Origin of the sequence: Paenibacillus sp. PastM-3 (assembly GCF_029893965.1) — a bacterium.
Classification (GTDB): Bacteria; Bacillota; Bacilli; order Paenibacillales; family Paenibacillaceae; genus Paenibacillus_AQ.
Genome location: NZ_JARXXP010000002.1, coordinates 346,028 through 403,698, shown reverse-complemented (window position 1 = coordinate 403,698; position 57,671 = coordinate 346,028). Strand labels below are relative to the sequence as shown.

47 protein-coding genes and 1 riboswitch (2 of these 48 running past the window's edge) are annotated in these 57,671 nt (G+C 53.6%); of the genes, 37 read left to right on the top strand and 10 right to left on the bottom strand.

Features of this window, described 5'->3' with window-relative positions:
* Positions 1-761: the 5' portion of an ATP-binding protein gene (locus tag M2108_RS05540; RefSeq protein WP_277468006.1), read on the bottom strand. It extends 415 nt beyond the left edge of the window; only the first 761 of its 1,176 coding nucleotides appear in the window; it begins with the start codon at positions 759-761; the stop codon falls past the left edge of the window.
* 52 nt (positions 762-813) lie between these two features.
* Positions 814-4,797, bottom strand: a complete 3,984-nt coding sequence (locus M2108_RS05535) for a response regulator (RefSeq protein ID WP_277468007.1) — start codon at positions 4,795-4,797, stop codon at positions 814-816.
* A gap of 71 nt (positions 4,798-4,868) precedes the next feature.
* Between M2108_RS05535 and M2108_RS05530 the strand changes: the two genes are divergently transcribed.
* The 19 genes from M2108_RS05530 (at position 4,869) to M2108_RS05440 (ending at position 27,766) form a co-directional block, all read left to right on the top strand.
* Positions 4,869-5,102 (top strand): hypothetical protein, encoded by a 234-nt coding sequence (locus M2108_RS05530; protein WP_277468008.1) that lies wholly within the window; start codon positions 4,869-4,871, stop codon positions 5,100-5,102.
* A gap of 19 nt (positions 5,103-5,121) precedes the next feature.
* Positions 5,122-5,225: riboswitch (purine riboswitch) on the top strand.
* 200 nt (positions 5,226-5,425) lie between these two features.
* Positions 5,426-6,031 carry a xanthine phosphoribosyltransferase gene (locus tag M2108_RS05525; RefSeq protein WP_277468009.1) on the top strand — a complete coding sequence of 202 codons (606 nt, stop codon included), beginning with the start codon at positions 5,426-5,428 and terminating at the stop codon, positions 6,029-6,031.
* The gene (locus tag M2108_RS05520) at positions 6,025-7,329 is read left to right on the top strand and encodes a nucleobase:cation symporter-2 family protein (protein ID WP_277468010.1); all 1,305 of its coding nucleotides are present in this window, start codon (positions 6,025-6,027) and stop codon (positions 7,327-7,329) included. Before M2108_RS05525 ends, M2108_RS05520 begins: the two co-directional genes overlap by 7 nt.
* Positions 7,330-7,481: 152 nt before the next feature.
* Entirely contained in the window at positions 7,482-10,571 is a 3,090-nt protein-coding gene (locus M2108_RS05515; RefSeq protein ID WP_277468011.1) for an ATP-binding protein, read from the top strand.
* A 24-nt stretch (positions 10,572-10,595) separates the two neighbouring features.
* Positions 10,596-11,720: a response regulator gene (locus M2108_RS05510; protein ID WP_277468012.1), complete on the top strand. Its 1,125-nt coding sequence runs from the start codon at positions 10,596-10,598 to the stop codon at positions 11,718-11,720.
* 174 nt (positions 11,721-11,894) lie between these two features.
* Complete coding sequence (locus M2108_RS05505; RefSeq protein ID WP_167360698.1) at positions 11,895-12,113, top strand: hypothetical protein; 219 nt, start codon at positions 11,895-11,897, stop codon at positions 12,111-12,113.
* Positions 12,114-12,134: 21 nt separating this feature from the next.
* The gene (locus M2108_RS05500) at positions 12,135-12,869 is read left to right on the top strand and encodes a hypothetical protein (protein WP_481856851.1); all 735 of its coding nucleotides are present in this window, start codon (positions 12,135-12,137) and stop codon (positions 12,867-12,869) included.
* Positions 12,866-14,077 carry a glutathionylspermidine synthase family protein gene (locus M2108_RS05495; protein WP_277468013.1) on the top strand — a complete coding sequence of 404 codons (1,212 nt, stop codon included), beginning with the start codon at positions 12,866-12,868 and terminating at the stop codon, positions 14,075-14,077. The genes M2108_RS05500 and M2108_RS05495 overlap by 4 nt, the downstream gene beginning before the upstream one ends.
* A gap of 31 nt (positions 14,078-14,108) precedes the next feature.
* The gene (locus M2108_RS05490) at positions 14,109-14,738 is read left to right on the top strand and encodes a hypothetical protein (RefSeq protein WP_277468314.1); all 630 of its coding nucleotides are present in this window, start codon (positions 14,109-14,111) and stop codon (positions 14,736-14,738) included.
* Positions 14,735-15,127, top strand: coding sequence for a DUF350 domain-containing protein (locus tag M2108_RS05485; RefSeq protein ID WP_090715615.1), 393 nt, complete (start codon positions 14,735-14,737; stop codon positions 15,125-15,127). Before M2108_RS05490 ends, M2108_RS05485 begins: the two co-directional genes overlap by 4 nt.
* A 79-nt stretch (positions 15,128-15,206) precedes the next feature.
* Positions 15,207-16,220, top strand: a complete 1,014-nt coding sequence (locus M2108_RS05480; protein ID WP_277468014.1) for a potassium channel family protein — start codon at positions 15,207-15,209, stop codon at positions 16,218-16,220.
* 211 nt (positions 16,221-16,431) lie between these two features.
* Positions 16,432-17,583 (top strand): glycosyl hydrolase family 8, encoded by a 1,152-nt coding sequence (locus M2108_RS05475; RefSeq protein ID WP_277468015.1) that lies wholly within the window; start codon positions 16,432-16,434, stop codon positions 17,581-17,583.
* Positions 17,584-17,601: 18 nt separating this feature from the next.
* Positions 17,602-19,137, top strand: coding sequence for a glycan biosynthesis hexose transferase WsfD (gene wsfD / locus M2108_RS05470; RefSeq protein WP_277468016.1), 1,536 nt, complete (start codon positions 17,602-17,604; stop codon positions 19,135-19,137).
* Positions 19,134-20,693, top strand: a complete 1,560-nt coding sequence (locus M2108_RS05465; protein ID WP_277468017.1) for a hypothetical protein — start codon at positions 19,134-19,136, stop codon at positions 20,691-20,693. Before wsfD ends, M2108_RS05465 begins: the two co-directional genes overlap by 4 nt.
* A 20-nt stretch (positions 20,694-20,713) precedes the next feature.
* A complete protein-coding gene (locus M2108_RS05460) occupies positions 20,714-21,964 on the top strand; it encodes a glycosyltransferase family 2 protein (RefSeq protein WP_277468018.1) in 1,251 nt (416 codons plus the stop codon).
* A 39-nt stretch (positions 21,965-22,003) separates the two neighbouring features.
* Positions 22,004-24,103 carry a cellulose biosynthesis cyclic di-GMP-binding regulatory protein BcsB gene (locus tag M2108_RS05455; protein ID WP_280776911.1) on the top strand — a complete coding sequence of 700 codons (2,100 nt, stop codon included), beginning with the start codon at positions 22,004-22,006 and terminating at the stop codon, positions 24,101-24,103.
* The gene (locus tag M2108_RS05450; RefSeq protein WP_277547154.1) at positions 24,093-24,947 is read left to right on the top strand and encodes a diguanylate cyclase domain-containing protein; all 855 of its coding nucleotides are present in this window, start codon (positions 24,093-24,095) and stop codon (positions 24,945-24,947) included. The genes M2108_RS05455 and M2108_RS05450 overlap by 11 nt, the downstream gene beginning before the upstream one ends.
* A 98-nt stretch (positions 24,948-25,045) precedes the next feature.
* Positions 25,046-25,834 (top strand): SDR family oxidoreductase, encoded by a 789-nt coding sequence (locus M2108_RS05445; protein WP_277468021.1) that lies wholly within the window; start codon positions 25,046-25,048, stop codon positions 25,832-25,834.
* A 357-nt stretch (positions 25,835-26,191) separates the two neighbouring features.
* Positions 26,192-27,766 (top strand): histidine kinase N-terminal 7TM domain-containing diguanylate cyclase, encoded by a 1,575-nt coding sequence (locus M2108_RS05440; protein WP_277468022.1) that lies wholly within the window; start codon positions 26,192-26,194, stop codon positions 27,764-27,766.
* A 95-nt stretch (positions 27,767-27,861) separates the two neighbouring features.
* Here the strand turns inward: M2108_RS05440 and M2108_RS05435 are convergent, their stop codons facing one another.
* Positions 27,862-28,911: a copper amine oxidase N-terminal domain-containing protein gene (locus tag M2108_RS05435; protein ID WP_277468023.1), complete on the bottom strand. Its 1,050-nt coding sequence runs from the start codon at positions 28,909-28,911 to the stop codon at positions 27,862-27,864.
* A gap of 185 nt (positions 28,912-29,096) precedes the next feature.
* On the opposite strand from M2108_RS05435, the gene M2108_RS05430 reads away from it, so the two are divergent.
* The 6 genes from M2108_RS05430 (at position 29,097) to M2108_RS05405 (ending at position 32,677) form a co-directional block, all read left to right on the top strand.
* Positions 29,097-29,810 carry an HAD family hydrolase gene (locus M2108_RS05430; protein ID WP_277468024.1) on the top strand — a complete coding sequence of 238 codons (714 nt, stop codon included), beginning with the start codon at positions 29,097-29,099 and terminating at the stop codon, positions 29,808-29,810.
* Positions 29,811-29,900: 90 nt separating this feature from the next.
* The gene (locus tag M2108_RS05425; protein ID WP_277468025.1) at positions 29,901-31,007 is read left to right on the top strand and encodes an MBL fold metallo-hydrolase; all 1,107 of its coding nucleotides are present in this window, start codon (positions 29,901-29,903) and stop codon (positions 31,005-31,007) included.
* A 99-nt stretch (positions 31,008-31,106) separates the two neighbouring features.
* Positions 31,107-31,385, top strand: coding sequence for a hypothetical protein (locus M2108_RS05420; RefSeq protein ID WP_068721445.1), 279 nt, complete (start codon positions 31,107-31,109; stop codon positions 31,383-31,385).
* A gap of 304 nt (positions 31,386-31,689) precedes the next feature.
* Positions 31,690-31,890, top strand: a complete 201-nt coding sequence (locus M2108_RS05415; RefSeq protein WP_019914790.1) for a cold-shock protein — start codon at positions 31,690-31,692, stop codon at positions 31,888-31,890.
* A gap of 126 nt (positions 31,891-32,016) precedes the next feature.
* The gene (locus tag M2108_RS05410) at positions 32,017-32,247 is read left to right on the top strand and encodes a cold-shock protein (protein ID WP_090715594.1); all 231 of its coding nucleotides are present in this window, start codon (positions 32,017-32,019) and stop codon (positions 32,245-32,247) included.
* A gap of 181 nt (positions 32,248-32,428) precedes the next feature.
* Positions 32,429-32,677, top strand: coding sequence for a hypothetical protein (locus M2108_RS05405; RefSeq protein ID WP_277468026.1), 249 nt, complete (start codon positions 32,429-32,431; stop codon positions 32,675-32,677).
* A gap of 73 nt (positions 32,678-32,750) precedes the next feature.
* Here the strand turns inward: M2108_RS05405 and M2108_RS05400 are convergent, their stop codons facing one another.
* The gene (locus tag M2108_RS05400; RefSeq protein ID WP_277468027.1) at positions 32,751-34,136 is read right to left on the bottom strand and encodes an MATE family efflux transporter; all 1,386 of its coding nucleotides are present in this window, start codon (positions 34,134-34,136) and stop codon (positions 32,751-32,753) included.
* Between the two features lie 275 nt (positions 34,137-34,411).
* Here M2108_RS05400 and hxlA point away from each other — a divergent pair, with 275 nt between their 5' ends.
* Together hxlA and hxlB are read left to right on the top strand one after the other, a co-directional pair.
* Positions 34,412-35,044 (top strand): 3-hexulose-6-phosphate synthase, encoded by a 633-nt coding sequence (hxlA, locus tag M2108_RS05395; protein WP_277468029.1) that lies wholly within the window; start codon positions 34,412-34,414, stop codon positions 35,042-35,044.
* Positions 35,045-35,050: 6 nt separating this feature from the next.
* Positions 35,051-35,605, top strand: coding sequence for a 6-phospho-3-hexuloisomerase (gene hxlB / locus M2108_RS05390; RefSeq protein WP_277468031.1), 555 nt, complete (start codon positions 35,051-35,053; stop codon positions 35,603-35,605).
* A 355-nt stretch (positions 35,606-35,960) separates the two neighbouring features.
* Here hxlB and M2108_RS05385 read toward each other — a convergent pair whose 3' ends face one another.
* Both M2108_RS05385 and M2108_RS05380 read right to left on the bottom strand, forming a co-directional pair.
* A complete protein-coding gene (locus M2108_RS05385) occupies positions 35,961-36,281 on the bottom strand; it encodes a cupin domain-containing protein (protein WP_277468032.1) in 321 nt (106 codons plus the stop codon).
* Positions 36,282-36,353: 72 nt separating this feature from the next.
* Positions 36,354-38,933 carry a heparinase II/III domain-containing protein gene (locus M2108_RS05380; protein WP_277468034.1) on the bottom strand — a complete coding sequence of 860 codons (2,580 nt, stop codon included), beginning with the start codon at positions 38,931-38,933 and terminating at the stop codon, positions 36,354-36,356.
* A 282-nt stretch (positions 38,934-39,215) separates the two neighbouring features.
* On the opposite strand from M2108_RS05380, the gene M2108_RS05375 reads away from it, so the two are divergent.
* The 7 genes from M2108_RS05375 to M2108_RS05345 all read left to right on the top strand — a co-directional run bounded on the left by M2108_RS05375 (position 39,216) and on the right by M2108_RS05345 (position 47,712).
* Entirely contained in the window at positions 39,216-40,112 is an 897-nt protein-coding gene (locus M2108_RS05375) for a carbohydrate ABC transporter permease (protein ID WP_277468036.1), read from the top strand.
* Between the two features lie 84 nt (positions 40,113-40,196).
* Positions 40,197-41,018: a carbohydrate ABC transporter permease gene (locus M2108_RS05370; protein ID WP_277468315.1), complete on the top strand. Its 822-nt coding sequence runs from the start codon at positions 40,197-40,199 to the stop codon at positions 41,016-41,018.
* Positions 41,019-41,065: 47 nt separating this feature from the next.
* Positions 41,066-42,829, top strand: coding sequence for a sensor histidine kinase (locus M2108_RS05365; RefSeq protein WP_277468037.1), 1,764 nt, complete (start codon positions 41,066-41,068; stop codon positions 42,827-42,829).
* Positions 42,804-44,465, top strand: coding sequence for a response regulator (locus tag M2108_RS05360; protein ID WP_277468038.1), 1,662 nt, complete (start codon positions 42,804-42,806; stop codon positions 44,463-44,465). The genes M2108_RS05365 and M2108_RS05360 overlap by 26 nt, the downstream gene beginning before the upstream one ends.
* Positions 44,466-44,557: 92 nt before the next feature.
* Positions 44,558-45,949 carry an ABC transporter substrate-binding protein gene (locus tag M2108_RS05355; protein ID WP_277468040.1) on the top strand — a complete coding sequence of 464 codons (1,392 nt, stop codon included), beginning with the start codon at positions 44,558-44,560 and terminating at the stop codon, positions 45,947-45,949.
* A 174-nt stretch (positions 45,950-46,123) separates the two neighbouring features.
* A complete protein-coding gene (locus M2108_RS05350; protein WP_042200203.1) occupies positions 46,124-46,498 on the top strand; it encodes a winged helix-turn-helix transcriptional regulator in 375 nt (124 codons plus the stop codon).
* A gap of 74 nt (positions 46,499-46,572) precedes the next feature.
* Complete coding sequence (locus M2108_RS05345; protein WP_277468042.1) at positions 46,573-47,712, top strand: NADH-dependent flavin oxidoreductase; 1,140 nt, start codon at positions 46,573-46,575, stop codon at positions 47,710-47,712.
* An 885-nt stretch (positions 47,713-48,597) separates the two neighbouring features.
* On the opposite strand, the gene pepT is transcribed toward M2108_RS05345, so the two are convergent.
* The 4 genes from pepT to M2108_RS05325 form a co-directional block, all read right to left on the bottom strand.
* On the bottom strand, positions 48,598-49,830 hold the full coding sequence (gene pepT, locus M2108_RS05340) for a peptidase T (RefSeq protein ID WP_277468044.1): 1,233 nt from the start codon (positions 49,828-49,830) through the stop codon (positions 48,598-48,600).
* Positions 49,831-50,055: 225 nt separating this feature from the next.
* A complete protein-coding gene (locus M2108_RS05335) occupies positions 50,056-50,700 on the bottom strand; it encodes a sortase (RefSeq protein ID WP_277468046.1) in 645 nt (214 codons plus the stop codon).
* A gap of 20 nt (positions 50,701-50,720) precedes the next feature.
* Positions 50,721-51,761, bottom strand: a complete 1,041-nt coding sequence (locus tag M2108_RS05330) for a hypothetical protein (protein ID WP_277468047.1) — start codon at positions 51,759-51,761, stop codon at positions 50,721-50,723.
* 470 nt (positions 51,762-52,231) lie between these two features.
* Positions 52,232-53,281 carry an LLM class flavin-dependent oxidoreductase gene (locus M2108_RS05325; RefSeq protein WP_277468049.1) on the bottom strand — a complete coding sequence of 350 codons (1,050 nt, stop codon included), beginning with the start codon at positions 53,279-53,281 and terminating at the stop codon, positions 52,232-52,234.
* A gap of 271 nt (positions 53,282-53,552) precedes the next feature.
* Here M2108_RS05325 and M2108_RS05320 point away from each other — a divergent pair, with 271 nt between their 5' ends.
* The 3 genes from M2108_RS05320 to M2108_RS05310 all read left to right on the top strand — a co-directional run.
* Positions 53,553-54,557: a LacI family DNA-binding transcriptional regulator gene (locus tag M2108_RS05320; protein WP_277468050.1), complete on the top strand. Its 1,005-nt coding sequence runs from the start codon at positions 53,553-53,555 to the stop codon at positions 54,555-54,557.
* Between the two features lie 489 nt (positions 54,558-55,046).
* Entirely contained in the window at positions 55,047-56,471 is a 1,425-nt protein-coding gene (locus M2108_RS05315; protein WP_277468051.1) for an ABC transporter substrate-binding protein, read from the top strand.
* A 208-nt stretch (positions 56,472-56,679) separates the two neighbouring features.
* Positions 56,680-57,671 carry the 5' portion of a carbohydrate ABC transporter permease gene (locus M2108_RS05310; RefSeq protein ID WP_277468052.1) on the top strand. Its footprint extends 124 nt past the window's final position, so 992 of the gene's 1,116 nt are visible here — the first part of the coding sequence; its start codon is at positions 56,680-56,682; its stop codon lies beyond the right edge, outside the window.

The window sequence follows — 57,671 nt, the reverse complement described above, 5'->3', positions numbered from 1 at the left end:
CTGCGTTCCATCGCCAGCGCCCTGAACAGGTCAAGTGTTTCCTTGAGGCAGGAATGGAGGTTGAACAGCTCGTAGTCCAGCTCCATTTTGCCGGATTCAATTTTGGTGAAGTCCAGGATATGGTTGAATACCGACAGCAGGGCATGACCGCTGGTATGGATAATATCGGCCATCTCCAGATCATCTGCTGACAGATCCGAGGTCCGCAGGACATCAGACATGGCGATGATCCCGTTGAGCGGGGTTCTAATCTCATGGCTCATCATGGCGAGAAAGCCGCTTTTGATCCGCAGTGCCACCTCGGCCGTATCCTTCAGCTCAGTGAGTACGAGATTGGCCGACTCCAGCTCCTGCGTTTTGAGCTGCAGCTCCTTGCGGGTCTGGTACATGCGGACGAAGCCGTCAATCTTGCTCTTCAGCACCAGCGGATGGAACGGCTTGGTCAGGAAATCTATAGCTCCGGCCGTGTAGGCCATCATATAATTCTCCAGCTCCGAGGTGAGCGAGGTCAGAAAGATGATCGGAATATCTTTTGATTTTTTGCGCATCTTGATCCGTTTGGCTGTCTCAAAACCGTTCATATCGGGCATCAGGACATCCATAATGATCAGGGCAAATTCCTGCTCCAGCAGGTGCTTCAAGGCATCCATCCCCGAGGTGGCATGTACGAGCCGGTACGGTTTATCCGCAAGCAGGGCTTGAACAGAGAGAAACTCGTCGGGACGATCATCTACAATCAAAATATTAACAGGATAATCCATAGTTCCTCCCAAGACAAGTTAGAATGACAATGACAGATAGTGATAGTTAGAGCTATTGGATTAACCATACCTTTAATACAGTAACCAACTGGGTAGTGTTGATTGGCTTGGAGATATAATCCGAGGCTCCAGCCTGCAGACATTTGGTCCGGTCCTCCTCCAGCGCACGGGCGGTCAGGGCAATGATAACGATATGATCATAAGCCGGGTTCTCGCGGATCCGCTTCATCGTCTCATAACCATCCATTTCCGGCATCATAATGTCCATGAACACAAGCTGGGTCTCCGGATGCTGCTCCAGATGCGCGAGCGCCTCCAGGCCGTTCTGGGCAAAGCTTATCTCCATATTATAACCCTCAAGCACACTTGATAACGCAAAAATATTACGCATGTCATCGTCGACCAGCAGAATCTGCTTGCCGGCAAAGGCAGCTTCCGGATTATGCAGCTTCTCGATCAGCTGCTGCTTGTCCGGCGGCAGGTCGGCATGTCTGCGGTGCAGGTACAATGCCGTTTCATCATACAGCCGTTCCATTGAGCGCACATTCTTGATTACGATGCTCTCGGCATAATGCTTCAGGCGCTGCTCATCTGTTTTGCTGAGATCCTTGCCTGTATAGATGATAACAGGCAGTGTCTGCAGCTTGCGGTTGGTCTTGATCTGCTCCATCAGATCGAAGCCGCTGATATCCGAAAGTCCAAGATCGAGCACCATGCAGTCAAAATGATGGCTGCTCAGCTGCTCGAGCGCTTCGCGGCCGGTGCCGACCGCGACCACCCTGACGTCCGGATGGGCAATGAATTCCACCAGACTGCTGCGCAGCACCTGGTTGTCCTCCACGATTAGAAGGCTCTTGACCGGACGGCGGATATAAGTCTCTATCTGAAGGAAAGCTGTCTCCAGCTCTGTCTGGTCACTCGGCTTCTTCCAGAAGGAAAGAGCACCCATCGCCAGACTCTGCTGGTTCTCTTCTGCAGTGGAGATAACATGAACCGGAATATGGCGCAGCTCCGGACGGCTCTTCAGCCGGCTGATAATGGCCCAGCCGTCGAGTACCGGCAGATGCAGGTCGAGCAGGATAGCATCCGGCTTGTAGGCATGGGCGAGGGCAAGGCCCTGGTCGCCCTGGAAAGCCACAATCGCCTTGAAGCCTCTGCTCCGCGCCAGATCAAGCAGGATCGAGGCGAACTCCGCATCCTCCTCAATGATCAGGAGCAGGGTATCACCGCTTTCGAGATTATTCCGGTCATCATCCATCTCCGCATACTGAAGAAGCTTCGGATTGGAAATCGAAATGTCCGGAACAAAGGATTCACGGAAAGAAGGATGCTCTTTAGCAGCAGGAGCCGAATCCGGCTCATACACCTGGCTGGCTGCTGCAGCAAAGGTGGAAGCAGCCTGGGACAGGGCAAGCTCATCAGGCAGCTCGGCAGGCAGAATCAGCGAGAAGGTGCTTCCCTTGTCTTCGACGGAATCGACTTCGATTCTTCCGCCCAGCAGGCCGGCCAGCTCGCGGCAGATGGTCAGGCCGAGGCCGGTACCGCCGTATTTGCGGCTGGTGGTTCCGTCCGCCTGCTGGAAGGCCTCAAAGATACTCTCCAGCTTGGAGGCGGGAATGCCAATGCCGGTATCGCTGACAGCGAAGACAATCTCGCTGCCGCTTGTCCGGATGGACAGCGAGACGGAGCCATGCTCCGGTGTAAATTTAAGGGCATTGGAAAGCAGGTTGTTCAGTATCTGCTGCAGCCTGTGTCCGTCGGTCAGCAGATGCTCAGGCAGCCTGCTGTCACAATGCACGTCAAAGCGCAACTGCTTGGCCTTCGCCTGCTGGTCAAACCGGCGGTACAAATGGCTGCTGATATCCTGCAGCGGCACAGGCTCCAGCACAGGCGTCATTTTACCGACTTCAAGCTTGGCCAGGTCAAGAATTTCATCGATCAGCTGCAGCAGATCTTTACCTGCAGAGAAGATGGTGTGCACATATTCCAGCTGCTTGACATCCAGATTGCCCTCTTTGTTCTCGGCCAGAATCTGGGACAGAATCAGCAGGCTGTTCAGTGGCGTACGCAGCTCATGGGATACATTGGCCAGGAATTCCGACTTGTACTGGGCAGCCATGAAGATTTCTTCCGCCTGCACCTTGATTTCTTCCTTCTGCTGCTCTGTCAGCTCCATCTGCTGCAGCAGGCTGCTGTTGGAGACAGCGAGCTCTTCGGTCTGGACCTGCAGCTCCTCTGTCTGCGCTTCGAGCTCCTGAGCCTGTGCCTGGAGCTGCTCCTTCTGATCCTGCAGCTCTCTGGTCTGTGCAAGAAGCTCATCGGCCTGCTCCTGAATCTCTTCCTTCTGCCGTGCGGTGATTTCCATCTGCCCGCGCAGCTCGGCAGCCTGTCCTTCAATTTCAAGCTTTTGCCGGGCTGTGAGCTCCATCTGCTCGCGGAGGTCTTCCGTCTGGGCCAGCAGTTCCTCCGTCTGCGCTTCGAGCTCCTGAGCCTGAGCCTGGAGCTGCTCCTTCTGATCCTGCAGATCTCTGGTCTGCGCAAACAGTTCATCGGCCTGGTTCTGGATTTCTTCCTTCTGCTTAGCAGTAAGCCTTATCTGATCCTGCAGATTACTGTTCGAGGTAGCCAGCTCCTCCGTCTGCGCAAGGAGCTCATCGGCCTGCTCCTGAATTTCTTCCTTCTGCCGTGCGGTGATTTCCATCTGCTCACGCAGCTCGGCCGCCTGGGCTTCGATTTCCGACTTCTGCCGTTCGGTCAGCTCCATCTGGTGCTGCAGATTCTGATTGAAGGTATGCAATTCATCGGTCTGGGCCAGGAGCTCCTGTGCCTGCGCCTGAAGCTGCTCCTTCTGGTCCTGCAGTTCCTCGGTCTGGGCGAGGAGCTCATCGGCCTGAGCCTGGATTTCCTCTTTCTGCTGTGCGGTAAGCTTCATCTGATCCTGCAGGCTGCTGTTGGAGGCAGCCAGTTCCTCGGTTTGGGCCAGCAGCTCGTCCGCCTGGTCCTGAATCTCCTCTTTCTGGCGTGCCGTCAGCTCCATCTGGTGCTGCAGATTCTGATTGGAGGTATGCAATTCCTCGGTCTGGGCCATTAATTCCTCCGTCTGTGCCTCCAGCTCCTGGGTCTGTGCCAGGAGTTCTTCCGTCTGGGCTTCCAGCTCTTCTTTTTGCAGCTGGGTGTGGTTAAGCAGCTCCTCAATCTGCGCAACATCAGCCAGGGTATTAATCAGTACCCCCATGTTCTGGCCGGTCCGCTCGATCAACTGCCGCTCCCTGTCGCCGAGGTCCTTCAGGGTGGCCAGTTCAACTACAGCGACAACGTCATTCTCATAAAGAACCGGAAGCACAATCAGTGTCGACGGGGCGGCTTCCCCCAGTCCGGAGTGCACTCTTACGTAATGCTCCGGCAGATCGTTCAGGATAATCATCTGTTTGTCAACCGCGCATTGGCCTACCAGCCCGCTGCCGAGCGCGAACGGTTCACGGCTCACAGAGGCCTCGTCAAAAGCATAGCCGGCCGTGAACTGCAGCCGGTTGTGCTGGAGCATGTACATGGCGCCATAGCTCCCGCCGACAGCTGTGGCCAGCCGAGAGATGAAGATGCGCGCTGCAGTCTGCAGATGGACGGAGCCTTGAAGGCGCAGTGCCATCTCCGAGACCTCTGTGTTGATCCAGGCCTGATCCTCGGCCTTCAGGCGCAGAATGCGCTCCTCGGCAGTCTTGTGATGGAGGTCAACACCCAGGCGGTAAAAGGACTGGGCCAGCTGCCCGAATTCATCACTGCGGGTAGTCATTCCCGAGGCATCGAGTGTGCCGCCGGCAATATCTTCGGATATCGTCCTGATCTGTTCAATGCCCTGCGTTACATTACGGTGAATCTGTGTCATGAAGTAGGCACAGAGCAGAACACCTGCCACACCTGCCCCCAAGGCCAGATATAGAGGTGCTCCTTCAAGATAGATCATTGCTATAGTGATCATACTGCTGAGCAGCAGTATAGAAGTAACAGTTGCTAACCAAATCCGTTGTTGTATTTTCATGCTCGCCCGCCTTTATCTAGCTAGTTTTATTAATTATACTTTTAATAGAGATGGGATGATAGAGGAAACGCATGAAAACGCCAGTTAAACCAAAAATTAGCCTGATTATCTGGCGTTTTTATGACAACTGCTTTTTTACCCTTTATTTGAAAGATGTCCACAATCCCGTCTTTCTGTTTAGCCATCTGCATCGTTCCTTCCCGTCAACAGGGTGGATGAAAATGGATGAATTACATGAAAAACTGTCAAAAATAAAGACTGATTCTCAAAAATGGGGGCTTGTAAGGATCGTACAGAGCGTGTAAGATATACGAAGGTTTAACTACGAATATTCATATAACAACTCATATAATCTTGGGAATATGGCCCATAAGTTTCTACCGGATAACCACTGCAAACATCCGACTATGAGTGAAATAGCGCATCTAGGGTTCCGCTTCTGTCCGCCGTACGGCTGACAGAAGGCTGGTCCAAGCGATGCGGACACTGCTGATGTGTTACACCGCTTAGGGACAAAAACCCAGAAGGACAGATTCACTTGAGAGAAACGCTCAAGTGAATCTGTCCTTTTTTTTGTTTCCGCCGTCCACTCAGCTGCCACAACTATTGAAGGAGAGAAGCTGCCGTTATGAAAGTGTTGGAGGAACGCATTAGAGAAGAGGGCCTGATTCTCTCGGATACCGTGCTGAAGGTGGACTCGTTTCTGAATCATCAGGTGGATACGGCGCTTGCCCTGCAGATCGGCCAGGAGTTCAGGGAAGTGTTCGGTGATCTGCCGGTTACCAAAATATTGACGGTTGAAGCCAGCGGTATACAGTTCGCAATGGCTGCAGGGATTGCATACAAGGTCCCCTTTATTTATGCCAAGAAAAAGAAGGCCGTAACCTTGTCCGAAAGTGTCTATTCGGCCCCGGTGCATTCCTTCACCCGCCAGGAGGACTACAGGATCAGCATCTCACAGAAATATCTGGGACCTGAAGACAGGGTGCTGATTATCGATGATTTCCTTGCCACAGGCGCAGCGCTGGTGGGGCTGGCAGATATTGTGGAGCAATCCGGCGCGCAGCTGCTGGGTGTCGGCTGCGTGATCGAAAAGAGCTTTCAGGAAGGGCGGAGCCTGCTGGAGAAGAGGGGCATTGCAGTGCATGCGCTGGCAAGAATCTCGTCCATGGCTCCGGGAGAAGTTCATTTTATTGCAAATGAAGAGATGATCAAGGAGAGTGCAGGATGTTAAGCAAGCAAAAGATTTTTGCTCTGGGGCTGCAGCATGTGCTGGCCATGTACGCCGGAGCTGTTATTGTACCGTTGGTCGTTGGAGGCGCTCTTAATTTAAGCGCAGAGCAGATGGCCTACCTGATCGCGGCTGATCTGTTTACCTGCGGACTGGCCACACTGCTTCAGGTAATGGGCAGCAAGTATTTCGGCAGCGGGCTGCCGGTCGTGCTGGGCTGTACCTTTACTGCCGTCAGCCCGATTATTGCCATTGCTTCAGGCTCAAATCTCGCGACCGCCTATGGCGCAATCATTATATCCGGCCTGTTCGTTGTACTGGCGGCCCCTATCTATGGCAGACTGCTGAAATTCTTTCCTACAGTCGTTACCGGATCTGTTGTGACCATCATCGGACTCTCGCTTATTCCTGTTGCGATGAACAATGTAGCCGGCGGACAGGGCAGCCCTGACTTCGGACAGCCGCGCAATCTGCTGCTGGCTTTGATTACACTGCTGGTTATCCTTGCCGTGAACCGTCTGGCAACCGGCTTCCTGCGTTCTGTTTCCGTACTGGTGGGGCTCGTCATCGGAACAGCCATCGGTTATTTTATGGGGATCGTTGATTTTTCTTCTGTCGGCACTGCATCTTATGTAAGTATTGCCCAGCCTTTCTACTTCGGCTGGCCGCAGTTCAGCGTAACGGCAATCTTCACGATGATTATCGTCAATATTGTATCCATGGTTGAATCAACAGGTGTATATTTTGCAGTCGGTAAGGCTACTGACCAGAAAGTAGAAGACCGGCAGATTGTAAACGGCCTGCGCTCGGAAGGGCTTGCCATCATGCTGGGCGGACTTTTCAACGCATTCCCTTATACGGCATTTTCACAGAATGTCGGATTGCTGTCTCTGACCCGTGTCAAGACGCGTAATGTCATTTTCGCAGCGGGCGGTATTATGGTCGTGCTGGGTCTTCTTCCCAAGCTGGCTGCGCTGACAACCGTTGTGCCTAATGCCGTTCTGGGCGGTGCAATGATCGTCATGTTCGGCTCCGTTGCCGCTTCAGGCATGTCGATTCTGTCCGAGGTGGATCTGCGCAAGGACGGGAATCTGCTGATTGCCGCCTGCAGTATTGCCGTCGGCCTCGGCTCGGCTGTCCTGCCTTCCATGTTTGACCAGCTTCCGGAGTTTGCCAGAATGCTCCTGCAGAACGGGATCGTCTCCGGTTCCCTGACAGCGATTGTCCTGAATATTTTCCTCTCCAGATCACAGGATCACGCCGGCGCGGCTGCACCTGCTGCAGCGCCCGAATTGAAATAAAAGTTACCAGTTTTGAAGTATAACAAGATTAGCCGCCGATTCCGAAATATAAGGGATCGGTTTTTTTCTTTTTAATAACAGGATTCCAATGTATAATTTTTTGGAAAATATTAAATTTTTATAAGCTTGAATTTTAGGAGGGAGCCCTGAGTATGAGGAAGTACTGGCTGAGCGTGCTGGCCAGCCTGCTGCTGGTCAGCATAGTGCCGCTGTTCTCCATCCTTCAGAATTTAACGGGTTCTCAGGAGCTGCCTGTGTCGAGGCAGGGCGTAATCGATCTGCGGGACTGGGATTTCCGGCAGGACGGGTTGCTGAAGCTGAACGGGGAGTGGGAGTTTTACCGCGGCAGGCTGCTTACGCCGGACGATTTCCAGCCTGCCCTTACAGGGAGGTCTGCTCCGGAAGTATCCGCGATGATCAATGTGCCGGAGAAATGGAACGACTACCTGGCAGATGACGGTACCAGCCAGGCCAAGGGCTATGCCACATACCGCCTGCAGGCCATGATTCCTGACGGCAAGTCAGTCGTATACGGCTTGCGTTCGCTTAATATCCGGATGGCCAGCAAGATCTTCCTGAATGGCCAGGAGATTGGAAGCAGCGGCCTGCCGGCACCCTCCCCTTCCGAGAGCAAGGCCAATAATATTCCCTATATGGGATTTGCGGCTGTAGACGGCAGCAGGCTGGAGATTATTGTACAGGTGGCGAACTATAACTATTCTTCCGGCGGCATCATCCAGCCGATTATGATCGGTGATCAGGTATCGATCCTGAAGCACCGGGAGTTCGCCTTGTTTGTCGACGGGGCAACCATATTCGGATTTTTTGCCCTGGCCCTGTTTCTGCTGATGTTCTCCAAGGTAAAGGCCAGCCGGGGGATTACCCTGTACCTGGGCCTGTTCAGCGTCGCTGCCCTGGTGTATATTCTGACGCACGGTGAAAAGCTCATTGCCGCCGTACTTCCCGGACTGTCTTATGAAATTGTACTGAAGCTCCAGCTGGCATCCTCCACACTGGTTTATTATTACCTGCTCCGCTACGTGGCTAATTCAATCAATTATCCGATGCCTCAGGCAGTTATGAGGGCATCAAGGGCAATTACGGCAGTGCTGCTGCTGATTGCCGTGTTCGTTCCGGCGCAGTATTTCAGTTATCTGGAAGGGCTGCTGCTAACCTGGGGCGTTGTTGCCATAAGCTTTGTGCTTTACTCTATGATTGCGGGTACACTGCAGAACCGCAAAAACAGGTTTATGATGATGGTCAGCATAGAGAGTCTTAGCGTAGTTATCATCGTTTATCTGGTCAGCTTCAGCAGCATGCCTTTTCATTATTATGTGCTGTCCTATGAAATTATCCTGTTCGGCTTCTTTCAGGCTATTCTGATGACCCGCCAATACGCTGCTTCTTTCCTTGAAGTGGAACAGCTGTCCCGCAGGCTGCAGACACTGGACGGGCTGAAGGATGATTTCATGGCTGATACCTCCCGCGAGCTGCGAAATCCCCTGCAGGGGATCGTCAATATTGCCCAGACGATGGCAGAGGGGGCAACAGGCACATTGACCGCCCAGCAGACCGGGCAGCTGTCGATGATTGTATCAGCCGGGAAAAGGCTGTCCGCTTTGATCAATGATATGTCTGATTTTGCCAAGCTAAATCACGGGGATCTGTTTCTGCAGCGGCAGGCGGTTGACCTGCGCAGTGTCGCATCCTCTGTAATGGAGGTCACCCGTCATGTCACTGGCAATCCCAAGCTTAGCTTCCGCCTGGAGCTGCCGGAGTCGCTGCCGCTGCTTGAGACGGATGAGCAGCGGCTGGCGCAGATCCTGTTCAATTTGCTGGCAAATGCTGTGAATTATACCCAGCATGGTGTGATTACTGTATCCGCTGAGGTTAAAAAGAAATATGTGGTTATTCAGGTGGCTGATAACGGATCGGGACTGCCGCCGGAGCGGCTGCGGACGATCTTTGATGCCTATGATCCGCAAGGGGCCTCAGCCCAGAAGCTGTACCGTGAAAACGGGCTGGGCCTCAGCATTACCCAAAAGCTCGTAGAGCTTAACGGCGGGACGATTGAAGGAGAGTCTACCCTTGGCCAAGGGACTGTATTCCGCTTTACCCTGCCGGTGATGGAGGAGCGGGCAGTGCTTCTCAATGACGATTATCTGGAGGTTACCGGCTGGGAAACCGCCGCATCCTCCGAGCTGAAGGCGGATGAACCGGCGCTGCTGCAGGACGCGGAATGCTGCACAATCCTGGTTGTTGATAATGATCCGGTTAACCTCCAGGTGCTCTCCAATGCCCTGCAGCTGGAGGGTCATCTGGTTATTACGGCAGTCAGCGGTCCGGAAGCGCTGCTGATGATGCAGGAGCAGCCGGATATCGACCTTGTTATTATGGACTGGGCGATACCGGAAATGCCGGGGCTGGTTCTGTGCCAGGCCATCCGGGAGCGGTTCATCCTGTCCGAGCTGCCGATTCTTGTTCTGGCTGCGGGAACCCGTGCGGAGGATATTCAGGCTATCTTTGAAGCGGGTGCTAACGACTACCTGATCAAGCCGGTGGAGCTGAGGGAATTCCGGGCCCGGGTGCAGACGCTGCTCGATATGCGCAAGCTGATCCGCAAGTCCGTGGAGACGGAAATCGCTTTTCTGCAGGCGCAGATCAAGCCGCATTTTTTGTATAACGCGCTAAACGCCATTATCTCCGTATGCCCTGATGATCCGGACAAAGCCACGGATCTGCTGCTGGATCTCAGCATGTACCTGCGCAGCAGCTTTGATTTTCAGAACCGCGGGCAGACTGTGCCGATTGAAAAAGAGCTTGAGCTGGTCCGCTCCTATCTGGCCTTGGAGAAGGCGAGATTCGATGACAGGCTGAATATCGAATTTGATCTTCCGGACCCGATCCGGGAACTGGTTCCTCCGCTGAGCATTCAGCCGATTGTGGAGAATGCCGTGAACCATGGGCTGATGAAGAAGGAAGCCGGCGGGACCGTCACGCTGTCGATCCGTCTGCTGCCGCGCCAGCTGGTGGTAGCCGTAACGGATAACGGTATCGGCATGTCCCAGGAGCGGATCGGCGAGGTTCTGTCTGAAGAACGCACTGAAGGCGGAATCGGCCTGAGAAATATCCAACGGCGGCTGCTCAAGATTTATGGTACCGGACTGATAATAGAAAGCGAGCCTGGCGCCGGAACCCGGATTTCCTATGCTATTCCGCGGACCGGTCCGGTGCTCGAATGACCTGACAAGAGGTGAACCTGGTTTATGAGGGCAATATTAATAGATGACGAAAAACCCGCGCTGCAGCATCTTGAACGGCTCCTTGCGAAAGACGGACGGCTGCAGGTTGCCGGCAAATATACCTCGGCAAGGCTGGGGCTGCAGCATCTGGAGCAGGAGAAAGCCGATATCATCTTCCTGGATATCGGAATGCCGGAAATGAACGGCCTGGAGGCGGCCGAGCATATTATGAAGGTGGACCGCAATATCCGGATTGTTTATATCACGGCATACAGTGACTACGCGATTGATGCCTTTGAGCTGAATGCGGCGGATTATCTGCTGAAGCCGGTCACGGCACAGCGGCTGAACAAAACGCTGGAGCGGCTGGTCAGCCGTGAGGAGCAGGCCGCTCCGCAGCCGGCCGCCGCGGAACAGGCCGATAACCCCTGGATTCTCTGCTTCAAGCGGCTGGAATTCATGGACAGGAACGAAGCCGGCAGAAAAACGCTTTGGCGGACCAGCAAAGCGCAGGAGGTGCTGGCGCTGATGCTGCACTACCGCGGGCAATGGGTGCTGAAGGACATGATTGTGGATCTCGTCTGGCCGGATTTCAAGCCGGAAAAGGCGGTGACCAATCTGCACACAACGGTGTACCACATCCGCAAGCTGCTTAAGACGTGGGGGATGGAGGTCACGGTGGAATTTTCACAGGAACGCTACCGTCTCGTTACCGGAAATGCTCCGCTCGACGTGGAGCGGTTCGTACAGGGCTGGCAGGGCGGTGCCGTGAAGGACGAGCAGGACTGGGAGCGCCGGGAGGCTGTACTGGCATTATACCGCGGGGATTATCTGGGCGAGCATCACTACAACTGGGCAGAGGCAAAGCGCAAGGAGCTGCAGGCCAATTTTATACAGATGTCGCTGCGGTCGGCGGAATATGAGCTGGATACGGATCGTCCGCGGCAGGCGCTTGCCCGGTTGTCCGCACTGCAGGAGGTAGACCCCTATTCGGAGGATATCTGCCGTCTGGCTTTGCGGAGTTATGCCGCACTGGGCGATTTTCCCGGATTCCGGAGTCATTATGACCATTATAAAATGCTGCTGCAGAATGATCTGGGCATCGGTCCGGGCAGTATAATGGACAGCTGGGTTCAGAATGCCTTTTAGCAAAATTACATGATCTGGAGCTTTATGTAGCTGAGTTGCCCGCATTCCATATGCGCTGCTATTCGGCTATTTTTCTTCCACCGGAGCTGCGCGCAGGTGCTTTGGAAGATGAAACGAAAAGAGGATATTTGCGTATCAGAAGCGTAATAGTTAACAGGAAGGAAGTGTCATTTAGTGGATAATGGAATGAGTGTCATTTTGTTTGAAAAGCTGCCCGAAGGTGACCTGCGCGTCATTGAGGAGCGGGTATGGAGCATGAACATGATTACCGCTCTGGAGCATGTCAATTACCTTGTCGTCGGCAGCAAGGAATACGAAACTGTGGAAGGAAGACTGAATGTGGATCAAGGGAAGCTGGAGCTTCTGCTGGTTCCGATGCGCACCGAGGGTTAAGAGCGCTGGAGAAAGGAGGAAATGATTGTGGAAAATGATGAGAAAAGGGCAAAGGAGCCTGCCCGGGACAGCGGCGGGCCCCGATTGCTGAACGCGGAAGGCAAGCCGCTGCGTGTTCTGTCTACCTCTCTGGGCATCGCCCTGCTGGCGAATGCGATGTTCGTTCCCGGGGGCGTTCACGCCACCGGCGGGGGCACAGGCAGCGAGCCGCAGCTGGTATCGTGGTCGACTGAAGAGGTCAAGGCCTATTTTGACGCAAATGTCGACTGGAATATTCCTTATCCGGAGGAGAATACCGAGGAGACCGTGCAGGAGGGAACCGGCGTTGTTTCTTCCGGCGGAACGACGGTGATCAACAATTACGGGGGATACAGTAACGGCTTCGGCTGGGATGACCTGCTGCTGTACCATATGCTGTTTAACAGCGGATCCAACTACTCCTCCAGAGGCTGGTATAATGACCGGCCCACTTATTACGGAGGCACCCGGACCACCTATAAGCCGCCGACGTATAACAGCGGAAGCTTTCAGAACAAACAGGTCACCGGGTCAGTCGTTAAACCGAAGACATCTACATCCTCGACCGGCTCGATCACCCGCAGAGGCTCCTCCTCGGCCGGCGGCGTGGGCGGCAAATCAAGCGGACTGGGCTCCTCGTCAGGCTCAAGCAGCAAGTCTAGCTCATCGGTCAAATCCGGGTCCTCGAAGAGCTCATCCTCCAAAAGCTCAGGCCGAAGCAGCGGATTCGGCGGATGAGTCCGGAGAACAGCGTTTTTCAGCTGCTGGACCAGTCGGGCCTGGAGCGTGCGCCGCGGGTAGAACGGCTGCGTGAGCTGGGATTCACGTGGGCAGATCTTGAGGAAGAGGAATACTGGCTTGACGCCATTGCTGTCATGTCCGCAGAGACTTACAGGGATTTGGCCGATGCCTCGGAGAAGCTGTGGGGAATTCTCGATAAGGCGGTGCGCTACGTCCACCGCAGACAGGATTTATATGAGCTGCTCGGCATTCCGCCGGTACTGTGGCAGATGCTGGATGATACACCGCTGCCCGAACCGGGACTGATCAGCCGGTATGCCCGGTTTGATTTTGCCGTAGCGGATGACGGGACCATCAAGCTGCTGGAGCTGAACGCGGACACGCCGACAGGATATGTGGAAGCGTCCATCGCAACGCCGTGGATCTGTGAACAGGCCGGAATCGGAAGTCCGAACGGGGAAATGAAAGAACTGCTGGCTGCGGCCTGGGGCCATGAGCGTCCGGACACCGCTGCCTGTGTTGCTTACGGCACCCACCAGGAGGATTCAGGGACCATTGAGGCGCTTGTACGCCATAGCGGCCTGGATATAAAGTGTGTGGACTGCCTCGAGCTGTGGATTGATAACGGCAACGTGTATGACGGGCAGAACCGGCGTATTGAGCGGATGTTTGCCTTGTATCCCAAGGAATGGATGGCAGTAGATGAAGGCGGCGATGCGCTGGCCTACGCCGTTGAGACAGGGCGGCTGCAGCTGTTCAACGGACCGCATAGCATCCTGCTGCAATCCAAGGGCCTGGTTGCCGCCGTATGGGGCATGTATGAGCTGGGGCTGCTGTATACGGAGGAGGAGAGGCAGGTAATCTCCCGCTATGTTCTGCCGACGTACAACAAGCCGGTATTCTCAGGAAACTTCGTGTCCAAATCGGTATTTGGCCGCGAGGGCGGATCTGTACGCCTGTTCAATGACAGCGGCCAGCTGGAGCTTGCGGACGAGGAGGGCTTTGACAGCAGTGTCTTATTTCCGACCGTATATCAGAAAAGGGCAGAGCTTGCCCGGATCCATACTTCCGAGGGTGAGCTTCACCTGCTGACCGGCATGTTCGTAATTAACGGGAAGCCCTGCGGGCTGCTCGGGCGGGCTGGCGGACCGATTACAGGCAATGCCAGTCATTTTATTGCGTTAGGAGTGAGTGAGCTTGAATAGGAATAGAGGGAACATGGGGCGGACTGCAGGAATGGCAAAAGCCCGGCTGGCAGCGATGCTTGGCATGCTGATGATTGCCGTGCTGCTGCTCGGCGCCTGCTCCAGCAATGAAGACAGTGTATTTCACACCGGAACTTCAGCGGAGACCACGGACAGTGTGTCGCGAGTGCCCTGGGATTACCGGGTGGTAGAGAGCACGGTGGGCGATCTGATCGGCAGTGACATGACCGTTTTGCCGGATAATGAGCTGCTGCCCAACGACGGGAACTATGCTACGGGCGACAAGATCTGGACACTGCAGTTCATGGATGCCGAGATGACGACCACTGCCGACCAAAAGAATGAGGTCCGGCTGTCTGAATGGATGACGCTTAAATCGTATCCTGACCAGAAGACCGCTACAGAGGATCTGAAGAACCTGAAGGTATCGATTACAACCGATGTTGACCTTGTCGGGGTATACAAAACGAAATACCAGGAGAAGACAAGAAACTTTGCGGTGCTCGAACTGCCTTCCGGCAACCGGATCAAGCAGCCGATAGATGACGAGCGCTACAAGGCACTGGAAAAGGCCAAGACAGCTTCAGTGGTGCTGGAGGAAGTGCATGATTTTGCCGATTATGATTCGGCTTATGCGAAATTTCGGGGGTGGGCGAATTGACGATAGTAATTAATCTGGTAGTCAGTGTGTTAACGATTATTCTGCTGCAGGTGCTTGGCATGGTCGTCTTTACGCTGATGACGCCATTCAAGGACATGGAGGAAATCAAGAAAGGCAATGTCGCAGTAGCACTGGCGCTCGGCGGCAAATTCCTGGCTACAGCGATCATTCTTGGTGTAGCGGCATATACAAATACGTCGATCTGGCATATGATGCTGTGGTTCGCTGTAGGGTATGTCTGCCTGATTGCGGCGTACTGGATCTTTGAGCTGTTCACTCCGGGCTTCAGGATATCGGAACAGCTGCAGAAGGGGAACACGGCTGTGGGAACCATGCTCTGTCTGGTATTTATCGGAACGTCCTTTGCGGTAAGCAGCCTGATTATCTGACAGCTTGGCATTTATCTGCGGCTGTCCGCCGTCTATAAACCGGCGGCGGCCACATTAACTAGGGAAGAGGGGCGGGCAGGTGCATTTTCTCCTCAAATTATCCGGCAAGCTGATTGCATTGAATCAAAAGACCATTGCTGCCATGATCCTGTGCTTTGTTGTGCTAAGCGCCACGATTGCCTATGCACTGGAGCCTGACACCTTTAACAGCTGGTTTAATGCGTTCTACTGGGTCATGACGACAATGTCCACTGTAGGCTATGGTGATTATTTTGCCGCTACGCCTTCAGGCAAGGTATTTACGATATTTCTGTACATCTTCGGCATCGGCCTTCTAAGTCTGGTGATCGGTAAGGTTGTCGAGGCAATGGGAGAGATACAGAGAAGGAGAGGGGCTGGAACCTTGAGCTTTCACGGGACAGATCATGTGGTGCTGATTAACTGGAGCCGGAAAACACAGGCAGCCGTGGATGAAATTCTGTGTTATGCGCCGAAATGCCAGATTGTCATTATTGACGAGACCGGCAGGCATCCGCTGGAGCAGATGGAGCAGGTGCATTTCATCAGCGGGGATGCCGCAAGCGATGAGATTCTGCTGAAGGCCAACATCAGCGGAGCGAGAGCGGCAATTGTATTCAGTGACATCCGTATTGATGAGGCTTCGCTGGTTGACGGCAAATCGCTGTTGATTATTTCCAGTATTGAGCGGATTGCTCCGCAGGTACATACGACAGTTGAGATTATGCAGGAGAAGCATGTCCAGAATTTCCGGCATGTCCAGGTGAATGAATTTGTACTGTCGCACGATGCCGTTTCCAGGCTGGCTGTAAGATCGGCGCTGCAGGAAGGCAATTCGGAGGTAATCAGCCAGCTGCTCAGCCGCGAGCATGGGGATGACATCTATGAGGTGCCGGTGAATGCAGGCTGGCGGACGTATGGAGAGGCTTTTCAGGCGCTGCTGCTTCAAGGGGCCACCCTGCTGTCAGACCGCGGTGATCTCGGAATCAACCGCAAGCTGGATCAGCCGATTCCGCCGGATGCCAGATTGTATATCGTGTCAGATGAAGAAACGTACCGCAGGATTAAAGGTTAACTGTTCTCATACATTAGAGCTGCCCGGGTTAGGCATAACCTGCAGGCAGTTTTTTTGCGTCCGGAATCGTTTTAGGTCCGTGAAAAACTAGGAAAAAGGAATCATTTCATTGTTTCGGCACAAAATGATGGGAAAAGGATTCAACTTTGTGACTTATTTTACCGTAATATAATTATCGGCAAAAAATCCCTTTATGTAGAGGAGTAATGGTTTGGATAGAGGACGCAGCACACTTCTGGTCTGTCTGATGTTTATGGTCTTACTGGCTGGCTGCAGCAACAAGGCGCAGCCTGCACCTTCAGCGAGTACAGCGGCTTCTTCTTCCCCGTCACTGGCTCCGGTCCGGCCGTCTGAAAGGAATACTGCGGACATACAGAAGCTGTATAGCTTTATCGACAAGCAGCTTACCGGTCCCTATGGGGTGTATACAAATCTGCTGGAAACTGATCAGTCCGCAGAGGTGGCAACCGGCCATGAGATCCTTAGTGAATCTGCCTCGCTAATGATGCTCAGTGCCGTCCGCAACAGGGATGCCGGGCGGTTTGCCGGAGAGTGGGCGCTCGCCAAACGGGTCTTCGCCATGGAAGGCGGGTTCAGCTACCGTTACAGCCCCGAACGGGATAAGCAGTATACGGTTAATGCCGCAGTGGATGATCTGCGGATGATCGGGGCCTTATATGAGGCCGGGGAGGTTTTTGATAATCAGGAATATAAAGATGAAGCCGCAGAGTATTCCAAGAAATTTTATAACAATAATGTTAAGGATGGCTATATGTTTGATATATACGACAATTATTTCCACAACAACAACGGGTTTATAACTTTGTGTTATATTAATCTAAGTATTTTGCGAAATTTGTCGATTAGTAGCGAATCGAAAGGTATTTTGTTGCACAATATGAGCGAAATCATTGAGGGCGGGTATCTGTCCGATTCCTTTCCTTTCTACGAGACGAGATTTGATTATGCATCGGGAGCTTACAGCTCAGACGGTATTAATACAGTAGAATCGCTGCTCAGCATTTTGAATCTGACCGAGGTCGGCCGGCAGAATCCGGAAAGCCTCCGTTTTATCAGAGAACAGGTCGCGGCGGGTACGCTGTACGGGCAGTATACGCGTGACGGCAAGCCGGCGAATGATATACGCTCCACGGCGATCTACGCGCTGGCAGCCATGATTGGTGCAGCTGCCGGCGATGATACACTCTATGCGGACAGCATCCAGCGGATGAATGAATTCAGAGTTACGGACCCGGCAAGTCCGCTGTACGGCGGATTTGGGGACACGAATACCGGACAGGCATACTCTTTTGACAATCTGATGGCGCTGCTTGCCTATTCCTACTCCTCCAAAAACGAATGATAACGAAGGTGAATCCGCTTGATCTACAACACTGTTAAGACAACATTGCGGCAGAGCGTTATGCTTGCCGGCTTCCGCTCCTCCCCGGCCTTCGTTGCCGCCTTCGGGGTGCTGCTGATCACAGTGATCGCCTTGTTCACGGCTCCCTATATCGGGATGGCCGATAACGGCGACTTTTTCCGGAATATATACAGCAACGGACTCTATTTCAGCCAGCCGGATTACGACAGCCAGTACTTTGGCTATTTCGTGAAGCAGTTCGGCATCTATCAATACTATAACGAAAACGGGGCGACACTCGACTCGTCCCAGTCCCTGTTCATCAGTCTGGCCATCGGCCTGAACAAGCTGCTGTTCAGCAGCACGGTGTTCGATATCCGGTTTCAGGCGGCCATTTATACCCTGCTCTACGTTGCAGCCGTTTATCTGCTGGTGGAAGCCATTACGTGCCGCATGACCCGCAAACAAGGGATGTTATGCGCCCTTCTGGCTATTTTTGTTTTTGGTGATACGGGGTACACCGCCTATTTCAATTCTTTTTATAGCGAGAGCATTGTACTGATCATGATGCTGTACGTGTTTGCCGCATGGCTGCTGCTGTACCGCAAGCGGTACAATGATTATATTCTGCTGGCCCTGTTTGTCATCAGCGGGCTGCTCCTCACAACCTCGAAACAGCAGAATGCCCCGGTTGGCATTATTCTGGCTGTCCTCGGGATTATGCTCCTATGGGTAAGAAAGGACCGGCTCTTCCGTGCAATGACGGTGATTTCACTGGTGCTGCTGTTTGCAGCCGGAATCGGCACCTACTTGAACATTTCGAAGGAGTTCGTCAATATCAACCAGTATCATGCGATGACCCGGGGAGTGCTGAAGGATTCTGCCAATCCGGAGACCTCGCTGAAGTCCTTCGGGATTAATGAACAATACGCTATCCTGAAAAACAATATTTACTATGAGCAGTACGGAACGGTCGATGTCAATTCACCGGTTCTGGAGAAGGACTTCTACAGCAAATACGGATTTGTCTCGATCCTGAAATATTATCTTACGAACCCGGACCAGTTCAGCTCCATTCTGGATGTGGCTGCCCAGAGTGCATTTTCCATTAAACCGGCAGCCATGGGGAACTACGAGGAAGCAGCGGGCAAGGAATTCCGGGCCCAAAGCCACTTTTTTGCCCTGTATAGTCTGCTGAAGGGGATTCTGGCTCCAAAAACCTTCGGCTTCATCCTGCTCTGGATGGCGCTGGTGACCGGACTCTATATGCCATCCTTCGTCAAAGCGCTCAAGGCTCGGGATTCGCGGGGGATGCAGCGGATGGCACTGATTATAGCCAGTATGGCAGTGGGCTTGTCCGGGATCATGGTTTCCATTATCGGGGCGGGCGACGCGGATATCTCGAAGCATGAATTCCTGTTCACCCTGGCCTTTGATCTCGTATCCGTTCTGGCCCTGTCCGGTGTGATCGGACGCAGCGTTTCCGGCAGCCGTGAGCCTTCGGCCGGTATGGCTGCCCGTATGCCGAAGGTGCAGAAGGGAGTAAGCGCATGAGCACCTGCAGACAAGGACTGCTTTTGCCTTTGCTGCTGTTGTTGACCGTGCTGCTGCAGCCTGCAGCCCAGGCAAAAGCGGCTGCGCCGCAGACAACTGCGCCGCAGCCTGGAGTGCTGCTGCTGTATGACAGCCTGGCTGCAGGGACTCCGCGCGAAGGAAATGTGCGGGATCTGGAGCGCCTGCTGGCCGCCTATTCTGTCCAGGTGACCGTGGTTTCGCTTGATCGTTATGAACAGGGGGCCATGGAGGCATACGCCAGGGTTATTACCGTTATTAACGACCCCAGACTGGCTGCCGGCTCATCCTATGAAGCTGACATCGACCATTACCGGGGGCAGTACCTGCATATCGGGTATAATCCGCCCGCAGGACTGCAGCGGACTATGCAGTTGTCTTCCGGTCTGATTGAGGAGGGAAGCGCCGGGCTCTCGGTTGGCGCTTTCCGGGTACCGGTTATCAAGCTGCAGCAGGTTCCGTATATTGCAGCTGGAAGAGCGGAGAAGACTTACGGCAGTCTGACGCTTCCGGGTACGTCCGATAACGTTCCATATGCTATAAACTCAGGCAGCTACACCTATGCGCCTTATCTGGACACAGGCCATGCCGGCAGGCTCGCCATGGCTTATGTGCTGAAGGATTGGCTGGGAGCTGCTGATGCCGCGGAGTCTTATCTGGTTATTAACGAGATTTATCCGTTCTCGGATCTCGCCCTGCTGGAGAAGCTGGCCGGAAGACTGTATGATGCCGGGATTCCGTTCATTGCCAGCGTGCGCCCGGTATTCAGCAATACGGACTTTCCGGCCATGCAGCGTTATCTGGATGCGCTCAAGGTAGTGCAGTCCAAAAACGGGAGCATTCTGGTCAATGCTCCCGTTGTAATGCCTTCCATTAACAGCAGTGATCACACGCTTGGCGATAAAATGAGCAGCTTTATTAATCTGCTTGCAGAGAACGGCATTGCGCCGCTGGGCATGGGGGCGGACCTTTATTGGACCTATGATAAGGAGTATTCCTCGGCCGGCATGAAGTTTTTTGACTCGGTCGTGCTGTTCCCGGACGAAAATGTGATTCATATGGAGAAAACCAATGTTTCCGCCGCCTTCACATCCTCGCTCTACAGCATGACGCCTGATTTTCTGGCGGACCTTACGCATGAAGGCAAAGCCATGCCGCAACTGCCGGTGGGTACAGCCGTGACCCTAAACCTTCCGGGGGATGAAGCGGGACTGGAGGCGCTGCTGCAGACGGTGGAAGGCTACTGGATCACCTTTGCCGATTATAAGCAGGCCGCGCACAAGACGGTTACAGACAACTATAGCGTTACCTCCGCTGACGGAGTGCTCAGAGTGAACGGTGAAGCGCTTAATGTAGACTATGTTCCCGAGGTAGTAAGCAGTGATTTTCAATACAAAGAAGAGCAGTACCAGAGCTTTAGAGGGCTGTTCAGTGTGCAGAACCAGTTTTTTATCGTTGTTATTATTATCGCCCTGCTGTTCTTCGGGGGATTGCTGACGGTCGGCTACAGGCTGTACCGCCGGAAATATTTGAAATAAAGCTTGGTCAGGAGGCTGACATGACGATCTCGGACGTGCTGATGGTAATTGCGGTGATCTGTATCTGGTCGCTGCTGCTGGTCAATGTTGCCCTGATTATTGCCGGGTATTTGTATTACATTCAAACGGAGCGGGAAGAGGTTCCGGAGATCAAGGGTGAATATCCGTATGTGACGATCATGGTTCCTGCCCACAATGAAGGTGTAGTAATCAGCAAGACTGTAGAATCACTGCTTGCGCTGGATTACCCGCATGACCGCTATGAAATCATTGTCATTAACGACAATTCCTCGGATAACAGTGCCGTGCTGCTGGGAAATATACAGAACAGATATCCGGGACGCAATCTGCTGATCATCAACACCGATTCCGTTACCGGAGGCAAAGGAAAGTCCAATGCGCTGAACATCGGCTTTACCCGCAGCAAAGGGGAGCTGATCGCCATCTACGATGCCGACAATACGCCTGAGCGGACGGCGCTGAAATATCTGGTTGCCGAGATCGTCTCCGATCACCGGCTCGGCGCAGTCATCGGCAAGTTCCGGACACGCAACCGTGATGCCAGTCTGCTCACCCGGTTTATTAATATAGAGACGCTGTCTTTTCAGTGGATGGCCCAGGCCGGACGGTGGAAGCTGTTCAAGCTGTGCACGATTCCGGGGACCAACTTTATTATGCGCAGGTCCATTGTAGAGGCGATCGGCGGCTGGGATGTCAAAGCGATTGCCGAGGATACCGAAATCAGCTTCCGCATTTACATGATGGGCTACCGGATCAAATTCCAGCCGAAGTCGGTCACCTGGGAGCAGGAGCCGCAGACGGTAAAGGTCTGGTTCAAGCAGCGGACCCGCTGGGCCAAAGGCAATGTCTATGTCATTGTCAAAAATCTGCCGCTGCTGTTCGACCGCTCCGCCTCCAAAATCCGCTTTGATATTCTGTACTATGTGTCGATTTATTTTCTGCTGCTGATCTCATTGATCACTTCTGACCTGCTGCTGGTGCTGCATGCGATGGGATACGTACATACCACCATTGCCGGCCTGAGCAGCTTTCTGTGGCTGCTGGCTATTGTGCTGTTCGTGGTCGGGATTTTTGTCACTCTGACGACCGAAAAGGGCGAGATGAGCTTATCCAATCTGGGCATTATTCTGCTGATGTATGTTTCTTACTGCCAGCTGTGGATGGCCGTTGCCGCATATGGAATGTATAACTACCTCAAGGACGTTATTTTCAAACGGGAAGCCAAATGGTACAAAACCGAGCGCTACTAGGCGCTGGTGGAAGAGAAATAAGGGACACAGGAGATTCGGATGATGATAAAAAAACAGATAATGTTGCTTACGCTCTGCCTCGCTCTTTTCCTGTCTCTGCTGCCCCCGGCTTCTGCAGCCGCAGTGCTTCCCGGTGCCGGCAGACTGACATATGAAACCTCCTTCACCGGCACGGATACTGCGCTTTCCGGCGGAGCAGCATCGCAGCAGTTTTTTACGGTGATGGATTACTGGAATGTGGAAGACGTAAAGATCAACCTGCACTTTCAGGTTTCGCAAATCACAAGGGATCAGATGTCAAGCATAACGCTGTCACTGAACGGTATCCCGTTCCACTCATTCCGGCCGTCGCCTGCGAACAACGGGGAGCAGATTATCAGCATTACTGCGCCTAAGGGCTTTTTGAAAAAAGACAGCAATACGCTGACCCTTCAGGGCGATCTGAAAACGGCGGCAGACAATAATCAGGTGTGTTACGTGGACAATTCGCCGGACAACTGGCTTCATTTCTTCAATACCTCAAGCATAGCGGTAACCTATAGCACCAAGGCGCTTACCGGCGGTATCAGCGATTTCAGCGAACGGTTCTCCGGCATTGATAACGTGAAGAGCGGCAAAAGTCTGATTACCGTACCGGCGGGGGCTTCCGGTGCTGAGCTGGAGGCGGCTACTTATGCTTTGTCGGGCTTCGCCAAAGAGAATGCGCTGACAGACAAAACGATCGGTATGCTCCCTTACCGGGAGGATACTGTGAAGGACAAGAATGCGGTCGTGCTGGTGGCCATGTACGGCCGTGTACCCGCTGAGCTGAAGCAGCAGCTTAGTACAGAGGAGGATCTGGGCACGCATGCGCTGATCCAGCTGGTAAATAAGGACAGCCGGCCGGTGCTGGTCGTGACTTCGCAGGATGAGAGCCTGCTGATCAAGGCAGGGAGAATGGCGGCAAGCACCGAGCTGATGAGCCAGCTTGCAGGTGATCTGAAGGTGATCGATGACGCTGCGCAGGTGGACGATCCGGCGGGCAGCATCAGCTCGGATGTAACGCTCACCGAATCCGGCGACAAGCTGTCCGGCCCGAACCACCGGGAGCAGACCTATTTCGTCGCCTTGCCGTCCAACCGGTCGATTGCCGACGCCGGAAGGATCAGCCTTGATTTCCGCTATGCCGGCAATCTCGACTTCTCGCGCTCACTGGTTACCGTGAGCATTAACGGTACACCGATCGGCAGCAAAAAGCTGGCGAAGGAGCTCGCCAACGGCGATACGCTCACTCTGGCAGTGCCTAAGAATCTCAATATCTCCGGCAATTTCTCGGTTACGGTAGCCTTTGATCTGGAGATGGAAAACGCTGTCTGCACCCCGAATACCGAACAGATGCCGTGGGCGTACATCGATAAGGAATCCCTGCTGCATCTGAATACCAAGGACCGGACAGACCTGCTGTTCAATAACTATCCGTATCCGTTTCTGCGGGACGGCATTTATAATCATGTAGCGGTGGTGCTGCCTCAGGAAATGGATGACTATGCCTATCAAAGCCTGGCAAATGTCTTCAATCTGCTGGGACAGTATTCGGAAGGCAATACCGGTGACATTCACTATTACACTGACGAGGTCAGTGCAGATAATCTGAAGAATAACAACATCCTGGCCGTCGGCTCCTATCAGAACAACAGGGTTATCCGGGATAACAATGATAAGCTTTTTTTCCGGTACAGCAAGGACGGGACAACCTTTGTTTCCAATGAAAAAATGAGTATTGAAGAGCAGTATGGCTCAGCTATTGGAACGCTGCAGCTGGTGGAATCTCCTTACGGGAACGGCCGCGGCTATATGGCGGTTACGGCGGTAAATGCCGAGGATTATTATCTTGCTTCCCGGCTGATTGCCAGCGAAAAGGACAAGTGGAAGGTATTCGGCGATGCTGTGGTTGCGGACAAGGATGGTAATGTCAGTGCCTACCGGTTCAAGACCGATACAGGGGCACAGCAGGATTCGGCGCTGGAGCAGATTGTGCAGCGCAGCGATGTGCTTAGCTTCGTCGTTGCTGTAGTCCTTGTAATTGCCCTCGTACTTGTAGCTCTGCTTCTGCTGCTCCGCAAACATATGAAGAAACGTGGTGATAGACGTGAGACGTAACCGCAGCAGTCTGGCTTCAGACCTTGGCTTCCTCGGCTTTCTGGTGCTGATGTTCATCTGTGTTGTGTTTATCGCCGGTTCCGGCAGCGGATATATGCAGAATATCATCATTCTGAATATCGCTTTCCTGCTGGCGCTGGTAACGTATTTCACCACGGTAACCGCAGGGCTGACGCTGAACCTTGCTTTTATCTTTATCTACGGCCTCTTTACTGTATACCAGACGGTATCAAGGGGAGAGACGATCGGGGTCAGCACATACTTCTGGCTGATTATGGTCCCCTTAATTACAGTGATGCTGTGGATCTTCACCTCAAGCTCCAGGGAGCTGCAGGCGGAGAATGAGCGGCTGAAGAAGACAACCGCCAATCTGGCTGCGGTGGATGAGAATACCGATCTGCGCAATAGCATCGCTTTTCAGAAGGACGCCAGCCTGTTTACGGGGATTTCCACCCGCTACGGTATTCCGCTGACGCTTCTGGTCATTAAGGTAAAGTACTGGAGCGAGATCCGACGGCTCATCCCGGAGGAGCAGCTGTCCGAGGCGATCTATGACGTCTCCCAGCTCAGCCAGTCCAGTATCCGCACGAACGATGCACTCTATCTGCTGGATAAGGATGATGCGACCTGGGGGCTGCTGCTCTTTACGGACCACGATGGTGCGAGGATTGTAATCGAACGCATCAAGCTCAAGCTTCAGCAATTGAATGAAAATGAATTCTCCGGCAAATACAAGGTTAATCTTGGACTTAAGATCGGAGCTGTACAGTATGATGCAGCGGCGATCGAGAGTCCGCTGGACTTCATTGTCCAGGCCAAGAAGCAGCTGGAATACGATGTGTAAAGGGGAAGCCGGACTGGATATCCGTTACGCTCTCTTTTACAATTGGTGTATCCCGCTGCAGACGGCCGGCGGAACTTGAACCAGGAGGCGGAAAAGAGATGGATCTAGGTCTGGCAGGCAAATCGGTATTTGTAGCGGCTGCGAGCAAAGGACTGGGACTGGCTACTGCGCTGGAGTTCGCGCGTGAAGGGGCTAAAGTGACGATAGCAAGCCGCAGCCAGGCGCAGCTTGAAGCAGCTGCGCAGCGGATTGAGGCGGAGACCGGCGCGGAGGTGGCGATGGTGGAAATGGATGTTACAGACCCGGAGGCGGTACGCGAGGCCATTGCTGCTGCGGCTGGATGGGCCGGGGGCATTGATGTGCTGGTCACTAATGCCGGCGGGCCTCCGGGCGGGGGCTTCTCCGATATGGCCGACAGCGACTGGGCCGGCGGCTTCGAGCTGACGCTGATGAGCACGGTGCGGCTGATCCGCGAGGCGCTCCCCTTCTTGCGCGCAGCGGGAGGCGGAAGAATTGTCACGATCAGCTCCGCATCGATCAAACAGCCGATCGACGGGCTGATTCTCTCCAATGTGTTCCGCGCCGGCGTTCAGGCGCTGAACAAGAGCCTTGCCGCCGAGCTGGCGCCTGAGCGCATTCTGATCAATACGCTCGCCCCCGGGCGGATCAGCACGGACCGGCTGACCCAGCTGGACAGCAAGCGGGCCGAGGCACAGGGCCGGGCGCTTGAAGAGATTCAGCAGGCCTCGCTGAAGAATATCCCGCTTGGCCGGGCAGGGACGCCGGAGGAATTCGGAAAAGCGGCGGTCTTCCTCGGTTCTTTTGCCAATACGTATATCACCGGGCAGACGCTGCTGATTGACGGAGGAGCGGTAAGATCGCTGTAATGCTGCAGCCCATTTATGTTTGAACGGCGGCTTTTACGGGTAATGATAAGCAGGTGGGAAGTGGAAGCCATCAATTAACGGATGGAACGGCATGTAATGTGTATTCCGAAAGGTAGTTGATTACCCATGTACTATCTGAAAGGGAAACGGAAAACCAAATCGAGATTTCGTCGGTTGTTTTCAGGATTTGTCCCCTAGCAACTGGAAACTGGCATAACTAAATATTCGCTTCTCACCTTTAATATGACCCTCCGGGCTGCCCGCAGGGTCTTTGTCTATTTTGGGCAGAAGGTTCAATTGTGAACAGGAGTAGGATATAATAAGGCAAAGCAATTACTATATTAGGAGAAATATGACATGCCGTGGATGCAGGGTTATCCCTATTATTTAATTATGGGCAGTGTTCTAAGTCTCTACATGGGCGTCAGCTCCTTCCGGTACCGCAATACACCGGGAAGGCGTTACTTATGGATCCTATTGCTGCTGGTCAGCGTAATTTTTGCGGCTGCGGCCGGGGAAATTCTCGCGGAATCCTTCCGGGCCAAGCTGTGGTGGAGGAATATTCAGCAGGCTCCGCTGTTCCTGAGCACCATTTTTACTTATGCTGTAATCAAAGAATACATATCACGTTCATCGGACGGGCTGAACAGGCGGCTGGCTCTTTTTTGCATTCCGGTAGCTCTTTATGTGCTGCTGATTTTTACTGATTCGTGGCATCATCTGATGCGTAACGGGGTAAGTATGAATACTGTGGCGGGTGTGAGCGGAATTGTCGTACATCCCACCGCTCTAAATATGGCGCTCATTGCGTATGACCAGCTGTTTGGCGTATACGCGGTTTTTCTGCTGGCCGTTTCCCTGCAGAGCGCGTCCAAATATCATTTTAAATGGAATGTCCTCATGCTGCTCAGCCTGCTTATCCCCATCGGGTCTATCTTTCTGCTGCCGTTGCTCAAAATTACAATGACCGGCTTCATTGCATTTACCTATCTGCCTCCGGTGATTGTAGGTTATTTCTCCATGTTCCGCGACCCGGAGCTCTCTCTCTACCCCAAGGTAAAGAAGCAGATTATCGAAAATATGAAGGATGGCATTGTGCTGACCGACCGCTTCAACAATATCATTGATATCAATGAGGCCGGGGAGCTTATGCTGTCCGCGCTGGCTGAGAGACCTGAGAAATCATGGCTCGGCAAAAATATTTTTCTGCTGCTGGAACGCTACGGTGAGGTGGCGGTACATTATTATCAGCGGCTGGAGGGCCAGTTCGAAATTGATGTCCCCGGTACGGACGGATCCTGTTATGGCCTGTCCCTGATTACCACTGAGCCGGGACCAGGGATGTCTGCGGGTATGCTTATTGTATTCAGTGATCTCAGTGAGAAAAAAAGATATGAGCGTGAGCTCCTCTATCAGGCTACGGTGGACGATCTGACCGGACTGTATAACCGCAGGCATTTTATGCGGCTGATCGAGAATTATGCATTGCACAATGAAGCGGGGATAGCCTTGCTGCTGTTCGATATTGATGATTTTAAGCTGATTAATGATACCTATGGCCATATGGCCGGAGACCAGGCGCTGATTGATTTCTCGGACAAAATACTCCGGATGTACCAGAACAGGGGCATTGCCGGACGCATCGGAGGCGAGGAATTTGCTGTCTGCTTCTTTGCAGACAATGAAGAAGCTGCACTCGCGGAGGCAGAGAGGTTCTGCAGCGAGGTGTCCCGTCATCTTGTCAGGCTCGACAGCGGCCAGCGGATCAGTCTGACGGTCAGCGCCGGCATTGCCTTTACGAAAGACAGCGGCGCAACGTTTGAAATGTTATACCGCGAGGCGGACGAGGCGCTCTACTTATCCAAGACCGGCGGCAAAAACAAAGTTACACTGGGACGGCAGCCAGCCTTACGGGAGGCCCGCAGCCTGTAGCTGAATGGATATGGTTCCGGCATGTGCCCGAATGTAAAAAACCGCTGACCCTGTCAGGATGACAAGGGACAGCGGTTCTTGCTGCTGCTTAACTTTTACTGCTGCTGTGCTGGCAGAATGACAATCTTCCATGCTGTCCCGATAGCCGGGAAGCTTCTGGTCAGCATCGGGCCGTAGAAGCCGATGACCTTTGCGCCCTGGACAATAGCGTCAGCCTTGGCAGGCTCGCCGCTCTCATTGACGATAGCAGCATCAGCAGGCAGGCGGAGCACGATTTCGCTTTGCGAAATTTCCGTCAGGCCGGTACCGTTAATCCGGATCAGCAGCGACCCGTCCTGCGAGGTGTTTATACTTTCTACAGTACCTTCTGTACCCAGCAAACCTTCCGGCTGTGCGGAATCCAGGACGGTAATCTGATAAGCCGGCGTCTGCGGCGGCAGGCTTCTTGTAGAGAACAATGCATGCTCAGCCTCAATGGTCATACCGATCTGCAGGTCGGCTACAGTCAGCTTGGTGCCGTCTGCCTTCAGGAGAACCGTATCTTCACTTAAGTTAAGTACAAGGCCGGAGGTGCCGGTTCCTTTAATCTGAATGGACGGAAACTTTGCGTCGGCATTAATAGCAGTAATAACACCATTCTCCGTCATATGCTCTATGGCTGAGGCGATCACGATTTTTTGTCCCTCCACGGATACAGTCTGATGCAGTACTTCGCTCACAAAGGAAACGGGCACAAACAGCTTGTTCTCAAGCGTCTGCGGTGCTGCTCCGAGCGTAGTGGACATTTTATTTACGGTGTAGCGGTTCTCACCGCTCTTAACAGTTGTGAAGATATTGCCTTTGGTCACTTCTGCCGTTTTACTGGACTGGTTCCAGGTTAGGTTGAAGCCCAGGGCTTCTGCAACCGCGCGCAGCGGCACAAGCGGCTCTTTGGCAGCTGAAGGCTGAAGGCCTTGTTCTGTGAGGGCTGAGCCGTTTAATTCAATAGTAAATGTTTTGGCGGCGGCAATGGTACTTGTGCCTGCAGCCTGCTGCGTTTTGCCTGTACTCAGGGAAGTAACCACAGGAGCGGCCGAAGCAGCTCCGGTAGACAGGGCCAGGGATAGGGTTAAAAGAACTGCGCTAGTTTTCAGTGTGGTTTTCATCGTTGTGAGCTCCTTTGGTTGAGTTAATCAGGTGTTTGTCATGTATCAAACGGCAGCGGCCTGAATTTTGTTGCATATATATTCAGCTTGTCTGTTTATTTGTAGTACAATAGGGATGTTTATGTCCGGAATTCCGGCAGATCAGGCCGGTGATTCAGAGCGGGTAAGGAAAGGGGAGAGCAGGTATGTACGACACATATATCTTTGATTTGTACGGTACCCTGATCGATATTGAGACAGATGAAGAGCACAGTGAGGTATGGGAACGGCTGTCGCTGCATTTCAGCTACCAAGGGCTGAATATTAATGGAGCAGAGCTGAAGAAGCGGTTTCTGGCAGAACGGGACCGACAGCTTGCCGCTGCGGCCCGGCACTGTGAGTTCCCTGATTTCGTTATGGAGGAGGTCTTCCGGGAGATAGCCCGGGATTTGGGCGGTGATCCCGGACAGGCCTGGCTCCATGAAACCGTACGCTGGATGCGGACCTTATCCATGATTCACATTTCTCTGTATGATGGTGTGGCGGAAATTCTCGGGCGGCTTAGAAGCAGCGGCAAAAAGGTCTTCCTGCTCTCCAACGGCCAGAAAACCTTTATCGAAGCAGAGCTGACGATGCTGGGCATCCTGCATCTGTTCGACGGGATTGCCATCTCCTCAGAGGCAGGGGTCAGCAAGCCTGATCCGCTGTTTTACCGTTATCTGACCGACAATTACGGTGCGGATCTGAGCTCGGCAATCATGATCGGTAACGATCCCCGCACGGATATTGCCGGAGCGAACGCAGCGGGTATTGCTTCCTGTTATATAGAGACGGCCTCCTCGCCGCGCGGCCTTCCGGTTAACAGCACGGTTCAGATCCTGAACGGTGATCTGCGGCAGATTCCCGGCTGGAACGGATAGGGCGAGGGCGGGCAGTACATTTGCCGGGCCGTGTGCAGCGCCGTATAATATGTCCATGATCTTAATTCAGCAGGAGAGAAGGACAAAAGGATGACCGTTATTATTATCATTGCAGCGTTAATCCTGGCGCTGATTGCCGCTGCATATATCGTTATGAGCCTCTATCCGGCCTTTGGCGGCCGGGCCTCAAAGGCCGAGTGGGAACGGACAAGCCGCTCGCTTCAATACCGGCAGGGAAAGTTTGTCTATCCCTTTGAGACGGCCGAAGCCGGGAGCAAGCCGGAGGGCGGCCTCTCGATTCTCAGGGATTTCCTTAAGGGTAATCCCAATTCCAGGCCGAAGCAGCCGCTTCAGCCCGTACCGCTGGTGGCCGGCTCTATCCGGCAGAGCAGGGATACCCGGGCCACCTGGTTCGGCCATTCGGCTGTACTGCTGGAGATTGCAGGGGCCGCCATCTTCCTTGATCCGATGCTGGGCCGGGCACCCTCTCCGTTTCCGTTCATCGGCGGCAAGCGTTACAGCAGTCAGCTGCCGGTTGAGCTGAACGAGCTGCCGCAGCTGGATGCCGTTGTACTGTCCCATGATCATTATGACCATCTGGATTACGGGACAATCCGGGCGCTGCAGCAGAAAACAGCATTGTTCATTGTCCCGCTTGGTGTAGGCGCCCATCTGAAGCGGTGGGGCATAAGCGCAGAGCGTATCCGCGAGCTGGACTGGTGGGAGGAGACTTCCTTTGCCGGGCTGACACTAACCAGCGCCCCTGCCCGGCACTTCTCCGGGCGCAGCCTGCTGGACCGCAATACTACACTGTGGTGCTCCTGGGTGATCCAGGGAGGACAGGATAAAGTGTTCTTCAGCGGAGACAGCGGCTACGGGCCGCATTTTGCAGAGATCGGGCAGCGGTATGGCCCGTTTGATCTGACGCTGATGGAATGCGGGCAGTATGACCGGCGCTGGGCAGATATTCATATGATGCCGGAGCAGACCGTCCAGGCGCAGCTCGACCTGCGGGGCAGGCTGATGATCCCGATTCACTGGGGCGCCTTCACCCTCGCCATGCATGACTGGACTGATCCTGTAGAACGGGTGCTGCGCGCGGCGCAGCAGCAGGGGCTGCGGCTGGCTACGCCGAGAATTGGCGAGCCGGTTCAAGTAGGGACTGACCTCTACCCTTCTATCCCCTGGTGGAGATGAGGCAGGAGCATCGGGGACAGCGGTATGCTACAATAGATATTCATGGCGCATGCCTGCGCTATTTTCAGATGATGTAATGCTAAGGAGTGACTGAACATAATGAGCGATAAAGTAAATGAACAAGAACTGCTGGAGGTGCTGGCCGCCAAGACCAAGGTCGATCCTAAGCTGATTAAGCTGGTACTGAAGCATGAGCAGACCTTTATCAACAATGCCAAAGCCAACAGCAAGGGTGAGGTTGATATTGATAATGATGATCTGGTCGATTATGTGACTGCCCAGCGCGATGTAAAGCTGGACGAGCTGACCGTTGAAACCATCCTTGATGCCGAAATGGATTATCTGATGGACAAAGGTCTTGCCGGCTATATTGATTAGAACGCAACACCGGGCCAGGGGGGGGGGGCTGCCACAGGGCCGTGAATTCCGGAGTCACAGCAGCTTTCTTGGGCCGTTTTGTACGGCGTATTTAGTTTTTTCGAATTAATTATAAAGTTTGTTTGCTTTTGGAAAAGTTATGTGATATGATGTTGTTAATCATAAATTTAACCCCTAATTCACATATTGGAAAAGGTTATCATTTGTGCTTATGAACCTTTTCCAATGTGTGAATTTTTATTTATTCGTACAATACGTAAGAATAAAAGGACATGTGTTAAATAATCTATTGGAGGTAATACAAATGCAAACAGGTACAGTTAAATGGTTCAACGCAGACAAAGGTTTCGGTTTTATCGAGGTTGAAGGCGGAAGCGACGTATTCGTTCACTTCTCCGCAATCACTGGTGACGGCTTCAAGTCTTTGGACGAAGGCCAACGCGTTGAGTTCAACGTAACTCAAGGCGCTCGTGGACCACAAGCCGAAAACGTTGTAAAACTGTAATACGCTGACAAGCAAAGAAGCTGTCCTTAACATCTGTTGAGGGCAGCTTTTTTTATAAGCCATCTGCCTTAAGTTTCTGTATGGATTCAACGAATCATTAGATTTTAACTTGAGGAGGGTTTATTCATGTATTTCCGTAAAAAAGCACAGGAAGATTTACCGCAGGAGTCTACAGCGATCTGGTCATGTACGAAAGAGGGCTGCACAGGCTGGATGCGTGACAATTTTGCGTTTCAATATGTCCCGACCTGCTGGCAGTGTAATTCGCCGATGTCCCGCAGTATGAAGATTCTGCCCATGCTTGTGAATACGAATCACGACATGAAAGCAATCAAAAAGGGCATTTCAATTAAATAAGCTGCAAACCGACTGGCCTGTTCCTTCAGAGGAGCAGGCTTTTTGTGATGATTATTGACATTAGGGGCGTACTGGATCATGATTGGAATGCGGGACGGAAATTACATTAATAGAAAATAATTCAAATGTGGAGTTTATGCAGAGACACTCTCTAAAGTAGGACTAGGAAGGGGAGAAGCCGGTGTTCATTAAAGTTACGCTCAGGGTGCTGCTCGGAATTGTGATCGTCATAAATATTTTGAATTTCAGCTATAAAAATCCGTTGCTGTTTATCATCACTTGTGTGTTAGGTATAATGGTTGCTTGTCTGGACCTTTACCATGAGTTTACCCGTAAGAAGGTAATCACCTATATGGCAGGTACTGTCTCCCTGATTGTGTGGTATGTGGCGATCGACCAGGGCTGGATTACGGCTCTTACTTTTATTTAATCCGGTTATGATGTACATAAAAAGGCGGCCCGTCAGGCACATATACCTTGGCGGGCCGCCTTGTGTTTATAGATCAGTGAGCTGCGGCAGGTGCAGGAGCCACCGGCTGCGCATCAGCATCATGCTGGATCAGGCCGTGCTTTTCCCAGGCTCTGCTCTTCCAGCGGAAGTACATAATAACGGCTCTGACCCACTCGTCAAAAGCGGTGGCAATCCAGACCCCGGCCAGTCCCATATTCATCTGGAACACCAGCACGTAGCCGAGCGGCAGGCTCATGCAGACCATGGAGATCAGGCCCATGTAAACCGGGAACTTGGCGTCACCGGAGGCGCGCAGGGAGTTAATAATAACCAGATTGCAGGTGCGGCCCGTCTCCAGGAAGAAGCTGAGCAGAATGACCTGCGCACCCATCACTATAATAGACTCATTATCGGTAAACAGCCCGAACAGCGGCACACGGAACGCGATGATAATGACATCGATAACGACCGTTACGAGCAGCGCCCATTTTACACTGGAGAACACCCGGCTGTAAGCCGCCTGTGTCTGCCTGGCTCCTACCAGGTGACCGACAATAATGGAAGTGCCCATTGATACAGCTACACTGAAAAGATAGATGTAATTGGAGATATTCAGCGCGTACTGGCGGGTAGCCATGGCTTCAGCGCCAAGATAAGTGATGTAGAGCGTGAACACGAGCTGACAGGACTGATAAGTAATCGATTCAAAAGCGGCCGGGATGCCGATTTTGAGGATTTGCATCACGTATTTTTTGGACAGGGAGGTATAGTAGCTCCACTTGACCTTTACTTCCATGATCTGATAGAGCAGCAGGAAGAACAGGACGAGGCAGATCAGCCGGCTGGCTACCGTTGAGATGGCAGCTCCCTGCACGCCAAGTGCGGGCAGTCCGAAATGTCCGTAGATAAGGATATAGTTACCTACTACGTGAATCACGTTCATGAGCAGCGAAACCATCATCGTCTGCTTGGTGAAGCCATAGGTACGGATGGTAGTAGCCAGCGCATTCAGCAGTGCCTGCAGGAAAATCCCGCCGCCGACAATATTCAGGTAGACCTTGGCATGAACGAGAATATCGCCCTGAACATTCAGTGCAGTCAGCAGATTCCCGCCGAATAAAAGCAGCACTATACTGAGAACAATACCTACGAGCAGGTTCAGGGTGACGGCATTGCCGGTGACATTTGCCGCCTCCAGCGGCTTTTTGGAGCCCAGATACTGGGAGACGACGATGGCCGCACCATTGCCGATCACACTAAGGATCAGAATCGCCATAGCGATAATCTGATTGGCCGCCCCAACCCCGGATACCGCATCATCCGACACGGAGCTGATCATAAAGGTATCCACACTGCCCATAAGCATGAACAGGAATAATTCAAGGAAAATCGGCCAGGTAAGCTTAACAAGATTGAACTGTTGGTCTTTCGTTTTCATCTATGCACCTCTTCGGATCATTGCTGAGAGTCGTTTATTTTCAAACCTAATGTATGTTAGCACAGCTTTTATGAAATTGCAGTATTTTTCGTGAAAATAATGAAAGGATTGGTGGGATTTCTTTCAAATGTACTATTAGCTGAAGCCATGAATGATCCAATAGTATCCTACGGGTAACTACATCACGGGAAAGTGCCTACTTCCTTTTTTGACTGCATGAACTTACACTAAGTCCAGTACTTACAAAAATATATCGAAAAAGGAGCCACTATATAATGAAATTGCAATTAGCGCTTGATCTTGTTGATATCGCTGGAGCCAAGGAAATCGTGTCGGAGGTTGCTGAGTTTATTGATGTCGTTGAAATCGGAACTCCAATTGTTATTAACGAGGGGCTGCATGCGGTAAAAGCGATCAAGGACGCTTTTCCGGCGCTGACTGTGCTTGCTGACCTGAAAGTTATGGACGCAGGCGGCTATGAAGTGATGAAAGCCGCGGAAGCAGGCGCGGACATCGTGACCGTGCTTGGCGTATCCGATGACTCCACTATTAAAGGTGCTGTAGAAGAAGCGAAGAAAACCGGACGCGAGATCCTGGTTGACCTGATCAACGTTAAGGATATTGCCGGCCGCGCTGCTGAAGTAGACGCGCTTGGCGTTGACTATGTCTGCGTTCACTCCGGTTATGACCACCAGGCTGAAGGTAAAAACTCCTTTGCTGACCTGAAGGCGATCAAAGGTGTGGTTAAGCAGGCCAAAACAGCCATTGCCGGCGGCATCAAGCTGAGCACCCTGCCGGAAGTAATTGCAGCCGGACCTGACCTTGTTATCGTTGGCGGCGGAATTACCGGGGAAAGCGACCAGAAGGCGGCGGCAGCTGAAATGAAGCGCCTCGTTAGCCAGGCGTAATTCTTTATGGATACCGCGGGCTACGCACAGGAAATTGTAGGGGAGCTGCAGCGCTCGGCGGCGGAGCTGGATGCCGGCGGAGTGGAGCAGTTCGCTGAGCTGCTGCAGCGGTCGGGCAAGATTTTTGTAGCCGGAGCCGGCCGCTCGGGCCTGATGGGCCGGGCGTTCGCCATGCGGCTGATGCATGCCGGCCGGGCGGCGTATGTCGTCGGCGAGACCGTGACTCCGGGAATCGAAGCCGGCGATGTGCTGGTGCTCGGCTCCGGCTCCGGTGAGACGAAGGGCCTGGTGGCCATGGCTGAGAAGGCCAAGGCCATCGGCGCGTCAGTCGCGCTGGTCACCATCGCGCCGGAATCCACGCTTGGCAGGCTGGCCGATTACACCGTGCAGCTGCCGGGTGCAACAAAGGAGGCCAGCGGCGAGCGGGCCACCATCCAGCCGATGGCTTCGCTCTTTGAGCAGACGCTGCTGGTGTTCTACGATGCTGTCATTCTGCGGCTGATGGAATGGACCGGCCAGACCACGACCCAGATGTTCGGCAAGCATGCGAACCTAGAATAGAAATAACGCCTGTCCGGTGTATCCGGACAGGCGTTATTTGTTTTGTATGGCAGGCGCCGGGTGTTTAGGGCGGATGCCGCACTTTTGACTTAATTGCACTTTGTACAACTAAAACGCCTGTATTTTTGCCCTGTGCCCGTTTAGCTGCACAAAGTGCAGCTAAACTGGTGTTGAAAGCTGACTTTGAGCATTTTAGGCAAATTTAGTTGTACGGAATGCAGTTATGCGGCTGGTGCGAGTAAATAAGCAAAGTTTAGTTGTACAAAGTACAGTTATGTTGACAGCCGCGTTACCTGGACCACTCTGCGGGAGCCTGCTGAGCAACCTGAGTGGAGGTTCGCTGGCTTTTTTCAGCCTAACGCTTCAGCAGATCCTCGCGGATCGGAGTGAATACATCGAGCAGCGCCGAGTCAGCTTCAAGCGCGGTCACACCATGCTTGGCGCCTGACGGGATAGCAATACTCTGGCCGGCCGATACGGAATGCTCGGTGCCATCGATGCGGAAGATGAAGCTTCCGCGCAGGCAGTAGCTCATCTGCTCATGCGGGTGGCTGTGCTCGTAACCCTCGGCCCCCTTTTCAAAATGAACCTCCATCATCATCAGACTCGCCGCCGCGTTCAGAATACAGCGTTTTACGCCCGGCTCCGCCGGTTCCCATACTCCAAGGTTACTCATAATCAATTGCCTCCTTTAAGGTAGTTAAACTAATCTGTTGCACAAACTGCAATAGATTTACCCCGGGCTGCCTTAATGCGGTACAGCAATCCGGATTGCCCCCGGTTCAAGAACCAGGATATCGGAAGCAGCGCTATCAGCCGCACCGCTAGTCTGCTCCGCCGCAGCACCGCCCGCTCCAAGCACCCGGAGCGCCGCGCCGCCGGGAACACGGACCCGGCGGGCCTCGCCGGAGCCGTTGAGGGCGGCGACGCACCAGCCGCCGTCTGCGCGGCTGAGCTTATACAGCCGCACACCGTCCGCGGCGTCCGGGGACTCCGGCTCCAGCGGCTCCAGCCGGAGCCCGGCCGTCCCTTCGGCGTGCGGCTGCAGCAGCACGACATAGTCTTCGCCGGCGCGGGCGTGCACGCGGAAGTGCTGCTGCACCGCCAGCGGGTACGCTCCGCCGACCGCGCCCTCGCCAGCCGTGATGACCGGGCGGAGCGGCTCGGCGATCTGTGCCAGGAGCCGCATGCCGCCGAGGCCCGCGGCATCAATGGCCTGCTCCGTAATCTCTGCACCGCTGCTCAGCGTATGCAGATTCCAGACGCTCTCCTCCGTCGCCTGGGTCCGGTCCCAGACCAGGTAAGCATCGAAGCCTGCCTTGATGTACAGGAAGTGCCGCTCATACTCGCCGGCGTGTACATCGGGGATGAGGCTTCTTGCATAATCCAGCTCCTCCGTGAAGCTGACTTCCCGGCAGACGCTTTTCAGCGGGCCGTCCGCGTAACCGCCGGAGCCGTCAGCGAACTGCACGATATTGTGCGCCGCACCGGATACATACCAGTGCCGGTCCCCGTTGTAATAGCCGCCGGTCCCGGCATCGAGCGTCAGCGGCACCCCATTCGCCCAGATGGAGAAATGGCCCTCATCATGATGGGCGTGATAGGTCAGCGGGGATGCCTCGAAGATGGCATAATGCTGCAGGTTCTGCTCCCCGCCGCGGAAGATGACATAGCCGATGCCGGGGTAATGCACGGAGGCAAGCTCCGGCATCTGCTCCGGCAGCTCCGGCTGCGGATAGAGCAGGGCGACCAGCGGCAGCGGGAACGCGCCGGTATCCTGGACCGGTGCACCGCCGTGCTTCCAGGTCCAGACCATTTCCGCTGCCAGCTGCGGGTCCTCCTCCGCGTAGAAAGGGGCGGCGTAGCCGAGCAGGCGGAACCATTTCTCCTGCACGTTGGCATCGCCGACGGCCGGGGTCAGCAGCACGGGGGCACCGTCCGCACCGCCCTGGATAATGTCTTCCGCCGTGACGATGCCGAGCAGGAAGCGGTACATCGCCTTGACCTTGGCCTGGCGGAAGTAATCGGTGCCCTTCAGGCGCTTCAGCAGTACGAAGAACAGGAAATAACGGTGCAGCACAGCGCCGTGGTACCGGACATTCTCCGGCCATGCCCCGTCTTCGTCAACCACCTCCGCCAGCTGCCAGTCCACTACGGAGCAGGCATGCTCCAGATAAGCGGCACTCTCCGGCTCCTGCGGAAAGAGCAGGGCATATACGCCAAGACCGGTTGCCCGGTCGGCATTCCAGTTGCTGCGCATTCCTCCCTTCTCGTCAGGGAAGGTGGGCAGATCGAACCGGTAGTAGGCGGTGTCCATCATCATCGCCGCGATATAACGGAGATCGGCAAGCAGCGCTGCTGACTCTCCCTGGCCGACTGCCGGACTTGCAGCGATCTGGTCATAGATAACGGAAACGGCAGCCAGCCCGCGGCCGATATGAACCGCACCGTAGGTGTCGTCGTCATGCCAGCCGTCCCGGCGGAATATATCCATGCCCTGCCGCATATCGGCCAGCATGTACTGCAGCTTGCGCTTGGCAAGTCCCGCATACTGATCCCCGCCTGTTGCCATATAGAGGTTGGCATCTGCACCAGCCGCCTCCAGCAGATAGGCCCAGTTGGTCAGCGTGTGCCGGTTAAAGAGCGGCGATACCAGCTCTTCACCAAGCGGCTGTACGGCAGCATCTATGAAGATAACGCCGGCAGCAATCCCGCCGTTAACCAACGGCGATTCCAGACTCAGCTCGGTCTGAATGCCGTAATGGTCGCCGGCCGTTACCGGCAGCAGCTCCTCATAGCGCAGCACCGCCAGGCTGTCCTCCGCTTCATTCCGGATGCGTACGCACCGGACCTCTTCCTCGGCTGCACCGTCCGCCGGCGTTACACCGGAGGGCTGCAGGCCGCTCCCGCCGCCGGGAAGCTGCTCCAGCCGGACATGGCTGCCGATTCCCGGCTCCTGTGTCCACCCGTCCAGTCCGCGGCGGAAGCTGCCATTGTCCAGCTGTACAGGCAGGCCCAGCTGGGAATGCGTCAGCCGTACGCCGCCGATCCGGGCAACCCCCCGGCCCCGGATATGCACGCACAGCTTCAGCATGGCTGTACCGGCTGGAACCTTGAAGACGAACGGCTCGACCCGGAACACGCCGAGCCGCTGAAGCGGGGCCGCAGCCTCGCGCGCGGCAAACTGCCCGGACAGCTCCCGCTGTCTGGCGAATTCCTGCGCTGCTGCCGGAATACGTTCTATTCTGCTGCGGATTTCATTCAGCTGCCCATGATCATAGCAGCCGAAGGGGCGGATTTCTTCTGTACTCTTATATGCTGAATTCATTGGTAGATTGAGGCCTCCCTGTAACAGTCGGAATTCTGATCGGTTCTGCTGTCTTCCATAAGTATACCTGCACGCCCGGCGCATCAGGGATGGATAAACAAGCACAGGAGAGGGGAGAAAGCGACTGAAATGGCTTATCTTCCGGCAGCTAATGAGGGAGCTTTCGGTGAAAAAGTGAATTTCTCCCCCTTAGCGCAGTCGCTTTCTCCCTAACTGTCTCCTGGCAGCGGGACGTATCATTAAGGACATAAGCGCAAGCCGAATAGACAGGAGGAACAATCAATGCATGAAACGAAACGTCAAATAAACGCCTGGACCTTTGTCGCGCCCAGCCTGCTGCTGACGCTGATTTTTGGGGTGTACCCGATTTTCTGGGCGCTCAAGTATATGTTCTATGATTATCAGGGCTTCGGAACCCCGCTCTTCATCGGACTGGATAACTTCGAGCGGCTATTCCGGGATAAGGATTTCTGGCATTCCGTAGTCAACACCTTCATCTACGCGGGCGGCAAGCTGATCATTACGATCCCGCTGTCCTTTATCCTTGCTGTCATCCTCAACCGTGCCCTGAAGGGCCGCCAGCTGCTGCGGGCGATCTACTTCCTGCCTACCGTGATCAGTGCATCGGTAATGGCGATCGTATTCTATGTTATTTTCAACTCCTATAACGGCATGGTGAACCAGCTGCTGATGGGTGCCGGAATTGTATCCGCTCCCATTGACTGGCTCGGTGCCAAATATGCTTTGCTGACAGCAATCATTATCGCAATCTGGGGTGCGGTCGGAAACTATATGCTGCTCTTTATCGCGGGGCTGCAGAACATTCCGGAGGATCTTTATGAAGCGGCTTCCATCGACGGGGCGGGACCGCTGCGCAAAATGTGGAGCATCACCGTTCCCATGCTGGGACCTGTGCTGCAGATGATTATCATGCTGGCGATCACCGTATCGCTGAAGGGCTACGAGAGCATTATGGTATTGACCGAAGGCGGACCTTACGGCAAAACGGAAGTCATGTACCTCTATCTGTACAAGCTGTTCTTCCCGGTATCAAGCGGAGGCTCAAGTATCCAGCAGTTCGGCTACGGAAGCGCGGTCGGTTTTACAACGGCGGTTATCGTCGGTCTGATCACCCTGATTTACTTCTACGTCTCCAAGAAACTGAATGATATCTATTAAAAGAGAGGAGAATGAACAGTGAGCACATTTCAAGCGGAAACAAAACTGGCCTCGGCGCCTGCGAGTAACGTCAAGACCAAAGCCATGCTGTCCCGGGTCCTGCTGTGGATTTTTCTGCTGCTGGTAGCAGCCTTTGCCTTATTCCCGATTATTCTGGCCATGTTCGGGTCGATGAAATCGAATCTGGAGCTGACGACAGGAACCTCCCTGCTGCCGAAGGAATGGAAATTCTCCAACTATGCGCAAGCCTGGAACTCGGCTAATTTTGCCCGGTTCACCTGGAACAGCGTGTTCATCAGTACCTTTACAACGATAGGAACTCTATTAATAGGAACAATGGCCGCCTATGCGGTTGCGAGAGTGGATTTCTACGGAAAAAGGCTGTATGTGATCATTCAGTCCTGCACCCTGTTCATTTCCATCGGTGCTGTTGTCCTTCGTCCGCAATTTGACCTTATGGTCGCCCTCCATCTGCAAAAATCGCTCTGGGGCGTTATCATCATCCTGATCAGCGCCCATGCGACAGCCTTTTTCATGCTGATCGGCTTTGTCCGGGCCATCCCGAAGGAGCTGGATGAAGCGGCATTTATTGACGGCTGTAACTTCTATAGCGTATACTTTCGTGTTATCTTGCCGCTCCTGACACCGGCGCTGGGAGTAACGGCGCTCTGGACCTTCCGCGGGGCGTGGAATGAATACATCCTGCCGCTGGTCTTTACGATGACCCAGCCGGCCCTGCAGACGCTGACCGTAGGTCTGGCCGGCCTGAAGTACGGTGTCGGAGATGCGGCCCAGCCGCAATTGATGCTCGCCGGTGCATGCTTGTCCATGCTGCCGATGATTATCGTCTATATTTTTGCCAACAAATCGTTTATGCAGATGACTGCTGGTTCCGTTAAGGGCTAAGTGACCTATAGGCTCCGATACAGCCAGCCGACAAAGGATGGGGAAATATGCTGAAGGCCTGGCTGTACCGGACCTCACTGAAGAAAAGAATATGGCTGTCCTTCACCGCACTGACAGTCTTCTGTATTTCCATAACCGGCTTCGGGGCTTATTCCATTGCTTCCAGGGCAATGGAGCGCAACTCCACCGACCTGAACCGCAATGTGCTGAACCAGTCGGTCAATGTGCTCGACCAGAAGCTGAAGCAGATCATTGTAGCTTCCTCGACCATTATGCTGAGCGATGCCTATAAACAGACTATCAGAGATGTACAAGCGAATAATACAGACCGGTACTTTGCCAATTTCTCCGTGCTGCAGAACCCCTTTACCCAGGCGGAGCTGACGGAAAATTCCATTGAATCGATTCTGATCAGTACGCCCGGCGGAGATTTCTATTCCGCCGGCAATCTGCGTAGAACAGCGACTCCATTTATGGAGTCTTTGCTGTATCAGCGGATAAGGGAGAATCCGGAGTCGAATTGGGTGGAGAGTCACCCGGACGAGCTGTTTGCCGGAGAGCATCAGGTCATCTCCCTGCTGCTGCAGCCGCTTACGGAGAATTATGTGCCCGATGTATTCCTTGCTGTCAATGTGAAGGAGGATATCCTTGAAGATACGGTCAGCGGCGGGGCTAGTCTGGGCAGTGCCAAGTTCATGCTGATCAACAGGTCGGGAGACAGTGTCTTCGGGGATAAAGAGCGTCCGGACTGGTCACGCTCGGAGGACTTCATGAACCGGCTGCTGAAGGAGGACAGCGGAAATTTCGAGTATTCCTCCGGGGGCAGAACCATGCTGGTCAGCTATGCCGAATCGGGCTATGCAGACGACTGGCTGCTGGTCAGCTACCTGTCCAAGAAGGAGCTGCTGCAGCCGGTCCGCAGCATCCAGTGGCTGGTGGTGATGATAATGGCCGGCTGCATCGTGATTGCCCTGCTGCTGTCCAGAACCCTGTCGGCCCTCTTGCTCGGGCCGCTGCTGAAGCTGCAGAAAACAATGTCGCGGGTCGAGCAGGAGGATCTGGGTGCCCGCTTCGAGAGCCCGTTCCAGGATGAAATCGGGGACGCCGGACGTAAATTCAACCAGATGCTGGACCGGATCGGCGAGCTGATTGTAGAGGTCAAGGATACAGAGAAGGAGAAGCGCAAGGCCGAGATCAAGACGCTGCAGGCGCAGATTGAGCCGCACTTTTTATATAACACGCTTAATACGATCTTCTGGAAATGTGAAATGGATGAATATGAGGATGTGAAGCAGATGGTGATCTCCTTGTCCGCGCTGTTCCGGCTGGGCCTGAACAACGGGCAGGAGATTACCACGCTGGGCCGGGAGCTGGAGCATGTCCGCCAGTACCTGAACCTCCAGCAGCAATGCTATGAGGGGCTGTTCGATTATACGATCACTGCCGCTCCGGAGCTGCTGGACCTGCCTGTGCTGAAGATTATTATCCAGCCCCTGGTCGAAAATTCGATTCTGCACGGGCTGAAGGAGCTGCGGGGAGGGGGAAGAATAACAGTCGCCGTGGCCAGAGAGGACGGGCAGCTTGTAATCCGGGTAACCGATAACGGGGCGGGCATGGACGCGGACAAGCTGAACGCCCGGCTGAAGGAGCCCGTCAGCAGCGGAGGTTATGCCCTGACCAATATCTGCAGCCGCCTGCAGATCTATTACGGCAGGGAGGGCGGACTCCTGTTCCGCAGCCGCCCGCATATCGAGACCGAAGCGGTTCTCTCAATCCCATTGGAAGGTGGAGTTTATCCTGAAGCACGCTGAACCCGTTAAATTATGCATCGTTGATGATATTCCGGCCGTTGTCCGGGGCCTGTCGCAGCGGATTCCCTGGGAGGAGCACGGCATTACCGTGGCAGCAACGGCGGCCAACGGGGAGGAAGGGCTGGTGCAGATCCGCAAGCACCGTCCTGATATTGTACTGACCGATATCCGGATGCCCTTTACCGACGGGCTGGCGATGATGCGGACGATTCTGGCCGAGCAGCCGGAGATCAAGTTGATTTTTCTGACCGGCTATTCCGATTTCACATACGCCCAGGAGGCAGTGAAGCTGGGGGCGTTCGACCTGATCGTCAAGCCGTTTACCCGGCCGCAGGTGCTGGAATCGGTGCTGAAGGCCAAGGAGGTGCTGGAGCGCGAACGCTCCCAGGCCGAGCAGATGCGGGGAATGGAGCAGAAGCTGCGGGAGAGCCTGCCTTATCTGCGCCAGGAATATATGCGGCTCCTGATCCGTTACGGCAGCAGGCAGCAGCATCTGAGCCAGCAGTGGGACTTCTATGCGATTAAGATGAAGCGCGGAGATTTTTGTGTGATGGTGGCGGAGATTGATTTTTTCGCGGAACGTACAGCTGCGATGGCCGTGTCAGAGGTGGAGCTGATCCGCTTTGCAGTGCAGAATATTCTGGAGGAGACGGTCGCCGCTTATACCCAGGGCATCGTGTTCCGTGAGCATGTCAATCAGTTCGTGATTGTCATGAACCCGCCCGCTGCGCTTGATACGGAGCAGCTGGCCGAGAAATGCCGCGAGAATGTCTGCAAGCATACCTACCAGACGGTGTCGATCGGACTGGGCGGCGGCGTTGAGGAGGCCGGGCAGCTGTCAGTATCCTATGCCCAGGCCATGTCTGCGCTGACGAACACGTTTCTGACCGGAGGCAACAGCGTCTACCGTTATGTGGAATCGCCGGAGGCAGATGCCGCCCTTCCTAGATACTCCTATGATAAAGAGAAGGAACTCCTCTATTGCCTGCGTTCGGCCAATCTGGCCAAAGCGGAGGAGCAGCTGGACGGAATCTGGAATGAATGGGTCAGCTCTCCTGTCCTGCCTGATCCGGCTATCGTCAAAACGATGTGCCTGGAGCTGGCCCATTCCATTCACCGGGTCTTCTCCGACAAGGCCTCGGATACAGAAGTCAAAACACTTGAGAAAAAACTGGCCGATATGAACGGAGCCGCCTCCTTTGAGGAGCTGCGCCGGCAGATCCGCGAGTTTTGCCGCGAGGGCTGCTCCTATGTGCAAATCCGCCAGACCAGTGATGCGCGTGTGCTGGTGGAGCGGGCCATCGCCCATATCAACGGCAATCTGCACCGCAACCTGTCTGTAGCCGATTGTGCGAGAGAGGTGCATCTCAGCCCGAGTTATTTTTCCAACCTGTTCAAGAAGGAGATGGGCATGACGCTGGCCCAGTATATCATCAGCCGCAGAATGGAGAAGGCCAAGGAGCTGGTGCTTGAGGGCATGCAGGTGCAGGATATCGCCGTCTCGCTGGGCTATGAGGACCGGCCTTATTTTACAGAGTTATTCAAAAAATACACCGGGATGACCCCCACCGACTTCCGTTCGAAGTACAGTTCAGCCGTACAGCGAGGAAACAGTGATTTCGTCTCCCCTGAATAGTTGTTTTCCCCTTCACCCACATCAGGGCAGTCATTTTATAATTTTTATATGAAATGAATGCGATTACACAAAGAAAAGGGAGGTTTTTTTAGATGAAAAAAAATCACTTGATGCTGGCCGGAGCTTCGCTGCTGCTGGCGGGTTCACTGGCCGGATGCTCGTCATCCGCTAATACAAATGCTGAGGCGGAGGGCGGCAATGCTGCTGCTGAACAGACCAAGCTGGTCTACTGGTCCATCGACCGTCATGATTCCGATTTTATCGAGCAAAAGATCAGTGAGTACGAGGGGCTTAACCCAGATGTGGATATTGAATTTAAGGTAATGGCCGATAACTACGCCCAGTCCGTGGATATCGCGTTCTCCAGTAAGCAGGCGCCGGACATTCTGCGTGTGGATACAGGCAACGTGCCTACGTGGGTGAAGAAGGGCTACCTTGAGTCTTTTGACGAGTATATTACTCCGGAAATGAAGAGCCGGTTCGAGAACGTCCTTATTAATGAAAAGAATACCGTTGACGGTAAAATCTACACCCTGCCGAATATCGGCCAGTTCTGGCGTCTGATCTACAACGTTGACCTGTTCGAGAAAGCCGGTATTACCGAGCCTCCGACTACACTTGCAGAGATGGTGGAGGATGCCAAGAAGATTACCGAAGTTGGCAAAGCGAGCGGCGCATATGGACTTGCCGGTAACTTCAAGAGCGGCAGCGGCTTTGAGCGTATCGCTCATCCCATAACAACTCTGAGCAAGACAGAAGGGCAGGAGGGCTTCAACTTCCAGACCGGACAATTCGATTTCGGCATGTACAAGGAAACGCTTGAGGCGCTGCGCCAGATCGTTGAGGACGGCAGCATGATGCCGGGCTCGGAATCACTTGATATTGACCCGCTGCGCGCACAATTCGCCCAGGGTAAAATCGGAATGTACTTTAACCACTCTGTAGAACCGAGCGTGTACAAAACCCAGTTCCCGACCGAAATCCGCTGGGCAGCGGCACTGCCGCCGACCATTGACGGCCAGCAGAACGGTGCCAGCCAGGTTATCTCCGGCAGCTACCTGGCAATGAGCAAGGATTCGGCCAACAAGGAAGCAGCCTGGAAGTTCATCGAGTGGATGTACAGCGATGATGTTCAGATCGCCTATCAGGAAGGCGGATACGGCGTGTCCGTTATCCCTTCTGTAGCCGCTGCAGCCAAAGCTCCGGATATCCCGGGCATTGAGTACTTCCTGCCAACCAAGTTTGACGGAATCTATCCGGCTACTCCATTCGGTGCTACTGAAGGACGTCTGGAAGGAACCAAGAAGATGGACGTATTCAACAGATACATCTTTACCGGCGGAGACCTGGATAAGGAGATTCAGGATCTGAATACCCGATACAATGCAGCGCTGGAAAAAGCGGTTGCTGCGGGTGACACCACGGTTGAAGCACAGCCTGACTTCAGTGCAGCAAACCTGCAGGGAAGTTTGGTTACCGAGTAAAATCAGTGTAGGGACCGCAGGCCTTGGGCCTGCGGTCTTTGTGCTTCTATGGGCATATCCGGCGTGCTGCAGCGTGGTTTGATTTAGGTGGAGATACTAATGCGGAAGGCAGCGATGTGCAGGTGCCGGGTGTTTTGTAGTATGATAAGTAGGAATGAAAGGGGGCCGCATACCTTGGCAACGGAAATTAAAGACCGTATCAATCTGCAGGAAATTAACTGCGAGAAGGAGCTTACGCTTGCTGTTATCGGCGGCAAATGGAAGCTGATCATCCTGTGGCATCTGGGCCTTGAGGGCACCAAGCGCTTCAGCGAGCTGAAGAAGCTCATTCCCCATATTACACAGAAAATGCTGACCAACCAGCTCCGAGAGCTGGAGGAAGACCAGCTTGTGCTGAGAAAAGTGTATGCCGAGGTCCCGCCGAGAGTAGAATACTCATTGACGGATTACGGGCAGAGTCTGCTGCCGGTGCTTCGGATGATGTATGACTGGGGTAAGGATTACGGGAACAATGTCGTCTGGAAGAATAACAGCCAGACTGGAGAATAGCGCTGTTCGGGATATGGGCAAGATAGGTGTTAGGTTAAATGATATAGATGAAAATAATGGAGGGATTGTTCGAGATGCCGCAAACTGATTATCGTCCGCTGCTGGACTCGTATGAATTTATTAATGGGATTACTCTGCGTAACCGTGTAGTTATGGCGCCTATGACCAACTTTTCTTCCAATGAGGACGGTACGGTCTCTAAGCCGGAATTGGACTATTATATCCGCCGCTCCAAAGGCGCAGGTATGGTCATCACTGCCTGTGTCTATGTAAGCCGGGGCGGGAAGGGCTTCCACGGGGAGTTCGGTGCTGACCGCGAAGAGCTGATCCCGAGCCTGCGTCAGCTCGCTGCTGCAATTAAAGGTGAGGGCGCCAAGGCCGTGCTGCAGATTTTCCACGGGGGACGCCAGTGTCCGCCGGAGCTGCTGCCGGACGGCCAGACCGTCAGCGCAAGCGATGTTCCGTCAGAGCTGCCGGGCGGCGGGCATGGACCTGTACCGCGCACGCTGACTGACGAAGAGATTCAAGTGATCATCGCTGACTTCGGCGCGGCAACCCGCCGGGCTATCGAAGCTGGCTTCGACGGCGTAGAGATTCACGGCGCGAACGGCTATCTGCTGCAGCAGTTTTTCTCGCCGCACGCAAACCGCCGCGAGGACCGCTGGGGCGGAAGTCTGGAGAAGCGCCTGAGCTTCCCGCTTGCTGTACTGCGTGAAGTGAAGCGCGTTGTGAACGAGCATTCCTCGTCACCGTTCCTTGTCGGCTACCGCTTCTCTCCGGAAGAACCGGAGACACCTGGAATTACAATGGCCGATACGTTCGCGCTGATTGATGCGCTCAAGGAAGAGGGGCTCGACTACCTGCATGCCTCGCTTATGGAGCTGTGGTCGCTGCCGCGCCGCGGCACGGAAGATGAGCGGCCGAGAATCGAGCAGGTCGTCGACCGTGTGGGCGGTGCCGTTCCGGTGATCGGTGTCGGCTCGCTGTACAAGCCGGAGGATGCGCTGAAGAGCCTGGACACCGGCATCAGCCTGGTGGCGCTCGGCCGTCCGCTGCTGATTGACCCGGACTACGTGCAGAAGCTTGCCGAGGGCCGCGCCGGCGACATTAAGACTGAGCTGGATACGACAGCCCAGACTGAGCTGGTCATCCCTGACCCGCTGTGGGGCGCGCTTGTTAACACGCCGGGCTGGCTGCCGCTTAAGGGGCAGTAAGCCGGAGAGGCATTCCGCGCACCGGCCGGCCTGGGCGCTAAGGCGCTGATGGCGGCCAGCTGGTGCCGGTATCGGCTCGGCGAGCTGAAAGTGAGTGATTAAAGGGAGAAATCCCTTTAATGGAGCAGTTGGCAGCCCGGAAGTACCAGAATAAAGGGAGAAATCCCATTAATGGAGCTGTTGGTGGCCTGAAAGTGCCGAAATAAAGGGAGAAATCCCTTTAATGGAGCAGATGGCAGCCCGAAAGTGCCGAAATAAAGGGAGAAATCCCTTTAATGGAGCAGTTGGCGGCCTGAAAGTGCCGGATTAAAGGGAAAAATCCCATTAATGGCACGGCAGCAGCCCGCTAGCAACTCTGAGGACCGCTCCAGATCTGATACAAGTGGCGCAGCCCAGTCCAGTCCAGTTCCCTGGGTCCGGGTTACGGCCAGACTTGGTGCCTGCCGGGCAACAGGCGTAAGGAGATGGAACCCCTCAGGAAGTATAAAAAGGCATAAAACAGCCCCCCGCTGAAAGCATCCGCTTTTGCCGGGGGCTGTTTTATATCGTTTTTAGGAGCTATACATTTGAAAATCCTGCAAAACTGCCGACTACCACAGCTACCATACCTGCCACATATGCGTACCAGCTACAGCAACTGCCAGATTACTTTAACTAACCGGGATTTGGCCAGACTGCCGTAACTACTGCAATTTGTGCAACTCGCAGCAACAGCCGAAGTACCTCTGGTCCACTTACCCGCCGTAACCGCCGTAACCGCCGTAACCTCACCAGCAGCCCCAACCCGCTTGGACTGGAACTCAGACTATTATTGCAATTACGGCAACTACTAACGGACCAGCAACAAGCGCCATATCAGCCTGTCACATCCCAAGTGATAGATAGTTAAGCTTTTTCCTCAAACAGCTTAGCGATTTCTACGATTACATTTACAGCCTTGAGCATGACATCGACCGAAGCATACTCAAATTTGCCGTGGAAGTTCTCCCCGCCTGTAAAAATATTCGGCGTAGGCAGTCCCATATAGGACAGCTGCGAGCCGTCGGTGCCGCCGCGGATGGGGCGGATTACCGGTGTAATGCCGAGGTTTTCCATCGCTTCATGGGCGATGTCGACGATATGGCGGACCGGCTCGATTTTTTCGCGCATGTTGTAGTATTGGTCGTTCATCTCCAGCAGCACATTTTCATCGCCGTAGGTGGATTTGAACTCTTCAACAATGGCGGAAATATTCGACTTGCGGTTCTCGAAGCTTGCACGGTCAAAGTCACGGATGATATAGGCCAGCTTACTCTGCTCCGCCGTTCCCTGCATGGAGATCAGGTGGTAGAAGCCCTCATAGCCGTCAGTGAATTCAGGCGCTTCGCCGGCAGGCAGTCTGAGATGGAAGGCCATCGCGATTTTGGAGGAGTGCACCATTTTCCCCTTGGCGGTTCCGGGGTGGACGTTGACGCCCTTGAAGGTGATTTTGGCCGCGGCGGCATTGAAGCTCTCGTATTCCAGCTCACCAAGCGGTCCCCCGTCTACAGTATAGGCATAGGAAGCGCCAAAAGCGGCGACATCGAATTTATGCGGTCCGCGTCCGATTTCCTCGTCCGGGGTGAAGGCCACACGGATTTTACCATGCTTGATTTCAGGGTGGGCGACCAGATAAGCCATAGCGGTCATAATTTCAGCGATTCCGGCCTTATTGTCTGCGCCAAGCAGCGTTGTGCCGTCTGTGGTAATCAGCGTATGTCCTTTGTATTCAGGCAGCTCCGGGAAGCTGTCCACGGACAAAACAACATTCAGCTCCTTGTTCAGCACAATATCGCCGCCGTCATAGTTCTCGACGATCCGCGGCTTCACGTTGGCGCCGGTAAAATCAGTTGCCGTATCCAGATGGGCCAGGAATCCGATTACCGGAACTTCTTTGTCGGTGTTCGCAGGCAGGGTTGCCATAACATAAGCATGCTCGTCCACCGTAACCTCGGTTAGTCCAAGCTGCTGCAGCTCGTCCACCAGCTTGCGGGCCAGCTCCATCTGCCCCGGGGTAGACGGGCAGGTATCGCTCTCCTCATTGGACTGGGTATCCATCTGCGCATATGAAACAAACCGCTTAATCAGTTCATCCTTCATGGGTAGGTCATCTCCTCTTCATCTAAAAACATATAAGTATAGTGTACCCTATACCTGAGCCTGATAATTGCCGCAAAAACAGGCTGCCCGGGGTAACCGGTACAGCCGCTGCTTCTGCTTGCCGCAGTACTATATTATCATGTTCCGGGCGGGGACTCATCTTTTGCAGGGAGACTGCCTGATGGGGCATGTGCCCGCAGCCCGGTTCCGTTCTGCTGCAGAACTTTATTTCCTTTTGACCAGTGAAGCAGACAGTAGATACCGCTCCGGCGCCGGACCGGCATAGCCGAACGGATAGCAGGTGATTAGCGTAAGCACGGGGGTGCTGCTCGGCTTGATCGCTCCCCGTTCCTCCCCGTCTACGATCGTGCTGCCGGTCACCTCATAAATGAATGTTCCGTCCACCGTCTCCACTTCGATTAAATCATGTTTCTTAAGGCTGCCGATTCCGCGGAACACTGTATCCCGGTGTCCTGCGAGCACGCTGTTTCCGTCCTCGCCGATTGCTGCGCTTCCTGCATAGTGCCCTGCGCCCTTTTTTAGCTGCGCCCGCTGTGTGCCCTCAAGAATAGCGACCCTCCGCTCCAGCGCCGGAAAATAAATCTCCCCGATGATCTCTCCGTCGGCATACTCCGGCTCAGCACTTTTTGTCGCCGGGGGAAGAGAGACCATGCTGGGCGGTAAGGGGGTTTCATCCTCCTGAATGACGGGCATCAGGGCTTCCTCCCTCTTTTTGTCCCATTCTTCGAGTGCCTCGCGGGCTTCCGCAGGTGCTTTGAAGATCTGGAATGCTGAGTACAGCAACACGCACAAAGAGAGTATGAAAATCAGACGCACGGCGGCAATGACAAACCCCGGACGCTGCTTCATACTCTCCCCTCCAGCCTTTGTTATTTCTTCGAATTCAGTCTGCGCAGCAGGATGATACTAACAATGGTAACCGCCATACTGATCAGAATCAGGTTATACCAGGGTTCTGAAGTATCCGGCAGTTCATCGCCGCCTTCCGGTCCGGATAGCGGAAGCTCATCATCATCGATAACGACCTCCGGATCGGGAGAAGGTGCTGCTGTACTTCCGGCATCCACACTGCCCGGGCCCGGAGTCGATGCAGCTTCACCGTTATCTCCATCTCCCCCGCCCAGTGGAACAGGCGGAGTTGTGACAGTCACCTCACTGCCTCCAGGCGTAGCCGATGGAGTGGCAGCCGGAGTAGCCGATGGTACAGGAGTCTGAACTCCACCCGGATAAGCGGTGGCATCCGGAGTTTGGGATGGTGCTGCCGTCGGATTTGGACTTACCGTTGGATTTACCGTCGGAGTCGCCGTAGCTGTCGGAGTCGCCTCAGGCGTATTAATTGGCCCTCCGGTAGGATCTGGTGAAGCGGAAGGGGCCGGACTGGCAGTGGAAGACGGCTCCGGTGAGGCTGACGGTGACGGGCTAGGTCCCGGTGTCGGCTCCGGAACAGCGGAAGCAGTGAAATTAAAGGCCACACTGACGGCCTTGCCCTGAAACTCATTTCCTGCTTCAACAGGGAATACGACATCCATCCGGATGGTTTCCCGGCCTCCTCCCGGGAGTGTGCCGATGGCCACTCTTCCCTCCGCTTTGCTCATTACTCCTGAATAGAGCGTTACTCCCTCTTTTTGCAGCTTCATCTGCAGGATATCATACAGTTCGGCGTCTCCCGAAACAAATTCAAAGTCCACAAAATAATCAAACCGCTCTGATCCTTCGTTAATAACCGTATATTCTGACGAAACTGCATCTCCCGGCTGCATATTGTTCATCGCCGTTGTGCTTGTTATCTGAGAGTTGACAGTAAGCTTGATCGTATCCTCAGCGCTTACTCCTCCGGCATGCCATACAACACCGGTTATCACTAATAAAATATACGCGCCAATTATAGCGATAGGAACCTTCCTTTTCACCCGCCGCCCCCTTTCTTCTGGAACTCCGCGCTGCTCCCGCGCATCTCGACAAAAAACAGCCCGTAATCCGTTAATTCTTGCATGTCTGTCGAAAAGAGTGGTATTTTGGAGTACTACTATTGAGTTGCCTTGAATTAAGAATTTCAATACAAATCACGTCAGATGTGTAATGCTAAAGTATGTATGTTCGTTATAACGAATAATTAAAGTATAATCAATATACGTAATAAATAAAAACGTTAAAAATACGCTTATATACTTGAATTTAGTTTTATGAAGCAATTTATGAATGGTTTTCTTTGTGTAACTGCCTCGTTATAATTATTTCTCTGGTTTTCACTTGTTTTATTGTATTTTATTGAGAACATAATAGCGGCAGAATATAAAAAAAGCAGGACAATGATTGAAGGGAACTTAAAGATTTCCATACTCCATCATTGTCCTGCTGATTCATTTGTGATAATGCTGATTTAACTTTCTGTTATAAGCTCTGCTACCAGTTCGTAGGAACGCAGCCGTGCGGTATGATCGTAAATCTGGGAGGCGACGATAAATTCATCCGCATCAGTTTCTTCAAGAATCTGCAGAAGACGCTCTTTGAGGTAGGCTTTATCCCCCGCAATGGAATATTTCTGCTTATCAAGCAGCATGGCTCTTTCCTGAGGCGACCAAAGCGGCTCCATGTCATCAACCGGGGGCTGGAGCTTGCCGGTACGGCCCCGGATGATATTCAGGAATTGCTGCTGCTGGGAAGTTGCCAGCCAGCGTGCGGCCGCAGTTGTATCGGCGGCGGTAATGCCGAGGCCGACCATAACATGCGGCTTGTCGAGCACAGCCGATGGTTTGAAGCTGCTGCGGTACAGATGCAGCGCCGGCAGCAGATAGTCCGGAGCGAAATGGCTGGCAAAAGCGAACGGTAAACCCAGCTGGCCGGCCAGCTGGGCGCTGAAGCCGCTGGAGCCAAGCAGCCAGATCGGCACATTCAGCCCTTCACCCGGCGTGGCACGCACGCCAAGGGGGCGCGAGCCGGCACCGTTCGGGTCGAAATAGGCTCTGAGCTCGCTTAGCTGCTCAGGGAATTCGCTGCCGTCGCTGCCGAGGCCGCGGCGCAGCGCTCTTGCTGCAGCCTGGTCGGAGCCTGGCGCTCTGCCGAGGCCCAGATCAATTCGCCCGGGAAACAGCGACTCCAGCGTTCCGAACTGCTCGGCAATCATCAGCGGTGCATGGTTGCTGAGCATAATTCCGCCTGAGCCTACGCGGATGCTTGAAGTTCCGGCAGCCACATGGCCGATGACGACAGAGGTGGCCGAGCTGGCGATGCCGGTCATATTATGATGCTCCGCCAGCCAGAAGCGGAGGTAGCCCCACTTTTCGGCGTGGCGTGCCAAATCCAGTGTGTTTTGCAGTGAATCCGCAGCTGTTCCGCCCTCTATAATAGGAGCGAGATCCAGCACGGAGATTGGGATATCCCGCAGTTGCTTCACAATAACCCCTCCAGTGATGAGAATTAAGCAATTCATAAGCTTACAGCAGTATTTGCAGCTATAAATAAATCTACCCTAAAATTATAACATGAAATAATATTATTTACACACTTTAAGTAAGTTTGTGGCAGGCGGGAAGTGAGTACAGAGCTGTCTGATAAGCTTTTCAAAGTAAACCAACAGAACTCAATAAAGCCTGAATACCATAAAAAATAATTTTGAAAGCGCTGTATTTAGGCTATTGTAAATTAGCAGAGCCGCTGCTATAATCACCTTGAAAAGCTTTTCTAATAAAGGAAGTTAGTCTATGAAACCAACCATTAGAGATGTCGCCAGAATGGCAGAGGTATCGATCAGTACGGTATCCCGTGTGATGAATGCGCCTGAGACTGTCGTGCCGAGCAAGCGGAGCAGGGTGATAGAGGCTATCAAGGAGCTGAAGTATCAGCCCAATGCGTTTGCGCGCGGCCTGATCTACAAGAAGTCCTATACGCTGGGTCTGCTGATACCGGATATTGAGAACCTGTATTTTGCCGGAGTAATCCGCGGAATGCAGGATGCTTGTATCAAGCTCGGGTACAGTCTGATGATCTCCAACACCGACCGCGATATGGAGCGTACACTGTCTTACATTGATACGTTCCATGAGAAGCAGGTGGATGGAATTGTATTCGCCAGTGACATACTGTACCCGGAATATTATGAGAAGCTTACGGGCTGCAGAATTCCGTTTGTGCTGGTGTCCTCGCATTCCGACGAATTCGAAGTTCCGTCCGTCGAGGTGGATGATGAGCTTGCCGCCTATGATGCTGTGAAGTTCCTGATCGAGCTGGGTCACAAGGAGATCGGGATGATCGGGTTCAATCACGAGAATTCAGTGTCCGGACCGCCGCGTGCTGCCGGGTTCGTAAGGGCAATGACAGAATTCGGCCTGGAGCGGAATACCGGCAAGATCAAATACGCCAACCACCGTTTCGAGCAGGCCTATCAGGCCGCGCATGAGCTGTTCAGTGAGTACCCGGAGCTTAGCGCCGTATTCTGTGTAGCCGATGAGTTTGCGATGGGGACGATTTCGTACCTGAAGGACCGCAATATTCTGGTGCCGGGGCAGGTATCGGTCATCGGGTTCGACAATCTGCGGATGTCCGGGATGTTCATTCTGAAGCTGACGACCATTGCACAACCGATCTACCAGCTTGGCTACCGGGCCGCAGAGAAGCTGCATGAACTGCTGACCACAGGCAATATTGCTGTAATGAAAGAGCAACTGGAGCATAAGCTGATTGTAAGAGAATCCTCAAGGGAAAAATAAGCGTTAACCGCATACCCGTGAAACGCCGCTGCAATTATCGTAAATCCGATGCCCTGGCTGTTTCCGTCTTAATGTGAAAAGCTTTTCAAACCCTATACCGTCAACAAGGACCGCTTAAAGTAAGCTGTTCTCCACTCTTCACAAGCTAGTATCTTAACTCTGGCATGGATAAAAATGTGAATACCTCCTTCTGTATCAGAATCCGTAAATAATCAAAATTTAAAGCTATTGGAAACGCATATATTATATGCTAGTATGGAAATGTAAGCGCTATAATTATGTGGACAAAAATATCTGCGAACTAAAATAGGCTGGCAGAAGCCATCAGAAACATCAGCCAAGGTTTCATTCAAGAATCAAATAAAACAATTTAGCTCATTCTGAAAACCTTTGCAAGGAGGTGGATCAGCAGCTGTAGGGTGCGGATTCCGGAAGAGGCCGGAGCCTGATGCAATCTCTAAATACAATTATAAGGGGATGTATGTACAAATGAAAAAGACTCCAGGACGTAAGCTGTCACTTGCGATGGTGTTGTGTTTATCGTTCACAATGATGCTGAGCGGATGCGGCGGAAACAACAGCAATAATGCGGCGTCAACCGATTCGCCGGCTGCAACGGCAGCACCTGCTGCTGATAACAACAAGGAAACGACATCTACAACAGAGCCTGCGGCTGCCGGATCTCCGCTTGAGTTAGCGATGAAGGGTGAATACAAAGGAACCAAGGTCACGATGTTCGGGCCGTTCGTAGACGCTGACCAGGTGAAATTTGAGAGCAGCATCAAGGAGTTTGAGGAGAAGACCGGAATCGACATCCAGTATGAGGGCTCCAAGGAGTTCGAAGCCACCATTAATATCCGTGTTGACGGCGGCAATGCTCCGGATATCGCCGACTTCCCGCAGCCTGGGCTGCTCGCCTCCATTGCCAAGACCGGCAAGGTAGTGGACCTGACCGGAGTTCTGGATCAGGAGAAGCTCAAGGGCAACTACAACCAGAGCTGGCTGGATATGTCCACAATGGACGGCAAGGACGGCAAGATTATGGCCGGGATCTGGAACCGAAGCAATGTGAAGAGTCTCGTCTGGTACCCGAAAAAGCAGTTTGAAGATGCAGGCTATACTATTCCGCAGACGTGGGATGAGCTGATGGCCCTCACCGAGCAGATTGCCAAGGACGGCGATCCGGCCTGGGCAATCGGGATTGAGAGCGGTGCAGCCACCGGCTGGCCGGCAACAGACTGGGTCGAAAATATCATGCTGCGTACAACATCGCCTGAGAATTATGACAAATGGGTCAGCGGTGAGCTGCCGTTTACCTCTCCTGAAGTAAAGAATGCAGTAGAGGTTATGTCGAAGATCTGGCTTAACGAGGACTATGTGTACGGCGGAACCAAATCCATCGTAACGACCGCATTCGGCGATGCGCCGAAGCCGATGTTCGACAATCCGCCAAAAGCCTGGTTCAACCTGATCGGTAACTTCATCACCAGCTTCTTCCCGGAAACGGCCAAGGTGGACGAGGATTATGACTGGTTCTACCTGCCGCCGATTGATGAGCAGTACGGTAAGCCTGTACTTGTAGCGGGTGATATCTATGCCATGTTCAACGACCGTCCTGAAGTGCGTGCAGTTATGGAATTCTTCACCACCGGGGAATCCATCAAGAGCTGGGTGCAGTCAGGCGGCGTAATTGCCCCAATGAATGATGCTCCGCTTGACTGGTACCAGTCCGATTCCGACCGGCGGATGGCGCAGCTGGTGCAGGACGCTTCGACCCTGCGGTTTGACGGCTCTGACCTCATGCCGGGCAAGGTGGGTGCAGGTACGTTCTGGAAGGGCATGACGGACTATGTAAGCGGTACGGCCACATTAGATCAGGCGCTGGAGCAGATTCAGTCGGGCTGGAACAACTAAGGCCGGACGCGGCGGGCCGCAGGAAAGGCTATTACAATGAAGAGGGGCGGACCGCAGAGCCTTGCAGCCTGCCTCTCTTTTTCTAAATATAAGAATTTATATGTTTTACGCTATCAATAATCCTTATATTTCTCGCAGAAACGGTTACCGTCCCTTAAAGAACGGCATTGCCGTTTCTACTTGTCTTATAGGAGCAGGAGGAGCTAATATGGATGCGCAAATAAAAGCAAAGCCTGGGGTTAGTGGTACACAGGCCAAGCAGAAAATCAGCGTCAGGGCAGTGCTGCTATCACTGGGTGTGCTGCTGGCGAACATTGTGGTGAACGGGCTGATCTTCCTCTTTTTCCGTGACTCCACGCTTAATCCGCTGCTGACTGCCGTGTTGGCTGTGCTGTGGGGTGTATTGGGCGTTTATCTGATCTATTACACACTGACCTGGGCGGCTGAGCAGTATCCGGATCACATCCGCCGGAGGGTGCTGCCGTTTATTTTCGTCGGACCGGCTGTGCTTATTCTTGGCTGGCTGCTGATTCTGCCGGCGCTGCGGACGCTGTATTTGAGCTTTTTTAATGCTTCCTCGGAAAAATTTGTAGGCTTCGGCAATTATGCGGCGATCTTCAGTGACCGGCTGATGGCCACCGCGCTGCGCAACAACCTGCTGTGGGTATTTGTCGGAACGCTGGCCTGTGTGTGCCTGGGGCTGCTTATTGCCATTCTGGCCGACCGCAGCAGCTACGAAAAGATCGCCAAATCGATCATTTTTATGCCCATGGCTATTTCCTTCGTGGCCGCAGGCGTCATCTGGAAGTTTGTCTACTATTATCAGCCGGGGGATGAGCAGATCGGTCTGCTGAATGCGATGGTCACCTTTTTTGGCGGCGAACCGCAGGCTTGGACAAGTATGCTGCAGCCCTGGAACAATTTTTTCCTCATTGTCATCCTGATCTGGATGCAGACGGGGTTTGCGATGGTTATTTTTTCGGCAGCGATCAAGGGGGTTCCCGACGATATTCTGGAGGCTGCACGCGTTGACGGAGCCGGTGAAATCAAGATTTTCTTCGGCATTATGATACCGTTCATTTCCACTACCATTCTGACGGTGACCACCACCATTATTGTCTTTACCTTGAAAATATTTGACGTCGTCATGGTGATGACGGGAGGTCAATACGATACAGAGGTTGTTGCGACACAGTTCTA

Coding starts and splice junctions, on each gene's coding strand:
- M2108_RS05495 (WP_277468013.1), top strand. CDS start 12,866: ATGAGTCCGGAGAACAGCGTTTTTCAGCTGCTGGACCAGTCGGGCCTG.
- M2108_RS05420 (WP_068721445.1), top strand. CDS start 31,107: ATGAGCGATAAAGTAAATGAACAAGAACTGCTGGAGGTGCTGGCCGCC.
- M2108_RS05370 (WP_277468315.1), top strand. CDS start 40,197: ATGCTGTCCCGGGTCCTGCTGTGGATTTTTCTGCTGCTGGTAGCAGCC.
- M2108_RS05375 (WP_277468036.1), top strand. CDS start 39,216: ATGCATGAAACGAAACGTCAAATAAACGCCTGGACCTTTGTCGCGCCC.
- M2108_RS05435 (WP_277468023.1), bottom strand. CDS start 28,911: ATGAAAACCACACTGAAAACTAGCGCAGTTCTTTTAACCCTATCCCTG.
- M2108_RS05460 (WP_277468018.1), top strand. CDS start 20,714: ATGACGATCTCGGACGTGCTGATGGTAATTGCGGTGATCTGTATCTGG.
- M2108_RS05455 (WP_280776911.1), top strand. CDS start 22,004: ATGATGATAAAAAAACAGATAATGTTGCTTACGCTCTGCCTCGCTCTT.
- M2108_RS05535 (WP_277468007.1), bottom strand. CDS start 4,797: ATGAAAATACAACAACGGATTTGGTTAGCAACTGTTACTTCTATACTG.
- M2108_RS05510 (WP_277468012.1), top strand. CDS start 10,596: ATGAGGGCAATATTAATAGATGACGAAAAACCCGCGCTGCAGCATCTT.
- M2108_RS05445 (WP_277468021.1), top strand. CDS start 25,046: ATGGATCTAGGTCTGGCAGGCAAATCGGTATTTGTAGCGGCTGCGAGC.
- M2108_RS05335 (WP_277468046.1), bottom strand. CDS start 50,700: ATGAAGCAGCGTCCGGGGTTTGTCATTGCCGCCGTGCGTCTGATTTTC.
- hxlA (WP_277468029.1), top strand. CDS start 34,412: ATGAAATTGCAATTAGCGCTTGATCTTGTTGATATCGCTGGAGCCAAG.
- M2108_RS05355 (WP_277468040.1), top strand. CDS start 44,558: ATGAAAAAAAATCACTTGATGCTGGCCGGAGCTTCGCTGCTGCTGGCG.
- M2108_RS05525 (WP_277468009.1), top strand. CDS start 5,426: ATGAAAGTGTTGGAGGAACGCATTAGAGAAGAGGGCCTGATTCTCTCG.
- M2108_RS05490 (WP_277468314.1), top strand. CDS start 14,109: ATGGCAAAAGCCCGGCTGGCAGCGATGCTTGGCATGCTGATGATTGCC.
- M2108_RS05365 (WP_277468037.1), top strand. CDS start 41,066: ATGCTGAAGGCCTGGCTGTACCGGACCTCACTGAAGAAAAGAATATGG.
- M2108_RS05400 (WP_277468027.1), bottom strand. CDS start 34,136: ATGAAAACGAAAGACCAACAGTTCAATCTTGTTAAGCTTACCTGGCCG.
- M2108_RS05425 (WP_277468025.1), top strand. CDS start 29,901: ATGACCGTTATTATTATCATTGCAGCGTTAATCCTGGCGCTGATTGCC.
- pepT (WP_277468044.1), bottom strand. CDS start 49,830: ATGAAGGATGAACTGATTAAGCGGTTTGTTTCATATGCGCAGATGGAT.
- M2108_RS05515 (WP_277468011.1), top strand. CDS start 7,482: ATGAGGAAGTACTGGCTGAGCGTGCTGGCCAGCCTGCTGCTGGTCAGC.
- M2108_RS05320 (WP_277468050.1), top strand. CDS start 53,553: ATGAAACCAACCATTAGAGATGTCGCCAGAATGGCAGAGGTATCGATC.
- M2108_RS05530 (WP_277468008.1), top strand. CDS start 4,869: ATGAAAACGCCAGTTAAACCAAAAATTAGCCTGATTATCTGGCGTTTT.
- M2108_RS05385 (WP_277468032.1), bottom strand. CDS start 36,281: ATGAGTAACCTTGGAGTATGGGAACCGGCGGAGCCGGGCGTAAAACGC.
- hxlB (WP_277468031.1), top strand. CDS start 35,051: ATGGATACCGCGGGCTACGCACAGGAAATTGTAGGGGAGCTGCAGCGC.
- M2108_RS05415 (WP_019914790.1), top strand. CDS start 31,690: ATGCAAACAGGTACAGTTAAATGGTTCAACGCAGACAAAGGTTTCGGT.
- M2108_RS05325 (WP_277468049.1), bottom strand. CDS start 53,281: ATGAATTGCTTAATTCTCATCACTGGAGGGGTTATTGTGAAGCAACTG.
- M2108_RS05380 (WP_277468034.1), bottom strand. CDS start 38,933: ATGAATTCAGCATATAAGAGTACAGAAGAAATCCGCCCCTTCGGCTGC.
- M2108_RS05500 (WP_481856851.1), top strand. CDS start 12,135: ATGATTGTGGAAAATGATGAGAAAAGGGCAAAGGAGCCTGCCCGGGAC.
- M2108_RS05345 (WP_277468042.1), top strand. CDS start 46,573: ATGCCGCAAACTGATTATCGTCCGCTGCTGGACTCGTATGAATTTATT.
- M2108_RS05440 (WP_277468022.1), top strand. CDS start 26,192: ATGCCGTGGATGCAGGGTTATCCCTATTATTTAATTATGGGCAGTGTT.
- M2108_RS05410 (WP_090715594.1), top strand. CDS start 32,017: ATGTATTTCCGTAAAAAAGCACAGGAAGATTTACCGCAGGAGTCTACA.
- M2108_RS05520 (WP_277468010.1), top strand. CDS start 6,025: ATGTTAAGCAAGCAAAAGATTTTTGCTCTGGGGCTGCAGCATGTGCTG.
- M2108_RS05315 (WP_277468051.1), top strand. CDS start 55,047: ATGAAAAAGACTCCAGGACGTAAGCTGTCACTTGCGATGGTGTTGTGT.
- M2108_RS05465 (WP_277468017.1), top strand. CDS start 19,134: ATGAGCACCTGCAGACAAGGACTGCTTTTGCCTTTGCTGCTGTTGTTG.
- M2108_RS05430 (WP_277468024.1), top strand. CDS start 29,097: ATGTACGACACATATATCTTTGATTTGTACGGTACCCTGATCGATATT.